This is a genomic window from Marinobacter sp. (assembly GCF_041687235.1).
In the GTDB taxonomy this organism is placed as follows: domain Bacteria; phylum Pseudomonadota; class Gammaproteobacteria; order Pseudomonadales; family Oleiphilaceae; genus Marinobacter.
The window spans coordinates 634387-690256 of sequence record NZ_JAWLCH010000001.1 but is presented as its reverse complement, the minus strand read 5'-3'; the positions used below and the strand labels follow the sequence as shown (position 1 = coordinate 690256).

Genomic DNA, 55870 nt, shown 5'->3' with positions numbered 1-55870 from the left:
GCACGATCAGGGCATTCTTCGACCCCATTTCCAGCTGACATTTCACCAGGTTGGCGGCTGTGGCTGACGCCACCCGTCGACCGACGTCCAGGGACCCTGTAAAGGTAATTGCCTGTACATCGGGGCTGGTGATCAAGGCCTCGCCGGCCTCACGACCGCTACCGGTAATCAGATTAAACGTGCCGGCCGGCAGGTTCTGGCGGCTGATGATTTCAGTCAGTGCCCAAGCACTGGCCGGCACCAGATTCGCAGGCTTGAACACCACTGCATTGCCAAAGGCCAGGGCGGGCGCAATTTTCCAGACTGCCGTGGCCATCGGGAAATTCCAGGGGCTGATGACGCCAACCACGCCAAGCGGCTCACGACGGGTTTCTATTTCGACGCCAGGCCGCACAGACGCAACCCGATCGTCGATCTGTCGAAGCACTTCAGCTGCGTAGTACTGGAAAAACTGCCCGGAGCGATAAACCTCACCCCTGCCTTCCGCCAGGGGCTTGCCCTCTTCTCTGGACAAAAGCTCACCGAGCTCGTCCTTGCGGGCGATCAGCTCATTGCCAATTGCCATCAACACGCTGTAGCGGGTCTCAAGACCGGTTTCTGCCCAGATTTTCTGGCCAGCCTGTGCGGCACTGATGGCTTGCTTTACCTGCTCGGCACTTGCCTGGTCATAGTGGCCGATAATGTCGCTGAGATCTGAAGGGTTCTGATTGGGCTGGGCGTCATGGGCGCCTGCAACCCACTCGCCGCCGATGTAAAGTGCGTGTGAATTTGGCATGGGTTCCTCCTTATATGATCCCCCAAGCCTAGACGCTCCAGATAAATAAGGATAATCAAAAATATCGTGTTTTTAGTAAGTTTTTCTTATATTTTTAAGAAGAAACAGACTGAGGCGAGTGCACATGTCAATCGAACTCAAGATTCAGCCTCTACGCTACGTATTGGCGGTGCGGGAAGAAGGCAGCTTTCACGGCGCAGCGCTGAAACTCCATCGGAGCCAGCCGGCGCTATCCATGGCCATTCGTGATCTGGAAGAAAAGCTGGGGCAGCCGCTGTTCGAAAAAACCCACAAAGGGCAGCTCACTCCGTTCGGCGAGTATTGCCTGCCCAGATTCCGGGAGCTGATCAACCAGCACGACAGGCTGGCAAGCGAACTTCAACAGATGGCCAAGGGGCACCAGGGGCGGGTGACGCTGGCCACGGTACCCTCGGTTGCCAGCCGGTTGATGCCTGAATTTCTCGCAACCTTCGTCGCCCGGTACCCGGACATCAACATCAATCTCCATGACGAAAATGCAGAGTTTGTCTGCCGGCTCGTAGCCAATGGAGAGGTGGATCTGGGAATCAGCAGTATGTGGGTCCAGGATGAGACTCTGTCCTTCAACCCGCTGTTCGAAGACAACGTCGGCGTCGTCATGCGCAAGGACCATCCCCTGGCCGGACGGCGCAGCCTGAAATGGCAGGAATTGACGGAAGAGCGTTTTATTGCCAACGGCACATCCCGGCTTCTGAAGCATACGGCCGCCGCGAGCCTGGTCGATAACAACGATTTCTTTATCTCCAACATGATCTCCCTGCTCGCCATGCTGGAAGCCGGCAGTGGCATCACCACACTCCCGCGACTCGCCTTCCCGGTAAACAACGACAAGCTGTGTTTTGTTCCGCTGAGCGAACCAAAACTGGTGCGCCAGATAGGTATCATCAAACAGGCTTCCCGCTCGCTGTCACCCTCCGCCCAGGCTCTGGAAAAGATGATTCATGCCGAATTGGCAGGCATGGCGATTTCCTGAAGCCAGAGTGCAGTTCAGCCCGTTGTCACTGTGAACAGGAGCTTCTCCTGGCTCGCTTTACCTGATTTTTACACCCCGTTGACGGAGCCATCCGTAAAACCCTGCAATCATTCCGGACAACAGGATCCGATTCAGGAGTGGTTTATGGCAACCAGCAAAACGGTGCTGATACTCAGTGTTCTCGTAATGGCTCTGACCGGCTGCAAGGTCACCACCACAGACAGCCGCCATTATCATCCGGATTCTGACAGCTTCATTTCCGGCCTGTTCTATGACGCAAGGGATACAGGCCGACACTATCCGATCACCTCGTGGGCACTCAACAGCGACACCGAAGCCTGCCGGAATGAGACTCTGTACTTCGAGACCAACAGCGGTCGGGTTCGAGTCTATGGTTCGCCGGCCTATAGCGAAACCTCGTTCCGGGCTGCCGCCTCGGAGCTTGAACGCCGGGTCGACGGAGTCCTGGGCCGGTTCCAGTTGCGCTGGTCCGATTTTGTCGAAGACCGCAGCGCTGCAGCACCCTATCCACGGAAAGTAATCGGTTGTCTCAGCCCGAAAGTGTCGCGCAGTGAGTTTGTATCGGCCTCAATGGCCGCGGTGGCATTCAACCCATATTACGGCCAGTGGCCCTACGAGACCGGCCAGATTGTTACCCATGAACTGGCCCATTTTGTTCAGGAAAACCTGTCCCGGTATGACGCCAGTTACAGCCTTTTGCCCTACTGGTTCGCCGAAGGCCAGGCTGTTGTTGTGGCGGGCGAGCCGGTTGCCCCGGTCTATCAGCACTATGACTACGATCCGCTGTGGGACGTCACACCCCATGACGCTGCAGACATCCCGTATCGATTCGAGCATTACGGTCTGGCTTACCGCTATCTGGAAAAGGCCAATGGCACTCTGGCGATGACGGTCCTGCTGGAAATGGTGCAAATACTGGACTGGGATGGTGGGTTTCTTGGTGAGGTCAGCACCGGAGAATCCCGCGCCTTTGTCGAAGCGTTCAATTCAGCCGGTCTTGTGGACCATCGGAATAACTCACTGACTTTTCAACGATTCCGGAGCGAATACCACGATCTTCTCAACAGCAGTTATTAAGCAACACCAGCGCGGACTGGATAAAGGTTGCCCAATCGGGGATAATTCCGCCCGCTTTTTAACCAGTAGTGTGGTTGGTAGTCTCTGGTCATGACCATTTACAGCATTATTCAGCTCGTTATTTTTTCTGTCCTGTTGCTCAACACGGTGCACCTGATGCCGGCCTTCGGCCGTTTGCTCAAGGGTGCGGAATCGGCCTTCCAGTCCGGGTATCTCTGCGCCATGCTCACCATGCGCCTGGGTCGCAATATCCTGGGGCTGATTCTGGTAACCGCCAGCACCGCCCCTAATCCGGAGATTCACGCCCTGGTACCCAAGGGTATTCTTCTGTTTCTGGTACTGGCGGCACTCAATGCCGCGCTGACCCAGTACATGGAAAGGGGCCGGGTGGAAGAAGGTGCCCGTTTCTAGGTCGCCTTACTCTCAGGCGTAAAGCGACTCGATCACGTCGGTGTATTTCTCATAGATATTGCTCCGGCGTACCTTCATGGTAGCCGTTACCTCATCATCGTCGTGGTCCAGTTCCTTGGTAAGCAGGTGGAAACGCTTGATCTGGGCCACCTGGGGTAATTGCTCGTTGCCCTTGTTCACTTCTGCCTGGATCAGTTCGTTCACGCGCTCCTGCTCGGTCAGGCTCCGGAAGGTGGTGTAGGCAATCCGCTCCTGCTCCGCCCATTTGGCCACCGTGTCGAAGTCAATCTGGATCAGCGCAGACACGTATTTCCGGGCCTCACCAATCACAATGCACTCCTTGATGTAGGGACTGGCCTTGATGGTGTTCTCGATTTCCGTGGGCGAGAGGTTCTTGCCACCGGCGGTGATCATGATGTCTTTCAGACGGTCGACAATCTTGAGCTGGCCATCCCGCCACTCCCCCACATCGCCGGTATGCAGCCAGCCATCTTTCAGGGTTGAAGCCGTGGCTTCATCGTTCTTGTAGTAACCCTTGAACATGCTGCCACCGCGCATGATGATCTCGTTCTGCTCACCGAGTTTCACCTCAACACCGGAAACTGCCACACCGACCGTCCCCAGCTGCACATCGTCAGGCTGTTGGGCCGTAGCAACGCCGGTGGTTTCTGTCTGTCCATAGACCTCCACCAGGGGAATGCCGATGGTCCGGAAGAATTCGAGAATCCCGGTGGAAATGGGGGCCGCACCGGTGAGGGCAATCGTGCAGCGGCGCAGGCCAATAAAGTTCTGCAAAGCGCGAAGCACCAGCCAATAGCTCACGCTGTACAGCCCTCGCTCCTTGAGACTCCACTGCGACCTGGGTTTCATGGCCATGGGTGAACACACACGGATGGCCCAGTTAAACAGAGCTTGCCGAAACCGTCCGGTTTCCTGGATCTTGATATAGATCGAAGAGTGCAGCTTCTCCCAAATCCTCGGCACCCCCAGGAAAAAGGTCGGCGCAATTTCCCGTAAATCCTCCTGGACGGTTCGCAGGCTTTCGCCAAAGCTGACTGAACTGCCGACGTAAACCGGCGCAATGTTGGTAAAGGCCTGCTCAGCAACATGGCACAGCGGCAGGTAAGAAAGGCTGGATCCGTGTTCGTCGGCCTGCAAGAGTTCAATCAGCCCCGGGGCCGCCGCATAAAGGTTGTGCCAGCTGATCATGGCACCCTTGGGTCGACCCGTTGACCCGGAGGTGTAGATCATCAGGGCGGTGTCATCCATCTGCTGGCCATCCAGCAGCTCATCTACCAGCCCGGGGTGCTGCTCTTCAAATTTCCGTCCACGGGTTTCAATAGCCTCGAATGCCGATGGCGGCTCCGGGTAATAACGCAGCCCCTTCATATCGATGGCGATGCAATGCTTGAGTTTAGGCAGCTCTGGCCAGGCTTCCATCACCTTGTCGGTTTGCTCCTGGTCTTCGCAGACCACAAACTCCGCGTCACTGTGCTCAAGAACGTAGGCCACCTCGTTCCAGGGGCTGGTGGGATAGACACCGACACAGATACCCCGCACCAGGCCAATGCCCATCTGGGCGATGACCCACTCCACCCGGTTTTCCGAGATGATCGCCACATGGCCGCCTTCCTGCAGTCCCATGGCCCGTAGCCCCAGCCCGAAATGCCGGGCCCGCTGGTAGTAATCCTGCCAGGAGTAGGCCTGCCAGATACCAAAGTCTTTCTGGCGCAGGGCCAGGGCATCGGGCCGCTCTCTGGCATGGGCCCTCAACATTTGCGTGAGTGTCAGGTCAGGTATGGAAGGTGTTGTCATGACAGCCACCGTTTACGGCGTTTGTAGTGCTTGATGTCGCGATAGCTGCGGGCTTCGCCTTCCTTGCCGCCCACACCCAGATAGAATTCCTGCACATCCTCGTTGGCCGTGAGCTTTTCCGCCGGCCCATCGATCACGATCTTGCCGTTCTCCATAATGTAGCCGTAGGAGGCGATCGCCAGTGATACCGCCGCATTCTGCTCCACCAGCAGAATGGCAGTACCCTGCTCCCGGTTGATCCTCGCCACGATGGTGAAAATTTCCTCCACCAGCAGGGGCGCAAGCCCCAGTGATGGCTCATCCAGCATGATCAGGTCCGGCTGGGCAATCAGCGCCCGTCCCAGGGCCAGCATCTGCTGCTCGCCACCGGACAGGTATCCGGCCAACTGCTTTCGGCGTTCCCTGAGGCGTGGGAAGTAGTTGTAGACCAGCTCGTAGCTGTCACTGAGCGACGGCTTGCTGCCGCTAAGGGCATAGGTGGCGGCAATCAGGTTTTCCTCCACGGTGAGGTCTTCGAACACCCGCCGCCCTTCCATCACGTGGAAGAGCCCGTTGCGCACGAGCTTTTCCGGGGGTGTGCCCTTGACATCCTGGCCCCGGAAACGAACCTCACCGGCGGTCACCTCGCCGTCTTCCAGGGTCAGCAGCCCGGAGACGCTTTTCAGGGTGGTGGATTTGCCGGCACCGTTGGAGCCGAGGAGCGCCACGATGGCACCCTTCGGCACCCGCAGTGACAGGCCCCGAAGGACCTGCACTGACTTGTTGTAAACCACCTCGATGTTATCGATTTCCAGTAAGGCTTCCATACAGCCCCTCAGTCGAGGTGAATCCAGTCCGATACCGGCTCATAGCGGCCTTCTGCGGCATTCACCCGCCAGATACGGCCCACCGGGAAGGACATGTCCCGCACTGTCACCGGAATGCCGATAATACCGCCGGTGTCCCAGTCCTCGATGGAGGCCAGAGCCTCCGCCATGTTATCCCCGGTCAACTCCTTACCGGCATCCAGGGTGCGTTTGACCACTTCGGTCCACACCATGGCGTTGAACCAGCCCTGCATGTAGCCAGTGGGGCGGTAGCCGGCTTCCGGGTCGCTCTCCTCGGCCTGTGCCCGGAGGGCATCCAGCATCGGCCCGCTTTCCTCGCTGTCGTAGTAGTTGTAAGGCATTACACCCATGTAGCCGTCGGCATCCTCACCCATCTTGTCGATAATCAGCTTGTCCGAGGACCAGAAGGTACCCATGAACTGGGTATCCAGTCCCATCTGGCGCATCTGCACCATGAACTCGTTGATCGGTGACAACACATAACCGTGGAACACCACATAATCCGGGCGCACCCGGCGCAGCTTCAGCACCTCGGCCGAGACGTCCACGCTGCCGGGCTTGGTAACAATTTCTTCTACCACTTCAATGCCCAGCTCAGCGGCGCGGGCTTTGCCATTCTCGATCGGGTCCTTGCCGAACTCGGTGTCACTGTAGACAAACGCAACGTTCGGCATGTCCCCGCCTTCACCCTGGGAGGCGATGTACTCGAGGATGATGCCAAACATCTGGCTGTAGTTGGGCCCCGGAATAAACTGGTACGGATAGGTTTCGTTGTCAGTCAGGACGGTGGCAAATGACGCACCGCTCATGAGGGTATTACCCTGGCTGTTAAGTTCCGAGGCAATGGACTTCATGAAACCGGTGCTATCACCGTAATAGGTGGCCGGAGAGCTGCTGCCCGAAATCTTTTTGAAGGCGGCGACCGAACGGTCCACCTCGTAGGCGGTATCTTCCATCACATATTTCACCGGATGGCCATTGATACCGCCCTGGCTGTTGATCCAGTTGGTGTAATCGGTCAGACCGGCATGAATGTGAATGCCGGCAAAAGCAAAGACGCCGGAGAGCGGAATGGAGCCGCCAAATACGATGGGCTCCTTATCCTGTGCCATTGCCGGGGCGGCGACTGTCAGCGCAGCGACCAGGCTACCAAGCCCGGCAAGCCGGCGACCTTTTTCGAGGATGTTTCTGAACATGTTTCTTCTCCTTGCTGCTTCTTGTTGTTGGTGATGCATGGGTTCTCCATGAAAACCCGTTGAAACACGATTAATTCCGGAACGGCCACAGGCGAAAGAAACGGCGAATGCGGTGCCAGATTTCTGCCAGACCATGAGGCTCAAAAATCAGGAAACCCACGATCAATGCGCCAAAAATGATCTCCAGCATCGGCGACATGAACACGGGCGCATTGGGGTAGAACGGCGTGAGTGCCGCGGTTAGCAGTTTCAGGGCTTCCGGGACCAGGGTCATGAAAGCCGCACCAAGAATGCCGCCCAGCAAGTTGCCCATACCGCCCACGATCACAGCCGCCAGATAGAAAATAGACATGGAGAGTGGAAAACTCTCCGGTGTGACCACCCGATAGAAGTAGGCGAACAATCCACCAGCCACACCGGCATAAAAGGAGCTCAGCGCAAAGGACATCAGTTTGTAGCGCAAAAGGTTGATTCCGAGAATTTCGGCGGAAATATCCCGGTCTCGAATGGCGATAAAAGCCCGACCGATTCTCGTCCTGAACACGTTACGGGCCGCCAGCACCATCAGCACCGCCAGGGGCACAATGATGAAATACATCATGAAATCGCTCTGGAAGGTCAGCCCGAACAGGCTCGCCGGCTTGAGGCTCAGGCCGCCCATGCCCCCGGTAACCGATTCCCACTCGGCAAAAATGAAATGCAGGAACACACTCGCCGCCAGGGTGGCAATGGCCAGATACAGGCCTTTGACTCGAAGCGAAGGGAGACCCACCAGAATACCAACCGCGGCGGCCATCAACCCGGCCAGGACCAGAGTCACCGGAAACGGCAGCCCGGTGTTAATCGACAACCAGGCAACAGTGTAGGCACCGACGCCCATGAACCCGGCCTGTCCCAGGGAAATCAGCCCGGTAAAACCGGTCAGAATGTTCAGTCCCGTCGTACTGATCACGGCAATCCCCACCAGACATCCGAGATAGAGCAGGTAGGAATTCACAACAAATGGAAAGACCAGCAGAATCAGCAGAAACAGACCCAACCACATTTTCTGGGTCTGGCTGGTCCAGATTGCCTCATCGGCCTCGTAACTCTGTTTCGCGTCACCGATGCGCATCTTACACTCGCTCTATTTCGTGGGTGCCGAAAAGGCCATAAGGACGGATCACGAGGATGACCGCCAGCACCAGGAAGGTTGCCGGCATCCGGTACTCGCCGCCGAGGTAGGCGCCCGCGACGGTCTCCAGCCAGCCGATGAACACGCCGGCGATCAGGGCGCCCAGAATGCTGTCCAGTCCTCCAACGATAACCACCACCAGCACGCTCAGACCGATGATCCCGAACTGCGGGCTGAGCCCTCCGGTAGCGGCCACCAGAACACCGGCAAGGGAGGCCGCCAGAGAGCCGAACACCCAGGCCATATTGAACACCCGGCGCACGTTGATGCCCATGGAATAGGCGGCCGCCTGATCCGAGGCGGTTGCCCTGAGGGCCACGCCGCCCCGGGAGAATCGGAAGTACAACAGGTAGATGATCAGCAAGGCGGAACCAATGAGAAAGCCATAGGCTATTTTGGGCGCCAGATACAGTTCACCGATGAATACCGGTTCCCGGGGCAGGAAGTTGGGCAATAACTGTGGGTCCGCCGTCCAGATGAACTCGACCAGCCCCACCAGGATGCTGGCGATCCCGATGGTCACCATCACCACCGAAATCGGCGATTCCCCCAACATGGTCCGGATCATGGTCTTTTCGATGACCCCGCCAAGAATACTGCCGCCGATCACGGCCATGGGCAGAGCAATCCAGGGTGACAGCTCCATACCTCCGGCAAAGGCCAGGAACAGGTAAGCCGCGAACATCATGATCTCGCCGATGGCGAAATTGATGACCCTCGTTGCCTTATAGATAATCACGAAACCCAGTGCGATCAGGGCATACAGCCCCCCCATAGCCAGACCGGCCAGACTGATTTCACCGAAGAACAACCAATCCATCAGGCCGCCTCCCCTTCCGGATTGAGCTTCTTCCGCAGGCTGTCGATGTCACTGTTCCCAAGGTACGCCTTGATCACCTCGGGATTGCCCTGAACCTCTGCCGGCAGGCCTTCAGCAATCACCTGACCAAAGTTCAGCACGGCGATATGGTCTGAAATATCCATCACCATGCCCATATCGTGCTCCACCATCAGCACGGTAATACCCCACTCTTCGCGGATATCGAGGATGAACCTGGCCATGTCTTCCTTCTCTTCCCGATTCATGCCTGCCACTGGCTCGTCCAGCATCAACACCTTCGGTCGCATCGCCAGTGCCCGGGCCAGTTCAACCCGTTTCTGAAGGCCATAGGAAAGGCTCGCCACCGGTTGGCGGCGGATGTGATCGATCTCCAGAAAATCGATAATTCGCTCTTCCACCTCCTTACGGACGTCCATTTCCTCACGCCGGGCAGGACCGAAATAGGCCAGTGCGCTGAGCAGACCGCTCTTCATGTGCACATGAGCGCCCAGTTTTATGTTATCGAGTACGGTCATGCCCCGGAAAAGGGCAATGTTCTGGAAGGTTCGGGCCAGGCCCAATGCAGCCCGTTTCGGCGGCTTGATACTGCCAGGCAGCGGCTGCCCCTGATAGCGGATGGTGCCCTGCTGGGGTTTGTAGAAGCCGGAGATGCAATTGAATAGCGAGGTTTTACCGGCGCCATTGGGGCCGATAACGGTCGTTACGGTGTTCTCAGGCACCCGAAAACTCACGTCCTGCAGCGCCTTCACACCACCAAACGACAGAGACAGGTTGCTGATTTCAAGGATGCTCACACTACCTCCCGGCACCCCTGGCGCCGGGTACACAGGCACGCGAACACGTCCTGACAATACCCATCTCACGCCCGAAGATGATTGTAATTTTTGTTTTTTCTTGTCGTCGGGGTTAGCCCCGATCCAGATTTAAAGTAGTCCATTCAGGCAACATTAGGCAAACCGCTCTATCCTGTTACCCCACAGACAACAATGATCAGTACGCAGGTTTCGGATCTTCAGACCTGCAGTATCGAGAGGGCAATTGACCATGGCGGACACACTGGTAACCACCGCGTTTGATACCGAAACCGGGGTGGCCCGATTAACCTTCAATCGCCCTGAAGCCCTGAACGCCATCAATGTGCCGCTGGCGGAAGCCTTTCTCGAGGCGGTTCAGGAAATCAATAAGCTTTCCGGTGTTCGGTGTATTGTTCTGACAGGCGCGGGACGAGCGTTCATGGCCGGTGGCGATGTATCCAGCATGGCCGGCACGTCGGAGCAGGCAGGCGCAGCCATCAACGCCATCCTGGATGCTGTAAATCCTGCCATCCTGCTCCTGCGCGGCATGGATGCCCCGGTGATCGCTGCGGTCAGGGGCGTCGCCGCCGGCGCAGGGCTCAGCCTCACACTGATGGCCGATCTGGTAATCGCCGAGGAGAACGCGAAGTTTCTGGTGGCCTACAACGGTATTGGTGCGGTTCCGGATTGTGGAGGCAGCTGGGCCCTGGCTCACAAACTCGGCGCTGGCCGGGCGGCGGAGCTGATGTTGCTCGGGCGCACCCTGAGTGCAGCGGAAGCGAGGGACTGGGGCATGGTCAACGACATTGCCCCTGACGGCGAATTCGAGAACCGGCTGAATCGTATGATCGGAAAAGTAGCCCAGGGACCAACCCGTGCCTACGGGGCCTTTCGCCAACTGATTGATCGGGCCAACGGTGATCGGTTGGCCGACCATCTGGAGGCAGAGCGCACGGCGTTCCTTGAAATGACCCGGACTGAGGATTTCGCCGAAGGCGTGTCGGCGTTTCTGGCCAAGCGGACTGCAGCATTTCGGGGGCAATGAACGCGGGGCGGGCTTCTGTTTTTGCGTTCAGCGCTGAAAAGATCGTAATCTCCACGCTTTGACTTTCTACTGGTCACAGGCCTGAACCGAGTGCGAGACCCCATGAATCCAACCATTGAACTGCTTAAATCCCACCGCTCCATCCGCAAATTCACCGGTGAGAAAATTCCGCACGAGCTGCTCAGGGAACTGATTCGAGCCGGCCAGTGCGCCGCCACCTCGAACCATGTTCAAGCCTACTCGATCATTCACGTGATTGATCCGGACAACCGACAGAAAATCGCACAGCTTGCCGGTGGCCAGGGCTACATTGCCGACTGCTCGGACTTTCTGGTGTTCTGTGCCGACATGCGGCGCTCAACCGATGCCGCAGGACGGGCCGGGGCTGAAGTTGTGCGAGGGATGACGGAACAGTTACTGGTGGCCACCATCGACACCAGTCTGATGGCCCAGAACGTGGCCATCGCAGCAGAATCCGAGGGGCTCGGGCTTTGCTATATCGGGGGCATACGGAACAACCCGGCAGAGATCAGCGAAATACTGCGGCTGCCAGAGCATGTCTATCCGGTATTCGGCATGTGCCTGGGCTATCCGGACCAGGACCCCGAGGTAAAGCCCCGCCTGCCGGTGGAGGCGATTCTCAAGGAAGACTACTACTCCGATGCCCGTGACGAGGAACTGGTCGCCGGATTCGACCGCACCATGAACCAGTACTACCGAGAGCGGACCGGCGGCAACAAGGACACCACCTGGTCCGAGCAGCTCAAGCCGCTGTTCACCTCGAAACTGCGGCCGCACATGCGCGATTTTCTGCGCAAATGCGGCTTCGAGATGAAATGAGCACTAGGCGTCGGCTTTCGGCCTGGTAACCCGATCCACCAGATACACCAGGCCGTGGTAGTCGATACCGCTATGCCGGCTCAGTCCTATTTCGCAGGTACGGCTGGTGGATATGCCTTCCTCACAGCCGGCCGTCTGTTCTGCCAGTGTTTTCAGAGAATGGGCATTCAGCTCGGGCACGTCGAAGCCTTTGTCCCCGGCGAAGCCGCAGCAGTGGATGCCTTCGGGCACCACCACCTGGGTGCTGCACCGCCGGGCGATATCGATCAGTCCCTGTGACTCCCCAAGGTGCTGGGTACTGCAGGTGACGTGCACCGCCAGCGGGGTCTGCTCCGGCTCGAAATCCAGACGCTCGTAGAGATGATCACGAATGAACCGGACCGGATCAAACAGCGTCAGACCGGCTTCTTCGGCGGCCTCGCGGATCTGCAGGGTGCAGGGGCTGGTGTCGCAGTAGATCGGATCAACGCCGTTCCGGCTGGCCCGCAACAGCGCCGCAATCAGTTCGTCTTTTTTGATCGCCGCCTGGTCGGGATAGCCTTTGGAGGCAAACGGCTGGCCACAACACAGGCTGTCCAACGCCTCTGGATACACCACCTGGTAGCCGCCTTTCTCCAGAAGCCGCCGGGTGACCTGTATCAGCGGTTCCTGCACCTTATCGCCCCGGGCCGGACCCATGGTTCGGGACACACAGGCGGCCAGATAAACCACCCGTGGCCGGCCATCGGACGGATCCTGCGCCGCGGGTGAAACAAAACGCACCGGCTGGGGCAGGCTTGGATCCCACTGGGCCACCCGGCCACCAGACACCTTGCGAACACCGCCACTGAGACGGGTCAGCAGTGGCGCACCCAGCAGTCTCTCAGCCATTGATGCGCCGGCCAGGACAAAACGGGTCGCCTTGAGTGCGCCGGCAAAGTGCCGTGCCAGCTGGTTGGCTACTGAATGGCCGGTGGCCTTCTCGCTGCGCAGCTTGCGCACCAGATCGCCGGTATTGATACCCACCGGACAGCGCTGGGCACAGAGGCCGGTCGCGGCACAGGTATCGAGACCGTGGTACTGATACGCCTTTTCCAGTTCGACAGTGTCTTCACCGGCACGCCGGCGGGCCTGGATGTCCCGCCAGATGACGATGCGTTGGCGGGGCGACAGGGTAAGCCCTTCCGAAGGACACACCGGCTCACAGAAGCCACATTCAATGCACTTGTCCACCAGCGGATCGGCTTCCGGCAGCGGCTTCAGATTTTTGAGATGAATCTGCGGATCCTCCGAGAGCACCACGTCCGGATTGAGCAGGTTTTCGGGGTCCAGAAGCCGCTTGATCTGCCACATCAACTGCCAGGCATCATGGCCCCATTCCAGTTCCACGAACGGCGCCATGTTGCGGCCTGTACCGTGCTCCGCCTTCAGAGAACCGCCGAATTCCACCGCCACCAGCTGGGCCACATCCTGCATGAACGCTTCATAACGGGCGACTTCCGCGGGGTCGTCAAAACCCTGGGGGAACACGAAGTGCAGGTTGCCCTCGAGGGCGTGGCCAAAGATGATTGCGTCGTCATAGCCATGCTTCACGAACAGCGCCTGGAGGCGGGTGACGCCTTCGGATAGCTGATCAATGGGGAAGGTCACATCCTCGATGATCACGGTGGTTCCGTTTGGTCTTACTGCCCCCACGGCGGGGAAAGTGCCCTTACGGATAGCCCACAGCTGATCGGACACTCTGGCGTCGCGGGTAAAGTCCACCTGCTGCTCCAGAGGGAACTCAGCGAGGGCCTGCCTGATTCGGGCCAGTTGCTCATCCAGAATCTCCGGGGATGACGCACGAGTCTCCACCAGCAGCGCGCAGGCGTCTTCCGACACATCATGAATCCAGGACGGCAGGCCTGGCTTGTCCTGAACCGAGCGCAGGCTGCGCCGGTCCAGCAGCTCCACGGCCGCGACCGGCTGTGACCGCAGCACCGATGCCGCCCGACAGCAGCTCTCCGCATTTCGGAACACCAGCAGGGCCGTGGCCTTGTCCGGATACTCGGGTACCGTGTTGTAGGTCACCGCGCTCACAAAACCCAGGGTACCTTCGGAGCCCACCATCAGATGGATCAGAATATCGATCGGGTCCTCAAAATCCACCAGAGCATTCAACGACAACCCCGTGGTATTTTTCAGCCGGTATTTATGGCGAATGCGCTCCGCCAGTTCCGGATTCTCCCGGGTGTTAATGGCCAGCTTTTTCAGGGCCGCCAACAAATCACCGTGGCTGTTGCGAAATGCCGAGACGCTCGCCGGCGCCTCGGTATCGAGCACCGCGCCGTCCGCCAGCACCAGGCGCATACCGGCCAGGGTGTGGTAGCTGTTCTGGGCGGTGCCGCAACACATGCCGCTCGCGTTGTTGGCGACAATGCCGCCGATCTTGCAGGCGTTGATGGACGCCGGATCCGGGCCGATCTTGTAGCCCCTGGGCGCCAGCCAGGCGTTGGCCTGTGCGCCGATCACACCGGGTTGCAGCCGAATTTGGCGGCCTTCGTCACGGATATCGTGATCGTTCCACTGATCGCCCAGAACAATCAGGATCGAGTCGCTGATGGCCTGGCCAGACAGGCTGGTTCCGGCGGCCCGGAAAGTCACCGGCACCTTGTGGTTGCGGGCGATGGCCAGAAGACCGACAACCTCCGCCTCATCCTGAACCCGCACCACCACCTTTGGGATCAGCCGATAGAAACTGGCGTCCGTTCCGAACGCAAGGGTGGAAACCGGATCATCAAAAACCCGGCTTTCCGGAATCCGTTGTCGGATCTCTGCCAGCACCGCCGAAGTAAAGGTCATGCGTCCTCCAGAACCAGCACTATGAGCTCACGGGGGCCGTGGGCGCCATAGGCCAGCACCTGTTCGATGTCCGCGGTCTTGGATGGGCCGGACACCAGCAAGACGTTTGTGGGCAGCCCGGCCGACCAGTCCTGAGCCACCATCATGTCATACAGATTGTCATGAATCTCGCTGGCGTTGAGCAGGGCAATGTGTACCGGCGGCACCAGGCTCATCAGCCGCGGTTCAAGGCGATCCGGCCAGAGCACCAGCGTGCCGGTGGCGGCAATACCCCCAAGAGCGCCGGTCAGGCTGGCATCCACGTTCCAGAACAGCTCTTCTTTCCAGGCTTCCACCGGCTGATCATAGGCCAGTAACTCGACCTTCTGCTCCTTGGCCTCGAAGTGAGCCTCCAGAGCCCGGCCATGTTCCTTGGCTGGCGCGCACAACAGGTTGGTAAGATTGCGTTTGTTCAGCAGCCCGGCCACCAATTCCGGCCAGTCGTCAGAACGGCACTGGTGCACTTCGGTGTGAACGGCTTCCATCAGGCTGCGCAACCGGGCAATCCGCTCTTCTGGCGCGTACCGCCAGGGCCGGGTCACCAGCCGCTCATCGAACTCGTCGGGACGGGGCGTTGTGCCGGCAAGGCTGCTTCTCAGTTTTCCAAGAATATTACTGCGGGCGCTCATGATGGCCGCCCTCCGTTCTGATCAAGATGCCCGGCCGCCAGGTCATGCAGAGACCGGCGGGCGGGCACCGGTGCGCTGTGATTCGCGGTCCAGGGGCCGACCTTCTTCGGAGCCAGCGCCCGGAAGCGGGTCGCGGCCCAGAGAAAGCTGCGATACAGCCCCGGCCGGGTATTGAGCATCTGCCAGCCGCGCCAGATCCAGCGTTCCGTTCGCGAGAACTTGGCCCCTCCGCCCCTCACCTGTTGCGTCTGCCCCGGATCCTTTACGTTCTCCTGGCGCAAACGCTGAAGCAGCTCAGGGATCGGAATCTTGACGGGGCATACCTCACCGCATGCCCCGCAAAGAGAGGAGGCGCTGGGATGGTCCGGCACTTTGTCCAGGCCGGCCATATGCGGGGTGATGATCTTACCGATAGGGCCGGGATAGACCTCGCCGTAGGTGTGGCCACCCACTCGGGTGTACACCGGGCAATGGTTCATACAGGCGCCACAGCGAATGCAGTTCAGGGTCTGGCGCATCTGGGCATCAGCGAAGGCGCCGGTACGACCGTTATCCAGAAGCACCAGATGCACCTCTTCCGGGCCGTCCAGTTCGTCCGCCTTGCGGGGGCCGGAAATCAGGTTCACGTAGGTGGTGATGGGCTGGCCCAGGGCCGAGCGGGTCAGCAAGGACACCAGTGGCACCACATCCCTCAGGTTCGGAACCACCTTTTCGATGCCCGTTACTGCGATGTGCACCGGTGGCACCGTGGTGCTCATGCGGCCGTTGCCCTCGTTCTCCACCAGCAACAAGGTTCCGGTTTCGGCGATGGCAAAGTTCACCCCGGAAACGCCGACATCCGCTTCCATGAATTTCTGGCGCAGGGTCCGTCGACCGATCTGTATCAGTTGATTGACGTCTTCGGTTTCCGGCTCGCCCAACTTGTCGTGGAACAGCCTGGATACCTGCCGGGCGTTTTTGTGGATCGCCGGCATGATGATATGGGAGGGCTTTTCGTTATCGAGCTGGACAATGTACTCACCCATGTCGGATTCCAGGCATTCAATGCCCTGCTCCGCCAGGTAGTCGTTCATCTCCATCTCTTCGCTTACCATGGACTTGCCTTTCACCACCTGGCGGCCCTTGCGGGCTTCGATGATGCCGTGCACCAGGTTGTTGGCTTCCTCCACGGTCTCCGCCCAGTGGACCTTGACGCCGTTTTCAGTGAGCTTCTGTTCAAGCTGCTCCAGCAAGTCCGGCAGACGGGACAGCGCGCCCGCCTTGATGCGGTTACCCAGCTCCCTGAGGCCTTCGCGTTCGTCCGCATCCGGAAAGGCGTTGGCCCGCTTGGTCATCAGCGAGTCCATTGCCACCCGGAAATTGTTACGCAGCTGTCCGTCTGCCAGGGCTTCTTCTGCCCGGCCCCGGAAATCCGGGGTCAGTTCAGTAACCGGAATACGCTGGCTCATGCCACCTCCCCTGCACTGGCACCATTGATCCGCTCCCATAGGAAACTGGCCAGATGCCGACCCCGGAAGCTCTCTTTCTGTTTCTCCAGGGAACCGTTGATGTTCATCAGGCAGCCGCCATCGGCGGTGACCATTTCCACCGCACCGGAGTCCATCAGCGAGCGGGTCTTGTCTTTGACCATGGCCCCTGAGACTTCCGGCATCCGCACCGAGAAGGTGCCGCCGAACCCGCAGCATTCGCTTTCATGGTCGTGATCGACGCGCTCGACCCCTTCAAGCTGCTGCAGAAGCTCGCGGGCATGAAGGTGGGTGTTCATTTCCCGGCGCGCTGAGCAGGAGGTGTGCAGGGCGATCTTGCTGGCCGCGCCCCGGTCTGCCAGCTGCACCCGGCATACTTTCAGCAGGAATTCGGTCAGCTCGAAGGTGCGTTCGGCCAGCGCTTCCACTCGCTTGAGTGTGCCTGGCTCATCGGCAAACAGCGCCCGGTAATGATGCCGGAACATGCCAGCGCAGGAGCCGGACGGCACCACCACCGGCAGACCGGAGCGGTCCAGGATATCCAGCTGGGCACGGGCCACAGCTTTGGCTTCCTCCCGGTACCCGGAGGTCCAGGCGGGCTGCCCGCAACAACTCTGCGCCTGGGGAAAATCCACGCGAACTCCCTCCCGTTCCAGCAGGCGGATGGCGTCCAGCCCCGCCTCCGGGAAAAACAGATCGACCACGCAGGTGCCGAACAGGGTGACCGCCTCCGGCTTTTCCGGGTAATGTCGTTCGGAGTCTCGCTCGGGCGCGACCCGGGTAGCATTGGGGGCCGCATCGTAAAACAGTTCGCTCATGAATCTGTACCTCCGGGAGGCCTCGGCGCCGGCGTCAGCCCGCGCCCATCAATGGATCAGTCAGGCCCAGGCCGTAGGCCGCAATCAGGGCCAGCAGTCCAGCCATCAACAGGTAATACAGCGTCGGCCAGATGGTCTTGCGCAGTGTCTGGCCTTCCCGGCCCAGCAGCCCAACCGTGGCCGAGGCTGCGACGACGTTGTGGATCGCCACCATATTGCCGGCGGCAGCACCCACGGCCTGGACAGCAACGATCAGAGCGGTTGAGAGACCGAGGGATTCCGCGACACCGAACTGGAACTGACTGAACATCATGTTGGAGACGGTGTTGGAACCGGCCAGGAACGCACCCATGCCACCAACGGCCGGCGCCAGCAAAGGATAAATGCCCCCTACCGCATCGGCCACCCAGGTGGCCATGGCGATCGGCATGCTGGGAAGATCCGATAGATTGACGCCGGAGTTAATGAGTATCCGAACCATAGGCACGGTAAACAGCAGCACAAAACCAGCGCTGAGCAGCACACTGCTGGATTCTTTCACGGCCGCAGTCAGTTCACGCACCTGCATGCGATGGATAAAGAAGGTCGCAAGCACCACCATCACCAGGATACCGCCCGGCAGATACAGGGGCTGGACACCGGCGCTTATACCGGCTTCTCCGAGAATGCTGGAGAAGCTGACCGCCACCGAGGTGAATGCCTCTTTGACCGGTGCCACCGTGCGGCTGATTACCAGCACAACGCCAACCAGCACATAGGGCAGCCAGGCCCGGAAACTGCTCATTGGCCTGGCGGTCAGGTCTTCCAGTTTCATTTCGATGGTGCCCAGCCACTCCGAAGGCCAGTCCTTGCGATCCGCGAAATCCCAGCTGGTTTTCGGCATCAGGAAGCCTCTTCTCGCGGCGGTAGTCACAATTGCAAGACCGATAAGACCACCGAGTAGAGACGGAAATTCCGGCCCGAGCACAACGCCGGTGATGACATAGGGAATCACAAAGGCAAGGCCCGCAAACAGGGCAAAAGGCAGCACTTCCAGACCCTCACGCCAGCTGCGGTTACGGCCGAAGAAACGGGTCATCATCATCACCATGAACAAGGGCATCAGAACACCGATGATCCCGTGCACGATGGCCACTTCCGAGGTAATCAGCTGCAGGTAGGCGTCCCAGTTGGAGCCCAGTTCCTCAAGCCGTCCGGAGATCGTATTGCGATCAAGCCCGGTGGTAACGCCCACGACAATCGGTGTACCAACAGCGCCGAAAGATACCGGCGTACTCTGCACCATCATGCCAAGCATGACCGCTGCCATGGCCGGAAAACCCACCGCAACCAGCAATGGCGCGGCAATCGCTGCCGGCGTTCCGAAACCGGAGGCGCCCTCAATGAAGCAGCCAAACAGCCAGACGATGATAATCGCCTGAACACGGCGGTCCGGGCTGATGTTGGTGAAACCGGCGCGAATGGCGGCGATGCCGCCGGAATGCTTGAGGGTATTCAGCAGCAGAATGGCGCCGAAGATGATCCACAGCAGCCCGATGGTGATCACCAGCCCCTGCAGAGACGAGGCCAGAATCCGGTTCAGGCTCATATCCCAGCCGGCGTAGCCAATGAAGGCGGTAATCAGAAATACCACCGGCATGGCCCTGCGAGCGGGCCAGCGCAGACCGATCAGCAGAATGCCGGCAAGGAGAATGGGGGTAAACGCCAGCAGGGCAAGAATACCGGACGACATAAATCTCTCCTGACTTTTATTGTTGGAGTGGTTGACGGGTTTCGGATAATTGGTATTACCAATTTACAAATTCATTTGACTAAGGTATTTGAGACAGGATCCCGGTGTCAAAAGCACAAACTACGACATTAGTCGTATTGATTCAGCCGTCTGCTTTAAAAACAGGAAGAAGGAGATGTATCCTGATATTGGTAAGACCAATAATTCAAAACGGAAAAGAAACACAGGCCGTCAATGGACATCGGACAGATCGCACCCCGCAGACTTGCAGACACAATCGTTGAACAGCTGGAAACCATGATTCTGGAGGGCACCCTCCAACCGGGAGAACGACTGCCCCCCGAGCGGGTGTTGGCGGAGCAGTTCGGCGTGTCCCGCCCCTCCTTGAGGGAGGCCATTCAACGGTTGACCGCCCGGGGCCTGCTGGTGAGCCGCCAGGGTGGTGGCAATTTCGTGACCGAATCCCTGGGGGGCAGCTTCAGCGACCCGTTGATCCCGCTGCTTGAGAACCGACCCGATGCGCAACGGGACCTTCTGGAATTCCGACGCACCCTGGAGGCAGATTGTGCCTATTACGCGGCATTGCGGGCCACCGAAGTGGACAAGGCACACCTGAAAACTGCCTACGAGGCGCTTCAGGCCTGCTACAGCAAGGATACCGACAGGGATCTCGAAGCAGAAGGCGCCGCCGATGCCCGCTTCCATCTTGCGATTGCCGAAGCCAGCCACAACGTGATTCTCCTGCATACCATTCGCAACCTCTTCAACATGCTCAAAAGCAATGTGGTCACCAACATTGGCGGCATGTATCAGAGAGAGGCAGAAACCCGGCAGGGCCTGGTAGAGCAGCACCGCTTGCTCTTTGAGGCCATTATGGAGAGCCGTGCGGACGATGCCCGGGAGCTGGCCGGCAAGCATATTCTGTACGTTCAGAAGGTGCTGTCGGAACGAAGCGAGAACCATCGCCGACTGGAACGGTCCTTGCGGCGGGACAAACTGTCGCGAACCTGAAAACCGACGTTCCTGCGTCAGAGCAGGCGATTGATCTCTTTCCAGAGCCGGCGGTAAGCATCCGCCGCCACAGAGCTGGGCGCAAGTAACTCCACCGGGGTGCCTTCCTCGCCCATTTTCTCTACCACACTGGCGTTGGGGATGATGGTTTTCAGGCCTTTGGGCAAAATCTCATCCTGGGCATTGATCAGTTCCCGATGCAGACCTTTCCGACGATCCGCCATGGAATAGAAGGGGTGCAGCTTGCCCGGCTTCAGCTTCTTGTCCCTGGCAAACTCCAGCAACTGCTTCCAGCTGTTCAGGGACAACCAGGTAGGAATCACGGGCACAAACACCTCGTCTGCCGCTTTCAACACCTGCTCGGACAGCCGTGACAGCGAAGGCGGACAATCCAGCACCACCAGGCTGGTTTCTTCGGAGAGCGGCGCCAACCACTGCTTGATCAGGTTGCTGTCTTCTTCCTGGTCCAGCTTCACATCCAGGTTCCGAAAACTGGTGTGGGAAGGGATGAAATCCAGGTTGTCATAGCCGCTTTCGTGGATAAATTCGGCGATAGGCGTTTTGCCCTTGAGCAAATGGGCCAGCTTGTGCCCTTTAACCTCGTCAGCACCCCCGAGATACCAACTGGAGGCGCCCTGGGGGTCAAGGTCCCAGAGCAGGGTCGAATACCCGGCCTGGCTCGCGAGATAGGCGATGTTCACGGCGGCAGCGGTTTTACCAACGCCGCCCTTCAGGCTATAAAACGCAATGGTCCTCATCCTGTCAGATCCTTTTCTCCAGGCATAAAAAAACCGGGGAAGTCCCCGGTCAAAGCATTCACACGATGCACAACACAATGCATGTCGTCCTGATGAGTTCTCAGGCTAAGCTTTTCCGGTGACAGTTTGATGACAGCCGCCAGGCCATCCTCATAACTTTTGCATCCCTACTGACTCACTTTTTCCCAGACCGTCAGCTCGGAGAAGCTGTGCTGGAACTTGTTCCGGGTTTCCCGAATGACAAACGGCAGGCTGCGAGGCTCAAACAGGAGGCGGAAATGGGGCGCCAGCATCTCTTTCAGACCATCAAACGTCGAGAAATCCTCACCGCCTTTTTTGAAACCACCAACCCAATGTTCCTTTGGCGTGTACTCCTCCAACCAGGTATAGGGCGAAGCAATCACCAGCAGCCCAAGCTCGTTGATCCGTTCGTGAATGCTGGTCAGGAACAGCGATGGCTGGTACAGCCTGTCGATCAGGTTACCTGCAACCACCAGATCATACCCGGTGAACGGTGACTGCAGGTCGCAGGCATCGCCCTGGTGAAACGCCACACGGTCAGCGGCCTCCTCCAGCCCGAGGGAAGCGAGGCTCTGGTCCTGAAAGCTCACCAGCTCGCCCTCTTCTGGACGGGCATAGCGCACTCGTTTGTCACGGGCCACTTCCTGACACTTGTTGACGAAGGCGTTGGAAAAATCGATGCCGTCCACATGCCGGAAGTGCCGGGCCAGTTCGAAACTGGTGCGGCCAACGGCACAGCCAATATCCAGCGCACGTTCAAGGGGCCGGCCATCCATCGCACTCATGGCAGCATCCGCCAGAGCCTTGGGAAAGTTGGCCTCGCCATGCCACCGTTCGCCAAAGTGAAATTCCAGGTATTGGGCGAGGGTGGTGTCGTTTTCGTAAAACGCGCTCTGCTGCAAGGGATTTCTCCTTCGGAATGTTGTTCTGCTGATACGCCTCATCGTAACAGGAAGTTGCCAATACCCTGATCAATAACCGTTTGATCCGACCGGTCCTTGAGCGCAACTCCGGACACTCTCTTGTTCCGGGCCTCCCTGAGCAGATACATCAGGCGCCTGCTTGCCTCTTCGGGAGAGAGCCCCGCTGGCCGTATGTTCGATATACAGTTTCGACTGGCATCGGTCAGCCCTGGTCCGGGTTGCCAGGTCAGGTAAAGCCCGAGACTGTCCGGCGAACTCAGACCGGGGCGTTCGCCAATCAGCACCACCACGCAGCGGGCGTTGAGCCGATGGCCAACGGCGTCCCCGATGGCGACCCTCCCCTGAGAGACAACAACCAGCGGCGCCAGTTCCCACGACTGACCATCGGCTTCGATGTCCGTCAGCAGTGCCTCCAGAAGAGCAATGGCGTTCTCCTGAACTCCGCAGGACGAAAGGCCATCTGCAACCACCAGAGCCAAATCAACGGGTGAAGCGCCGGTGTGGCCCCGCCGATCCAGCTCCTCACAGGACTGGGGGCTGAGACTGCGGCCAAGATCGGGGCGCTGAAGATACGTGATTCGGTCGCAGGCCTGACTGTGCAGGTGAACCGGATCGTGTCGTAAAAGCGTTTTCCTGCTCCCGGTCAGTTCTTCCAGATCAGCCATCAGCCGATCCGTGTCCAGCGGCAGGTGCACCGCATCGCGGGCCTGGGCATGGGCCAGCTGAAACGCCAGCATCTCCCGGGTGGGCAAGCTCACGCCCGCGCGGCCGAGTCCTATACGGGCATCCGTCCAGGCCGACAACCGGCGCCAGGGATTCTCGGTTACGACCGGCTTACGCTCAGTCATGGCTCTGGCCCTCCGGTAACCGGGCCAGGCTTTCCCGGAAGGCGTCCGGCAAGGCATCTGCGGGCTCCTTGCCCTCGGCATCCCGGAAAATCTGCATCCTGGTCAGCCACTGCTCAAATTCCGGCGCCGGTCGCTTGTCCAGAACCCGGCGCAGGTACAGGGCATCGTGAAACGAGGTGGTCTGGTAGTTCAGCATAATGTCGTCCGAGCCGGGTATGCCCATGATGAAGTTACAGCCAGCCACGCCCAGCAGTGTGAGCAGATTGTCCATATCGTTCTGGTCCGCCTCGGCATGGTTGGTGTAACAGATATCACACCCCATGGGCAGGCCCAGCAACTTGCCGCAAAAATGATCCTCCAGCCCGGCGCGGGTGATTTCCTTGCCGTCAAACAGGTACTCCGGGCCAATAAACCCGACCACCGTATTTACCAGAAGCGGCTCGAACTTGCGGGCCACGGCATAGGCCCGGGCTTCGCAGGTCTGCTGATCAATACCATGATGGGCATCGGCCGACAGCGCACTGCCCTGGCCGGTCTCGAAATACATCACGTTGTTACCAACAGAGCCCCGGTTGAGCGAAAGCGCCGCATCCCGGGCCTCGGCCAGAGTAGTCAGATCAAACCCGAAACTGCGGTTAGTGGCCTCTGTACCGCCAATGGACTGGAACACCAGGTCCACCGGCGCCTTCTGTTCGATGGCTTCCAGGGTATTGGTCACATGGGTCAGCACACAGGACTGGGTCGGGATATCGTATTTTCGAATAACCTCGTCCATCAGGTGCAACAACCGGATACTCTGGGCCACGTTGTCCGTAGCGGGGTTGATCCCGATAACGGCGTCGCCACTGCCGTAAAGCAAGCCGTCCAGAATACTGGCGGCAATGCCGGTAATGTCATCCGTCGGATGATTGGGCTGAAGCCGGGTCGACATACGGCCAGGCAGGCCTATGGTGCTGCGAAATGCAGTCTGAACCCGGCATTTGGCCGCCACCAGTATCAGGTCCTGATTGCGCATGATCTTGGACACAGCCGCAACCATTTCCGGGGTAATCCCGGCACGGACGCTGGCGAGCATATCTGGCGTGGCATGGTCGCTGAGCAGCCAGTTACGGAAATCACCGACAGTAAGATGGGAAACGGGCTCGAACGCCCCGGGATCATGGTCATCCAGGATCAGGCGGGTGACTTCATCCTGCTCGTAAGGGATGAGCGCTTCGTTCAGAAAAGTCTTCAGGGGCAGATCCGCCAGGGCCATCTGGGCGACCACCCGCTCCTCGGCGGTGTGCGCGATGACACCCGCCAGGCGATCACCGGAGCGCGCAGGCGTGGCCTTGGCCATCAACTCCGCCAGCGTTGCGAACTGCCATCGCCGGTCACCCAGACTGTACCGATACATTGCCCTCTCCCTGAGACCGTTGTTCTTTTATCTTAGGCGAATATCACCCAGACAGATCAACTGCCGGATTCTGAACCGCTGCCACGGCCAGTTCTGAGCAACCCCGCGAGCCAGTCAGTCAGCTCAGGATAGGCGTCCAGATCCAGCACGAATTCCTGCCCCCGGGCGGCACAGATCAGATAACACCAAGGCGGCTTCAGATACCAACGGTCCGGTTTGGTGTGATAGCTCAGGGGCGGGCGGTCGTCGCCCGGATAAAACGCGGCGGGCAGACGCCATTGGGTGGGCAGCCGGCTTTGCGGATCGGTCAGGATCAACTCATCCCGACATTCCGGAAACACACCGCTGCCGGGAAAGACCTCCGGCCCGGTCAGCAGCTGGCAGGTCTGGGAAGATTCGTACAGCGTGTTGCCAACGTCCGGCTGGCGATGAAAATGGGGATGGTAACGGGCCCAGGGCAAGCTGCCCGGCGCCAGCTCATCAATGGTGTGGATCCGGCCAATATGCAGCCAGCCCCACAGGGCATGAAACGGTCGTGATCCGGGCACAAACCGCCAGCGCCGGTTATGCAGCTCAGCGCGGCGAAAAACTCCGAAGAACAGGAACAGATCGCCAGGCTCAACGCCCTGATTGCGCAAATGCCCCTGGGCTGAACCGGTCTGCCCCAAAACCGGCCGCCAGCCCTCTTGTCGCGGGTAGGCATCAGCCACCAGATCCGGGTCCAGGTGGGCGCCATACCCCCCGCGAATTCGGCCGCCGGTAAGATCCCGGGCGATCTTGCCCAGCCTGCGTTCTTCGAAGCGGACCTCGTCATAGCGGATTCGGGACTGGGGATCTGGAATGGGTAAAACACACAGGGAGTCATCGGGTAGAACCGGGCTGGGGCAACCGCCGGCGGAAGAATCGAATCCCTTTCGGCTCAGAATCAGTCGCATGGCATCACTCGAAAAGCATGAAGGCTGAACGGGCGGTAAATGCTATCTTAGAACCAACAAGAATGCGCGTATGCCACACAGCGGAACCGCCAACACCATGAGAATTGTCTGCATTTCCGACACCCACAGCATGCACCGCCAGATCCAGGTACCGGAGGGGGACCTGCTTATCCACGCCGGCGACAGCCTGGGTGTCGGCACCCTGGACGAGCTGGAGGATCTGGACTTGTGGTTCTCCGAACTGCCCCACCGGAACAAGATCCTGATTGCCGGTAACCACGACTGGTGCTTCCAGGACGAGCCCGCCGAAGCCCGGGAGCTGGTTCGCCACGCCCATTACCTGCAGGACAGCCCGCTGGAACTGGAAGGTCTCACATTCTGGGGCAGCCCCTGGACCCCCGTGTTCTTCAACTGGGCATTCAACCTCGAGCGGGGCGACGCCATTGCCGAACGCTGGGCCCGCATTCCCGAGGACACCGACGTATTGATCACCCACGGTCCTCCGGCGAACATTCTGGACATGATCGATTCACCTACCGGCATCGTGCGTCCCGGCTGTGAAGCACTCGCAGAACGGATAGCCAGGCTTTCACTGAAGCTTCACATCTTCGGTCACATCCATGAGGGTTACGGCCAGGCTCAGATTGGCAACAGCCTTTTTGTGAATGCCAGCACCTGCACCGGACGCTTTCAACCGCTGAATCCGCCGATTGTAATCGATCTGTAGGCCCCACCTCAGCCTTTCTACAACTCACATCCCCTTCGTTCTTCTCTTGGAAACAAAACCATCACAGGGTTGCAATCAAAGTCAGCGACGCTTCTCGGGATAATTCAAAAAGGAGTAAGGACATGTTCCGTAAAACAGCCTGGCTAGCCATCCCTGTTGTCGTACTCGTGGGTTGCAACAGTGATAACGACAACTCCAGCGGCCCGGAAAACGCCGCTTTCACCATGAACATCCTTCATATCAACGACCACCACTCGAACGTGGAAGAAGGATCACAGGCCCTGACCATTGCCGGCCAGGAGACAGAATTCTCCGCCGGCGGCTTCCCGAGGGTTTCTGCCAAAATTGCGGAACGCGAAGCCGAGCTGGACAACGTTCTCAAGCTGCACGCCGGGGACGCCATCACCGGCACCCTGTACTTTACGTCGTTCGAGGGCGAGGCCGATGCTGAACTGATGAACCAGGTGTGTTTCGATGCCTTCGCCCTTGGCAATCACGAATTCGACCGTGGCGACGAAGGACTCAAAAAATTCCTGGACCTGTTGGACAGCGGCGGCTGTAACACCCCTGTTCTGGCTGCCAACGTAAAGCCCCAGGTCGGTACACCGCTGGCTCCGTTTGCCGAAGGCGATTACATCCAGCCCTACATCATCAAGGAAATGGATGGTGAGAAGGTGGGCATTATCGGCATCGACATCGCCAACAAGACCCGCAACAGCTCCAGCCCAGCAGATACCACCGAGTTTCTGGACGAAACTGAAACTGCCCAGACCATGATCGACGAACTGGAAGCTGCCGGCGTCAACAAGATCATTCTCCTGACTCATTACCAGTACAGCAATGATCTGGTTCTGGCAGAGAACCTGACCGGCGTCGATGTCATCATTGGCGGCGACTCGCACACCCTGCTGGGTGATTTCGCCGATTACGGCCTGACTGCTGGCGGCCCCTACCCGACCGAGCGCACCAACGCCGATGGCGACAAAGTCTGTGTCGCCCAGGCCTGGCAGTATTCGCGAGTGGTGGGCGAGTTGAACGTAACCTGGAACGCAGATGGCACTGTTGAGTCCTGCTCCGGCACGCCCCACCTGCTTCTGGGCGATACGATTGTCCGCGAGGATACCAATGGCGATGACTACACTCCGGAAGGCTCCGAGGCTCAGGCCATCCTGGATGCTGTTGCCGCGGACCCTCAGTTGAGTATTGTACAGCCTGATACCACGTCAGCACAGATACTGGCTTACTATACAAATCAACTCGACAACTTCCGCAATGAGGTGGTCGGCACCGCCACTGAAGACTTGTGCCTCGAACGCATCCCGGGCCAGGGCCTCAGCAACCTGCCCAGCTGCGTTGACACCAGCACCAATGGCGGCGACATTGCCAACCTTGTGGCCCAGGCATTCCTCTTCCTCAGCAAGAACGCAGACGTCTCGATCCAGAATGCTGGCGGCGTTCGCACCGATATTGCCGCCGGAAACATCACCATCGGTGACGCCTACACACTCCTGCCCTTCGCCAACACTCTGGTTGATCTGACCATGACCGGTGAGGAGATCCGCCAGGTGCTGAACGAAGCCGTGAATTTCGCCCACGCCCCGGACGGCTCTTCAGGCGCATACCCCTATGCGGCCGGCCTGCGCTGGGACGTTGATATGACCCGTGCAATTGGCGAGCGCCTGTTCAACATTGAGGTGAAATCTCGCGACGAAACCCAATGGCGCCCACTGGATGACACTGAAACCCTGAACGTCGTGACCAACAGCTTTACCGCTGGCGGGCGCGATGGTTACATCACCTTCGGAACTGTCTCGGACGATGGTCGCGCAGTCGACACCTTCCTCGACTACGCCCAGTCATTCGTGGATTACGTTGTTGAGCGGGGCACCTTGAGCAAGCCTGCGATTGGGGAGTACTCAACCCAGTCCTATATTGCTCCCGCCAACTGATCGTCACCCGATCACAAAGAAAATCCGGCGACCGGCGCCGGATTTTCTTTTCCTCATTTACCCGCTAATCTTGAAACACCCGCCATCCGGCGCCATCGTTGCACTCTCGTGAAATCACTTCTCCAACGGGAGCCCCATGCCTGACTGTCCTGATTACTCACTGCTCGAACTGGCCTCCGTCCGCGAAGGCGACTCCGTAGGCACCACGCTGGCTAACAGCGTGGCCTACGCTCAACGGGCGGAAAAGCTCGGGTTCAAACGGTTCTGGTTGGCCGAGCACCACAACATGGAAGGCATCAGTAGCTCCGCCACATCGGTACTGATCGGGCATATTGCGGGGAAGACCGAAACTATCCGGGTCGGTTCCGGGGGTGTCATGCTGCCAAACCACCCGCCATTGGTGATCGCCGAGCAGTTTGGCACCCTGGAAAGCCTGTATCCCGGGCGGATTGACCTTGGATTGGGGCGGGCGCCCGGCACCGATCCGGTGACTGCCCGGGCTTTAAGAAGGGATGGCCTGGGCGCGGAGCAGTTTCCGGAGGATGTCGCCCGGTTGCAATCACTGCTGGGCCCTCTGAAGCCAGGCCAGCCAGTGAAGGCGATACCCGGCGCTGGGACCAGGGTCCCCATCTGGTTGCTGGGTTCAAGCCTGTACAGCGCCCAGCTTGCTGCCATGCGCGGCCTGCCCTATGCCTTTGCGGGGCATTTTGCTCCCCGTCTTTACCGGGAAGCCCTTCGGGTGTATCGCGATAACTTTCAGCCCTCGGATCAGCTTGACCAGCCTTACGCCATTCTCGCGGTTCCTGCGGTTCCCGCAGACTCGATGGAAGAAGCGCAACACCTGGCAACCACCAGTTATCAGCGCATTCTTGCGCTGTTCAGGGGACAGCCCCTCTGGATGAAACCACCGGTAGCATCCATGGACGGCCTGTGGAATGCTGGCGAAAAGGCCAGCGTCAAGGATTTCCTGGGGCTTCAGTTACTGGGCGATGCCAAAGCAATCAGCCAGCAGCTGAGAGAGCTTCTGTCGACAGTTGAAGTGGACGAGCTGATGTTCACAGTGGACATTTATGATCCGGCTAAACGTCAGCACGCCCTCGACATTCTCGCAGACACCAGAAAGGCCTGAGCCTCACGGCTAGAGCACAGACTCCACCGTCCGGATCAGTTCCCGGTCGTCCGGACGCACCCTGCTCGGGAATGACTGCACCACCTTCCCCTCACGATCGATAACGTACTTGGTGAAATTCCATCGTGGCGGCTGACTCTGCTCATTGATTTCCCGGAAGACCGGATTGGCATCACCACCAGTGACGGCTCCGGGTGCGATCATCGTGAAGGTTACCCCGAAGTTCTTGAAACAAACCGTAGCAGCCTCCTCCTCCGAATCCGCCTCCTGTCGGAAGTCGTCACTGGCAAATCCGACGACCACCAATCCATCATCGGCGTAACGCTTATGCAACGCCTCCAGCCCTTCGAACTGGCCCGTGAATCCACAACGACTTGCCGTATTGACCACCAAGAGGGGCTTGCCCGCAGCAAGATCGCACAGGTTAACCGTCTCACTGGAGTGCAGCTTACGCTGCTCGTGGTCAAGAAACGCGGGGCAACTCTGTGCCAGCGCAACAGGGGCGCTCGCCAGACCGGCGACGAGGGCCGATATCATCAGAACTCGCTTAAGACCTTTCATAGCTTCCGCTTCCGTGTTCAATGTTGTCGATACTATACGCCGGAACCAGACCTGTGGCTCAGCCTCAGCGCTGGACAGAACGGGCCAGGCTGCCCATCATCCGGTCAGATGCAGAGGACAACTCCGGAGCAACAACACCGATGACTGACGCCACAACCCATATCTTTCTCTCTCACGGACTGGAAAGTGGACCGGGCAGTACCAAGATCCAGGCCATGAAGGCCGAAGCCGAGACCTTCCTGAACGTCCAGGCCCATGCCGTCGACCATCGCAGCAGCAAGGACCCGGCAACACGCCTGGCCCAAATGCGCGATGCAATGACCCATGCCGGTGCCAGGCCCGAGAAAACGATTCTGGCCGGCTCCAGTATGGGAGGGTGGGTGTGCGCCCAGACCAGCTCAGAGACCCCTGTACTTGGCTGCTTCCTGTTGGCCCCGGCGCTTGCCCTGCCTCGCTACCCACAGTCCAGCCCTGTGATCAGGGCAACACAGGTTCAGATTATTCATGGCTGGCATGACGATGTGGTACCGGCAATGCCGGTGATCACCCTGGCCCGCGAACAGTCCCTGCCGGTTCTGGCGCTTGCTGACGGCCACAGACTCGAGAGCAGCCTGGACCGGGTGATTGAGGAGTTCCGGGCCTTCCTGACAAGAGCCGGCCTTACACGACCGTAATTTGATCAGAGTCATCCAGGTAGGGATTCACCTCGAACATCATTGATACAGTGTGTCTGCTGTACGGACAATGTGTCCGGAAGCTGGCCGGCAGCAGCACTCTGGCGTTTCAAAGTCAGTCCACTCCGGCCTTGATAAACAGAAACAGATGATGAGAGAGGAGTTACCAATGAGCGATGTCAATAAGAGCCGTCGGGTATTCCTGCGTACCGCAGCCCTCGGCGTGGCTGCCGTTCCCCTGGCCCGGTTTGCAACGCATTCGCCTGCAGCGCGCGCCGAAATGCCCAAAGCCGAAGACGGGCACGCCCTGGATTACGTGAATGACGCCACTACCAGCGACCATTCGAAATACCAGGAAGGTCAGAAGTGCGAAGGCTGCGCTTTCTGGGCCGGGGAAGAGTCCGATGGCTGGGGCAAATGCCGTCACCCGGAATTCAGCGACGTGCTGGTCAACGCCAATGGCTGGTGCAACACCTGGGTTCCAGGTGGCTGATCCCCGAGAAGAGGCGGCAAGTATGTCGCCTCTTTTTATGTGTCCAATTGTTTGCCAGCCCTTTTGAACCGGCAGTTTCCCGCTATTCCAGATAGTTACCCCGAATAACCCGACCTGCCAATTTCTTGCGAAAACCGCTTTGTTTTGCCAGTCTTTATTAATGTAACAATAAATTTCAGCAAAAAAACGAACGGAGAAAACCCGATGAGCAGCATGAGTAAGTTCAAGAAACTGGCCGGAATTTCAGCGTTCGCATTCGCGGCCATGACCGCAGCAAACTCCGTGAACGCCGCGAACTGGCGTTACGCACACGAGGAGTATGAAGGCGACGTACAGGATGTATTCGCATACAAGTTCAAGGAATACATCGAGGAAAATTCCGACCATACCCTGCAAGTCTATCGCTTTGGTGAGCTGGGTGAGTCTGATGACATCATGGAGCAGACCCAGGCAGGCATCCTGAACTTCGTTAACCAGTCTCCCGGCTTTACCGGTTCCCTGATTCCGGAAGCCCAGATCTTCTTCATTCCGTACCTGATGCCGACCGAGATGGACACGGTTATCGAGTTCTTCCGTCAGAGTGAAGCCATCAACGAAGATTTCCCGGAGCTGTACTCCGAAAAAGGCCTGGAACTTCTGAAGATGTATCCGGAAGGGGAAATGGTTGTCACCGTGGACGAGAAGGTCACCAAGCCTGAGGACTTCAACAACAAGAAGATCCGGGTTATGACCAACCCGCTGCTGTCAGAGACCTATTCCGCCTTTGGCGCAACGCCTACGCCGCTGCCCTGGGGTGAAGTTTACGGCGCCCTGCAGACCAACATGATCCAAGGTCAGGAAAACCCCATTTTCTGGATCGAATCCGGCGGTCTGTACGAAGTGTCTCCGAACCTGGTCTTCACCAGCCATGGCTGGTTCACCACGGCCATGATGGCCAACCAGGATTTCTACAACGGCCTGTCCGACGAAGACAAGAAGCTTGTTCGCGATGCTGCGGACTACGCTTTTGAGGAAATCATTGTTCACATCGATGGTCTGGCCGATGAAGCTCTGGCCAAGATTCAGGAAGCGAGCGATGAAGTAACGGTCACCCGCCTGAACGACGAACAGATCGAAGCCTTCAAGGCCCGCGCGCCTCAGGTGGAAGAGAAGTTTATCGAAATGACTGGCGAGCGCGGTAAAGAGCTGCTGAACCAGTTCAAGGAAGACTTGAAAGAAGTTCAGAACAACTGAACCTGGGAAGACAGATTCCTGCCCCTGCTGGCAGGAATCTGCATAAACTCTGCCCCGCCGGGAAGCTCAACGGCGGGGTAAGACATGTTCTGGAGCACACCCCATGTCCGAGAACACCCCGGAAACCCCGGAACTGGAAGAAGTACTGGACGATACCGGAACCTACGAGTCCGGCCTGCCCGGGTTCCTGGGCACTATCGACGAAATCATTGCCAAGGTAGAAGCCATCATGCTCGCGATGGGCGTGATTCTCATGGCTCTCAACACCTGCGCGAATGTTATTGCCCGCTTCGTATTTGGCGAAGGTTTTTTCTTCTCCGGCGAGATCAACCGAATATTGATCATACTGATCACCTTCGCAGGCATAGGCTACGCTGCCCGGCACGGGCGTCACATACGCATGTCTGCAATTTACGATGCTGTTCCACCAAAGGGGCGAAAAGTGCTGATGATTTTCATCGCCTTGTTCACCTCCGTGGTTATGTTCTTTCTGTGTTACTACTCCTTCGAATACGTCCAGACCCTATACAGTCGCGGTCGCATCCTGCCGGCACTTGGTTTCGAGATCTGGTGGATTTACATCTGGGCCCCGGTCGGCTTTGCCATTACCGGCATCCAGTACTTTCTGACCGCCATCAAGAACCTCACCAGCAAGGACGTGTACCTCTCGACCGGAGTGGTGGACGGCTACGCCGATACCGAATCGGAAGTATGAACCCTGCAGCTGACGTTAAGGAAGGATAGGAAATCATGGCAACTATAATGATGTTGGTCATGATCGGGTTGCTGCTGCTGGGCTTCCCGATGATGGTACCGCTGATCACCGGCGCGGTGGTCGGCTTTGTAATGATGTTTGACGGCTTCAGCCAGATGGGCACATTTGTTCAGCAGATGATGGGCGGCATACGGCCTGCCTCGCTCATTGCCGTTCCCATGTTTATTCTTGCTGCGGACATCATGACCCGGGGCCAGTCGGCGGACCGGCTGATTAATATGGTGATGGCCTTCATCGGCCACGTTAAGGGTGGCCTGGCGATCAGTACCGCCACTTCCTGCACCCTGTTCGGCGCCGTGTCCGGCTCGACCCAGGCGACAGTCGTCGCCGTAGGTTCACCGTTGCGTCCGAAGATGCTGAAGGCCGGCTACTCCGATCCCTTCACACTGGCACTGATTATCAACGCCAGCGATATTGCCTTCCTGATCCCGCCCAGCATCGGGATGATTATCTACGGGGTTATCTCCGAAACCTCCATCGCCGAGCTATTTATCGCCGGTATCGGCCCGGGCATCATGATTCTGTTCATGTTTTCGATCTACTGCCTGATTTACGCCCACAAGAACAAAGTGCCTACGGAAGAGAAGGCTACCTGGAAACAGAGAGCCCTATCCGTTCGAGATGCTTCCTGGCCATTGATGTTTCCTGTGATCATCGTTGGCGGCATCTACGGGGGCATCTTCAGCCCGACCGAAGCGGCCGCCGTCTGCGTACTGTATGCGTTCCTGCTTGAGTTCGTTGTCTTCCGGTCGCTGAAACTGAATGACATATACAAGATCGCCAAATCCACCGGCCTGATCACCGCTGTCGTGTTTATCCTGGTGGCAGTTGGCAACGGCTTCTCCTGGATTATTTCTTTTGCCCAAATCCCCCAGACTATCCTTGAAGCGGTCGGGGTTAACGAGGCCGGTCCGGTCGGTGTACTGATCGCAATCTGCATCTCGTTCTTCATTGCCTGCATGTTTGTCGATCCGATTGTGGTCATTCTGGTACTGACACCGATCTTTGCTCCGGCAATCGCATCCACCGGCCTGGACCCGGTTCTTGTTGGTGTGTTGATCACACTGCAGGTAGCCATCGGCTCCGCCACACCGCCATTCGGTTGTGACATATTCACGGCGATAGCAATTTTCAAGCGCCCGTATTGGGAAGTGATAAGAGGCACACCGCCATTCATCTTTATGCTGGTCGCCGCAGCGGGGCTGATCATTGCCTTCCCGGACATCGCCCTGTTCTTGCGTGACGTGGCCTTCAGAGATTGATGAACCGACCGGAGTTTGAGGGAGAAAATCATGTTTAAGAAAATCCTGGTCGCGGTGGACGGCTCCAAGACTTCACTCAGGGCGCTGGACAAAGCCATTGATCTTCAAAAGCTTATTCCTGACGCCGAGATCTATATTATCTGCGTATACAAACACCACAGCCTGTTCGAAGCCTCCCTCTCCATTGGGCGGCCTTCCGACATGGATATTCCTGACAAGGTGCTGTCGGAATACGCCAAGGAAGTCGTCAATCACGCGAAGGAACTGGCAAAAGAGCATGGTGCGACCAAGGTCCGGGGCTTTGTCAAAGCAGGAAAGCCGTCGAAGGTAATCGTCAAGTTTGCCCAGGACAAGGAAGCGGATCTGATTGTTGTCGGTACCAAAGGCACCAACAGTGACAAGGATGGCATGTTCCTCGGCAGTGTTTCCCACCGGGTGGCTTCCAATGCCAAATGCCCGGTTCTGGTGGTATAACCGTTTAACCTGAGACTTCGACCCGATTTCGGCCGGCGGCCTTGGCGCGGTAGAGCGCCTTGTCGGCCAGGGTCAGAATCTGTGACGGTTTTTCACTGTGGTCCGGCCAGCTGGCAACACCTACAGAGACCGTTAATGCGCCGAGATCCAGTTCCCGATGGACGATAGGCACCTCCCGGACCGCTTCACAAAGCTGGTCCGCCTTGTCCCTGGCAGCTTCGGATGTCGCCCCCGGCATAACAACCACAAACTCCTCTCCACCATACCGACAAACAATATCACTCTCCCGGAACTGCTTCTGAAGTATGCCCGCCACGATCTTCAGAGCCTCGTCTCCTGCCTCATGGCCGTGGGTATCGTTGAACTGCTTGAAATGATCGATATCGACAATGAGGAGTGATAGCGGCAAGTCGTTACGATGCGCGACGGCGCTCTCATGCTCGAAAAGCTGATCAAAGTAACGGCGGTTCTTGAGTCCGGTGAGCGCATCCTCGTAGGAAAACTTCTGAAGCTCTTCCCGCAGAGCAATACTGGACAAGGTGATACTGATCCTCTGGATTGCCTGCTCCAGCGCCGCGAACAGGCGGGCAGAACCATACTCGCTCTCGGCCCTTTCAAAAACGCCATCTTCCTCCAGCAGGAGGATGCCCTCGGTCACGTTGCCCGCACTGGCCGACTCGACATTCACCCAGAAGGTCAAAGTGGCTCTTGCTGACTCTTTACCGCCCCCCGCCGGGACGGGCCACTGTTGCAGTTCCGGCAGTCTGGAGGGTTCCGGGAGGCCCTTGCGTGCATCCAGCAACACAGGCAGGGGAACCGGGCGGCTGAACCCCCACACGGCCACCCGATCATACCGATCGCCCGAGCCCCGTTGATAAAAGGCGCCTTTCAGGGGGCTGCAAATGTCAGGAAAAACCCGAACAAGCAGGCCAAAAGCTTGCTTGAGGCCCAGACAGTCCTGGAGCTCGGTTATCACATCGCCAAGAATCCGGTTCTTCTCGTTTTCGAAGGTCAGCATGCGAACCCGCGCCTGCTCTCGGCGGGCCAGGGCCTCGGCCTTGGCAGTACGCTCGGCAACCTTTTCTTCCAGTGACACGTTCAATCGCTTGAGGGCCTCCTGGGTACCCGCATAGTGCCAAAGCGAGATGACCACGACGGCCAGAGAAAACAGGAGCATACCCCAACTCACCGGAACCCGTCCCCAGGGAAGCACGCCATGAGCCACCGCCATATCCACAATCAGCAGCACACAAAAAAAGCCGAATGCCAGCAGCAGAACCTGTTGCTCCCGCAACATCCGACGAATACGACGCAGCACCACGGCAAAAATGATAACCAGAGAGGCAAGAAACAGGGCATCGAAGGGCGGGAAGGTGGAGGAGAGGTCAAACACGCCCGCCAGCGCGCCGAGCAATGCCCCCACCAGGTATACAAGATGGACTTTCCAGATCAGGTTGATCACCCAGGGGCGATGATTGGTCAGCCATTGCTCAAGCAGCAGTGCCAGGGCCACCGGCAGCATGTAATAGGAACCGGCGGCCAGGTAATCCCACATCAACGGCTGGTAGGCAATCAGCAGACTGGCCTGGCTTTCCGAGACCAGCATCAGGGCGGAAGCCAGTGTGAACAGTGAGATAGTCGCAAAGGTTTTCTTTTCTGCCTGCAGTAACGCAAAAATGATCGAAAGCAGCGCAATCAGGGTGGCAAAGCCTGCAATCACCAGGGCTTCCAGGGAATTCTTGAGGATATACAACACCAGATCCGGGTGGTCCATGATGGAGACCTCACCCCACAGACCGATATCCGTGTAGTTGGAGAAGATCCGGAAATACACCGGCTTGCCTTCGTAGTTCTCGGGCAGGACGATTTCATGCCAGGGCCAGCCTTCAAACCTGCCCCTGCCCTGGGCATCAAACTCCCCGTACTGGTAGATTTTCTCGCCCTCTACCCAAACCTGAACGATCAGATCGACACTGAAGATGTAGAGGACAGGCTCCTGCCACTCGCCGGCAGGAAGGGTTACCCGGAACCAGACGTTTTCACGTCCTTCACGACCGGGTGGATTGGAGGGGAAACCAATGCTGTTCCATTTTTCAGGTGCATCCTGCAACACCCACTCCGGAATACCATCGTCGTTGAAGGGCGAATCACCCCAGCGGTACTCCCAGCCTTCGGTTACCGGCTGCGATGCACCATGAGCCAATACGGGCATCAGTACGACCAGGAGCAGCGCGGTAATCAGGCGTGGCAGGCTAATCTGTGGCATCAAGGAGGCAAACCTGCGTTTTGTAACGATCAGCCTGAATTATAGCCCAGTCCCTGCTAAATCCGGAGGGCTAATGTCATTGCGGCGGCACCACCCATTCCGGGTCCTCAAACTCACCAATGGGTTTGATATCCACAAACGGCGCAGCACTTCGAATGATAGCGGCCACCTCGGGGTTATGCTGCCCTTCCATGGCATCCCGCTGTTCCTTGCTCTCCCAGGACGCGATAGCAATCAAGGTATTCGGATCACCAATCTTGCGGTGCAGTTCGGTGCCCCGGGCCCCGGGCGCCTGCTGGATGATTTCGCTGGCTCTTACCCAGGCATCCGCGTATTCCTCAGCGGTGTGGCCGTCCCGGATGTGCACTTCGAAAATAAACTTCATGAGACCTCCTGGCGGCCGCCGGTCCAATCCGGTCGCGTTATCCCGTGATTGCGGCGAACACCGTTAACGTGAGGAGCGGCCCATCACCACCAGGGCCAACAGCGCAGAGCCCACCATCAGCAACAGTGCCACCGCATTGAGCACGGGCGTCGACCCTTCCCGAAGGCGATTGAACAGGGCCACCGTCAACGGTGTATCACTACCTGTCAGCATAACGGTGGTATTGAAGTTTTCAAATGACATCAGGAAGGCCATGGCGGCCGCTCCGAAAATAGATGGCAGTAGCCAGGGCAAGGTAACGGTGAACCAGGCCACCAGGGGCGTGGCACCCAGGTTCAGGGCAGCCTCTTCCAACTGGGGATCAAACTTGCGCAGGCGGGCCGCGATCACCAAAGTGCTCAGAGTCGCGATGAAGGTCACCTGCCCCATCACCACCAGCGTCATACCGGGCCGGAACAGATCCAGCTCGATTCCCCAAGCTGCCGACATATCGTTGGCCATGCCGCTGTAGAACACCAGTATGGACACCCCCAGAATGACACCGGGAATCACCAACGGCAGCAGCATGAGCAGGTACAGGAATTCCTTGCCCCGGAAATGCACCCGTTCAAACAACACGGCGTTGACACACCCCAGGGCAACGCTCACCAGAGTCACCCAGAAAGCAATCTTGGCACTGACCCAGAGCGCCGTAAGAAGCCCATCGTCGTGGAAGAGCCCGGTACGGCCCTCACTGCCATCCGCGAAATACCAGTCCAGGGTGAAGCCTTTCCATGGCAGCGACGGGAAAGGCGCGTCATTGAACGCAAACACGGCCGTGACCAGCAAGGGCAGAGCCAGGTATACGAAAAAGGCCACCAGATACGCCAGATAGAGGCTATCGAACAGCCGGGACCGGGGAACCGAACGAATCATGACCTCACCCTCACCTTCACCCCATCACCTTGCGCAACGACTGACCGGAGATTTTCAGCCCGAGCCAGACGATGACCGACGACAGTACCAACAGCAGAACACCGAGTGCGGCGCCCTGCTCCCAGTTAAAACGAGTAATGAACTGGGTGAAGATCTGCTCGGTAAACCAGGCACTGTCCTTCCCGCCCATGAGCACCGGGGTCAGATAGCTGCCCAGGGTGAGCATGAATACGACGATGCAGCCGGACACAATACCGGGCATGGCCCAGGGCACAACGATTTCGCGCAGCACGGTACCGTGGCCGCCACCCAGGTCATAGCCGGCTTCCACCAGGTTCTCATCCATGCCATCGAGGGTTGTTACCAGTGGCACCACCATGAACAGAAGGCCGTTGTAGACCAGACCGATGATGACCGCGACGTCGTTGTAGAGCATTTCCACCGGTCCATCCACCCAGCCCAGTGCCTGTAGCCAGGAGCTGAACAGGCCGCTCTCACGCAGCAGAATCATCCAGCCGTAAGTACGTACCAACTCACTGGCCCAGAATGGAATCAGGCAGGCCAGAAACAGAATGCCCTTGGAGCGGCCCCTGGCAAGACGAGCTATGTACCAGGCAATGGGGAAGGCGATGATCAGCGTCAGAAAGGTGGTGAACAGCGACATCACCCCCGTGCGTACAAACGTCCGCCAATAATAGGACTCGGTAAAGAAGTTCTGGTACTGCTCGATGCCCCAGGCAATGGTGTCCCAGCTTTCCCGGACCTGGAACGAGACCCGGAGCATCTGAAGATGGGGCAAGAGCACCAGCAATACGATCCAGAGCAGGAACGGAGTGAGCAGCAACCAGAGGGATAATCGACTGACTGACGAATTCACAGACTGTCGGCCCCAAAAACCCTGGCCAGGGCCGGATTCCAGGCCAGCCGGATGGAACTGGCTGCAGACAGCCTGGGTGCCGAGCCATCCTGAGGCAGGCGGGCGTATACCAGTTGCCCACAGTTCTCTGCCTCGACCCGGCTGTTGGCGCCATCAAACAGGGTGGTGCGTACGTTTGCCTGCATCGATGAGAAGCCGGCACTGAGCGCCTCTCCTGAAAGAACCAGAGATTCGGGCCGGATATACAGCTCGGCCCGATGGCCGGTTCGAAGGTTGTCCGATGCCACTCTGCCCTGAACCAGGACACCATCATCCAGACGGATTTCGGCCAGGTTGTCCCGAACAGAAACGAGCTCTCCGGAGAGGCGATTGTTATCGCCGACGAATCCCGCAACAAACGGTGTGGCCGGCTCCCGGTAGAGCTCCTCCGGTGGCGCCACCTGATCAAATCGGCCGTCCCGCATAACGGCCACCTGATCGGACATCACCATGGCCTCGGACTGGTCGTGGGTAATGTACACGAAGGTGGTCCCGAACTTCTTCTGGAGGTGTTTGAGCTCCACCTTCATCTGCTCACGGAGTTTAAGATCGAGGGCGCCCAGGGGTTCGTCCAGCAGCAGGAGCGTGGGCTCCAGAACCAGGCAGCGTGCCAGGGCCACCCGCTGTCGCTGACCACCGGACAATTCCTGTGGATTGCGGTGCTCAAGATCTGGCAAGCCGACCTGCTCCAGCACCCGGGCAATGCGCTTTCGGCGCTCGGCCAGTGGCATTTTCCGGCGTTTCAGCCCATAGCCGATGTTTTCACCGACCGTCATGGTAGGAAACAGAGCCAGATGCTGGAACACCATGTTCACCGGTCGGCGGTTCGGTGGCACATCATTCATGCGCTGGCCGCGGATGTGGATATCACCTTCGTCGGGCTTGTCAAAACCGGCCAACAGACGCAACAGGGTGGTTTTGCCGCAACCCGAGGGGCCCAGAATGGAGAAAAACGTGCCCGCAGGCACGTCCAGGGACACGTGGTCCACCGCGGCATTGCTGCCAAAACGGCGAACCAGCCCCTCACAGAACAGGTCCGAATCCATTCCCATGGGGATCAGTTCGCGGCCTGGACGCGATCCAGCACCTGACCTTCCATGGTCTCCAGCCCCGGGGGAACCGGTGGATACCACTTGATATTGTTGATGGCAGCTTGGTCGAAGCTCGCGCGGTAGGCGTCCCGAAGATCGGCCTTCACAAACTCATCGGCGCCTTTTGATGCGGTAAAGTTGCCCGAGGCGTTGGTAATACGGGCGGCGATTTCCGGCTGCATCACGAAATTGATCCACTTGTAGGCGGCTTCTTCGTTTTCGCTGCGACGGGGAATCGCAAAGGTATCGATCCAGCCCAGGGCGCCGGACTCAGGAGCAACAAACCGGATGTCCGGATTCTCGGCATTCAGTTTCCAGCCGCCGGCATCCCAGGCCATGGCGGCTTTGACTTCACCGGTACGCAGCAGGGACAAAAGCTGATCACCACCGGTCCAGTAGGTTTTTACATTGCTCTTGCAGTCGATCAGCTTGTCCTGGACCTTCGCCATGATCGACTCGTACTCCTCACGGTTATCGTAAGCCGAAAACGGATCCATACCCATGGCGAAGGCAAAACCAATCAGTGTGGGTCGCTTGAGGCGGTAACTGACCTGACCCTCGACACCGGAATCACAGAGATCGGTGTAATCGGTGACGATATCCGCCACAGAGCTGTGAACGATCAGACCACTGGTTCCCCACACCGAGGGCACGCCGTAGTGTTTGCCGTCCAGTTCGGTGGAATCCTGGGTGGCCTTGACCATGGATGACTGCAACTGATCCGTGTCTACGCGGCTGAAATCAATGGGCTTATAGATGTTGAACTGGCGCTGGACGCCGACAATGCGGTCCTGGCTGGGCTGGGCCAGATCAAACCCCGCACCTCCGGTGGCACGAAGTTTGGAAATCATGTCTTCGTTATTGGAGAGGGTCACCTTCACATCAATGCCGGTCTCTTCCTCAAATTGGGCCACCACATCATCCGGAGCGTAGCCACCCCAGGTAATCAGGCGCAGCTCATCGGCGCCAACCCCACCGGAGGTTCCCAGTGCCGTTACCAACGCAGCCGCAATAAACGGCGTTCTACCCTGCGTACCCTTCATATCAAAGTCCCTGTAAAAAAGAGTGATGGAAATCCGTCGCAATCTAACGTTCACACGAAGTTATAGCCTACTGATGACACTTTTGTGAAACGGGATGCTCCGTCACCTTTGTCACAAAACCATCATAAACCTGCCTTAGTGTCGTGCCAGACACATCCAAAAACGACCTGAGGATACGGACGATGAACAAGCTTCTGACCCTGGCCTGTGCAACCATGCTCACGCCGGTTCTGGCCCATGGCGCTTTCCAGTTAGACAGCCGCTACCAGGATGCCGACGGTGATCTGATTGCCGACATTCCTGCGGATGAATCAAAACAGGTTGATCCGTCAACCCTCGTCTTCGCCTACACCCCGGTGGAAGATCCGGCCGTGTATAAGGAAGTCTGGTCAGAGTTTCTGGACCACCTTGCAGAAACCACGGGCAAGAAAGTCCAGTTTTTCCCGGTACAGTCCAATGCGGCCCAGATTGAAGCCATGCGTGCCGGTCGCTTGCATATCGCCGGCTTCAATACCGGCTCCAACCCATTGGCTGTCGCCTGTGCCGGGTTCCGCCCCTTTACCATGATGGCCGCCGCAGACGGCTCCTTTGGCTATGAAATGGAAATCATCAGCTACCCGGATTCCGGTATTGATAAGGTCGAGGACATCCGCGGTGGCGAGCTGGCCTTCACCTCACAGACCTCAAACTCGGGCTTCAAGGCACCGTCTGCCATCCTGAAAGCCGACTACAACATGGTGGCAGGTGAGGATTTCGAGCCAGTATTCTCTGGCAAGCACGACAACTCTATCCTCGGCGTGGCCAACAGGGACTACAAGGCCGCGGCCGTTGCCAACTCCGTGCTCAACCGCATGCTGAGCCGGGACGTCGTGAGCGAAGACCAGATTGTCAGCCTGTACAAGTCCCAGACCTTTCCTACCACAGGGTACGGTATTGCCCACAATCTGAAGCCGGAACTGCAGCAGAAAATCCAAGACGCGTTCTTCTCCTTCAACTGGGAAGGCACAGCCCTGGAAGAAGAATTCTCAAAGTCCGGAGAAGCCCAGTTTGTGCCCATCACCTTCCAGAACCACTGGGAAGTGATCCGGAAAATCGACGACGCCAACGGCGTAGCCTACAACTGTCGATAAGCGACCGGGCGGAACCACGTGTTAAAACTGGACAAGGTCTCGAAAACCTACAAGACCGGCGACAAGGCTCTCCACAATGCCTGCTTTGAAGTTCCGGCAGGCCAGGTGGTGGGCCTGATCGGCCCCTCCGGGGCTGGCAAATCCACTTTGATTCGTTGCATCAATCGACTGGTGGAGCCCACTCAGGGCTCCATCACCCTGGGTGACACGGAGCTGACCGGACTGAACCGCCGGGAGCTCCGTCGCGCCCGCCGACGGATCGGCATGATCTTCCAGGAATACGCCCTGGTGGAACGCCTCACAGTGATGGAAAACGTGCTGTCGGGGAGGCTGGGCTATGTGCCGGCCTGGCGCTCCTACCTGCGAAAATTCAGCCCGGACGATATCGCCCAGGCGTTTTCCCTGCTGGACCGTGTGGGTCTTGCCGATCATTACAACAAGCGGGCCGATGCGCTCTCGGGTGGCCAGCGCCAGCGCGTCGGTATCGCTCGCGCTCTGGAGCAGAACCCGGAGCTGTTGCTGGTGGATGAACCCACAGCCTCCCTCGATCCGAAGACGTCCCGGCAGATCATGCGACTGATCCGCACCGCCTGCCAGGAACGCAACCTGCCCGCGATCATCAACATTCACGATGTAATGCTCGCACAACAGTTCTCGGATCGGATTATTGGTCTGAAGGCTGGCGAAATCGTGTTTGACGGTACGCCGGATGCCCTCACCGATCAGGTGTTGACCACCATCTACGGGGATGAGGACTGGACCCAGCTGCGCGGTGAAAGCGCTGACCACCCAACGGACCCGGAGACACCCACGGTCGACCTTGCGGAGGGGGTGTAAGTGACTGAGCAGCCAACTGCGCAATCCTATCCAACCCGCTGGAAACGACCTCCGGTGTTACTGACCAACCCACTGTGGCGGAAGATCATCCTGCTCGGTGGTCTGGTGTACCTGGTGCTGGCCATCCAGACCGTGGAGGTGGACTGGCAACGGGTCTATCTGGGGCTTGAACGTGGCTGGCGTTTTGTTCAGGGCTTTCTGGTTCCGGACTTCACATCGCGCTGGAATGATATCTACGCCGGTCTGATGGAAAGCCTGACCATGACCGTGACGTCCACGGTGGCCGGCATCCTGATTTCCGTGCCGATTGGCATTGGCGCGGCCCGAAACCTTGCGCCAGCCCCGGTATATCTGGCCTGCCGTGGCATTATCACAGTCTCTCGATCCTTTCAGGAAGTGATCATTGCCATTCTGCTGGTAGCCATGTTCGGGTTCGGGCCCTTCGCCGGTTTCCTGACCCTGGCGTTCGCGACCATCGGCTTCCTTTCCAAACTGCTTGCTGAAGAAATAGAGGATTGCGACCGCAGCCAGCTCGAAGCCATCCGGGCCACCGGCGCCAGCTGGTGGCAGGTGGTCAATTACGCGGTTCAACCTCAGGTGATGCCCCGACTGGTTGGGCTATCCCTCTATCGGCTGGACATCAACTTCCGGGAATCGGCTGTGATCGGCATCGTCGGTGCCGGTGGTATAGGGGCAACCCTCAACACCGCCATCGACCGCTATGAGTACGACTCGGCCGGTGCCGTCCTGATCATCATTATCGCCATTGTTCTGGTGGTGGAATACTCATCGTCATACATCCGCAGGTGGGTACAGTGAACCCCCAACTCTCCGAACAACAAACACCCTGGCAGTTCCGGACCCCGAAGCAGACCCTGCTGCGGTGGCTCGGCTGGTTCTGGCTCGTCGCCCTTACCATTGTCTGCTGGCAGGTCATGAACGAGAACACCATCTGGGCCTTTGTCAGCGATGCCCCAGACCAGGCGGCCGACATCGGCGACCGTATGTTCCCCCCCGCCTGGGGCTATATCAACAATCTCTGGGAACCGCTGTGGGACACCATCAACATAGCTACCCTGGGCACTCTGCTGGGCATCCTGTTCGCCATACCGGTGGCGTTTCTCGCAGCCACCAACACCACCCCGAGCACCCGGTTTGTGCGACCGCTGGCGCTGCTGATTATTGTCGCCTCCCGTTCCATCAACTCTCTGATCTGGGCCCTGCTGCTGGTGGCGATTATTGGCCCTGGTCTGCTCGCGGGCATCGTCGCCATCGGGCTACGCTCTATCGGGTTTATTGCCAAACTGCTGTATGAGGCCATTGAGGAAATCGACGAGAAACAGGTTGAAGCCGTGCGCGCCACTGGCGCATCCGGTGCGCAGGTCATTGATTACGCGGTGGTACCACAGATTCTGCCGGCGTTCTGGGGCATCAGCGTGTTTCGCTGGGACATCAACATCCGGGAATCCACCATCCTCGGCCTGGTGGGCGCTGGCGGGCTGGGCATTCAGCTCAACGCCTCATTGAGCACCTTGGCCTGGAATCAGGTGGCCATGATTTTCATTGTTATTCTCGGCACCGTTGTCATTTCAGAGTGGGTTTCCGCAAAAGTACGCGAAGCGGTACTCTAGAGCGATGATTGATACCCACCCAACCTCGTTTGCCGGGGTAACACCCTCCCCTGCATGGGCGTTTGCTCAATACCAGCACATTCGCGGCGCTCTGCCGAAAGGGTTGCCCCCGGAGCACCAACCTCCGACCCGCGAGCTGACTTCACTGGCGCCGCTGCTTGATCGCTTTCAGGCCTTCGTCTTTGACGCCTTCGGCGTATTGAATGCCGGCCCCCGGGCGTTTCCTGAGGCCGTAGCGCGTATCAGACAGCTCCAGAAACTGGGCAAGACCGTTATGGTTCTCTCCAACGCGGCCACGGCCAGCCACGGCGCACTCGCGACCAAATACCAGACCATGGGTTTTGATCTCAGGCCAGACCAGCTTGTTTCCAGTCGCCGGGTCCTTGAGCAGGTGCTATGCCGCCACCCCAGGCCAGGCCGGTTTGGCGTTCTCTCGCCGGCTTCGTCCGCTCCAGAGAGCCTGGGTCTGGACTGGGTGCCGGTGCGACCAGGCATTCGGTCCGGTGCACTGGACCCGTTGGATGGCTTTGTCTTCCTTAGCAGCGAAGGCTGGAATGAGGAGATTCAGGAGGCAATGGCCCAGAGCCTGGGCCGCCATCCTCGCCCGTTATTGGTGGCCAACCCCGACCTGGTAGCGCCCAGGGGCGATTGCCTGACAATGGAACCCGGCTACTTTGCCCACCTGTTGATGGACCAGTGTCCCGTACAACCGGAGTTCTTCGGAAAGCCGTATCAACCCGCCTTCGATGCGGTACTGGAAAAACTGACAGGTATAGACCCGGCCGATATCCTGATGGTGGGCGATACGCTGCACACGGACATCCTCGGTGGGCAGGCTGCAGGTATGAAAACCATGCTGATAACGGCAGAAGGCGCCTTGCAGGGCATGAACATTCCGGACTGCATTGCACAGTCCGGAATCGCACCGGATTATTCCGCTCCGGCCATCTGAGCCGGCCTTAACGCCCGGACTTCAACATTTCCCAGTACTTGGCATAGACCTGCAGGGCGTCGTCGCCGATGTCGGTCTGGAACTCGGCATTGATCATGTCCGTGGCGTTAGGATAGCTTGCCCGGTTATTCGCCACTTCGTCCGGCAGCAGTTCCCGAGCCGCCAGGTTCGGAGTGGCATAGCCAATCTCCTCACTGATCAGAGCGGAGATTTCAGGCTTCAGCACAAAGCTGATGAACTGGTGTGCGGCCTCCGGGTTCTTGGCGTTCTTCGGAATCACGAAACTGTCCAGCCAGGCAATGATGCCTTCCTCCGGATAGACGTACTCGAGGGACTCCATTGTGTCCTTGCCCATCACGGCCTCACCGTTCCAGATCATGCCCACATCGGCCTCCCCCTCCAGATAGGGCATGCGCGGCGCATCAGAGTTGAAGGTCCGAACCGAGGGCATCAGTTCAGCGAGCTTTTCGTAGGCAGCCTCGATTTCCTCAGGGTTGGTGCTGTTACCGGAGTAACCCAGTACCCGCAGACCCACGTGGAAAACTTCCCGCATGTCGTTGGTGAGCATCACCCGGCCTTCGAAACGATCCTCCCAGAGGTCTTCCCAGGCGCTGACGGACTCGCCGTCAATGTCTGCCGTATCCACCGCCAGGCCTGTGGTCCCCCAGAGGTAGGGTACAGAGAATTTGTTCTCCGGATCGATATCCAGATTCACCAGTTCCGGATCCAGTTGCTCAAAACCCTCGATCTTGCTGCGATCAATGGGCATCAACAGGTCTTCCTGGCGCATCTTGCTGACGTAGTAGGTAGACGGTACCGCCAGATCATAGGCTGCACTGTCATCCAGCAATTTCAGACGGGCATACATGGCCTCGTTACTGTCATAGGTGGTGTAGACCACCTGGATGCCGGTCTCCTCGGTGAAACGGTCGAGCACTTCCTGGGGCATGTATTCAGACCAGTTGTAGAGGTTGAGAACCTGGGGCTCCTCGGAACTGCACCCCGTTAATCCCACTGCCAGCAAACCAGCCAGTGCCAGTTTCTTCATCGTTTGCTCCTTATCAGAATCCATTGAGACAACATCAGCATAACCAGTGAAAACACCAGCAACAGTGTGCCCAGGGCATTCACTTCGGGTTTCAGGCCCACACGCACCATGGAATAGATGCGCAGGGGCAGAATTTCATAGCTGGGCCCACCAACAAAGGTACTAACCACCACATCATCGAGAGACAGTGTAAACCCTAGCAGCCAGCCCGCCAGTAATGCCGGCATGATTACCGGGATCAGCACGGTGCGGGTCATGGTGAAATCCGAGGCACCGAGATCCCGGGCGGCTTCCGGCAGGCTCTCATCGAAGCCGCTTAACCGGGCCATCACAGTAATCACCACAAAGGGCAGGCAGAAGGTGACATGGGCCAGCAACAGGGACACATAGCCCAGTTGCAAGCCCACCAGCAGGAACAACGCCAGCAACGAAATAGCCAGCACGATTTCCGGCGACATCATCACCACGAACAGCATGCCGTTCAGTAATTTCTTGCCACGAAACCGGTAACGGTGGAGGGCAAGGGCGGTGAGAGCGCCTATCACTGTGGACACCGTGGCGGCGGACAGCGCCAACCAAAGGGAATTCCACATGGCATTGACCATGGCCCGGTTGTTGAATAGAGCCTCATACCATCTGAGGCTGAACCCGCCCCAACCATACCCGGTACGGGATTCGTTGAACGAGAACACCACCAGCACCACGATGGGCACGTAAAGCAGGATGTAGACCAGTGTCAGATAGGTACGGGGAAGCCAGCGTGTCATCACGTGCCCTCCTCGCCGATGCGCCGTTTACTCAACCGGTGCGCGAACATGAGGAAAGCCATGGTTACCGTGAGCACAATGCTGGCGGCAGCACCGAAAGGCCAGTTCCGGGCATCAAGGAACTGGTTCTTGATGACATTGCCCACCAACAGGTTTCTGGAACCACCAAGAATGTCCGGAACGAAGAACAGCCCCATGGCGGGCAGCAGCACCAGCATCACGCCGGCCAGAACACCTGGCAGGGTGAGAGGAACGATCACGTGAATAAACGTAGACAGCCGGCCCGCACCCAGGTCGTGGGAGGCCAGCAGCAGTTCCTGTTTCAAATCCTCAAACACCGAATACAGCGGCAGAATCATGAACGGCAGTAGCAGATACACAAGGCCAATGATCACCGCGCCTTCGGTGTAGAGCAACTGCATCGGTTCATCAATAAGCCCGAGTGACATCAGGGCGCTATTCAACAGCCCGTTGGTGGCCAGGATCAGCTTCAGGGCGTAGGTACGCACCAGGGAATTAGTCCAGAAGGGCACGATCAGCAGGAATATCAGTATCAGCTGCCGCTGCTTGCCTACTTTCGACAATGCCCATGCAAAGGGATAGCCAATCAGAAGACACACCAGAGTGGTCATGGACGCCATGTAGAGGGAGTGCAGGAACACATCCAGGTAAAGCGGATTCAAGAGCTGCCGATAGGCGTCCAGATTCAGGGGCAGCGAGAGGAAAGACACCGAGTCGCGGGTCATTACGCTAGCGCCCACCACCAGAAGATTCGGCGCCAGCACCAGGAACAACAGCCAGCCCCAGACAAGAATCAGAACAGCGGTTTTGAACGGCTGCTGCATAACACTATGCATCGGCCGAGAGTTCCTCTACCGATTCCGGTTCGTCCGATTCCTCGGGAAGCAACCATTCCCAGCCATCGACCCAACTGACCTTTACAGGTTCACCCAGCCGGTAATCGAAGGCGGGATCATCCTCATCGAAGAATTCGCTGGCCAGGACCTCAGTGCCGTCGGAAAGATGGATCACAGAATCCAGGGTACTGCCTTTGTAGTTTCGCTCAACAATCTTGCCCGCCACACCTTGCTCATCTGCAGGGTCCAGCACCCGGATATCTTCCGGCCTGAGCAGGACATGCAACCGCTGGTGGTTCTGAACCGGAAAATCCGGCCGACGCAGGGTTCGCTTCAGTCCAAAAACATCCACCGTGATAGAACGGTCGTTGACCGATTCAACCCTGCCCGGAAAGAAATTGGTTTCACCCACAAACCGGGCGGTAAACAGATTTGCCGGCCGCTCGTAGACTTCCCGGGGCGTACCCAACTGCTGCACCAGGCCATCCTTCAGCACCACCACCCGATCCGACATCGACAGCGCCTCTTCCTGATCGTGGGTTACAAACACGAAGGTGATGCCGAGTTCCCGCTGAAGGCGTTTCAGTTCAACCTGCATGGTGCGGCGCAGCTTGTAGTCCAGGGCGGAGAGCGGTTCATCCAGGAGCAGCAGTCGCGGCCGCTTGACCACCGCGCGGGCAATGGCAACCCGCTGCTGCTGGCCACCGGACAGCTGATGGGGCTTACGGCGGGCGAAATCCTGCAACTGGACCATGGCCAGCGCTTCATCCACACGCTGGCGAATCTCGTCCTTTGGACGTTTCTCCATTTTCAGGCCGTAGGCCACATTATCGAAGACCGACATATGGGGAAACAGGGCGTAGTGCTGAAAGACCGTATTAAGCGGGCGATTCTCCGGGGCGGTATGGGTGAGATCCTCTCCCGCCAGGGTGATGGAGCCCCCGTCCGGATGCTCAAAACCTGCCATCAGGCGCAGCAAGGTTGTTTTGCCACAGCCGGAAGGACCCAGAAGGGTAATAAACTCGCCGTCGTAGATCTCCAGATCCAGACCGTCGAGCACGGTTTTGCCACCGAATTGCTTGGAAAGGTTGCTCAGGGATAGCAGTGTCTGTTTCATCGGCGCTGCCCAAAGAATGAGCGGCCTATTTTTCCAGAAAGCGAGACAAACAGAAAGAGGCGTCGGGGTAATCCGAACCCCGACGCCTCTCCGGATACTGGCCTTTCACGAGCCAGTCCGTTAGTCAGGCTCAGTCATCAGCAACACTGTTGAGATACGCCTTGTCTGAGATGTTGGTCCACTGGCGGACCTGACGCAGGTATTCACGCTGTGAGTTGATGATTTCCTTCGCCAGCTCATCCTTCTCGGCGGCCTCTGCCAGCAGCTTGTTGGTGGTACTGCGCAGAGCCTCAATGACCTCCGGCGGGAACACCTTATGGGTCACATCCGGATAGTCTTCCTTCATACGATCCCAGGCCACACCACTTTCGTGGGTGCTCTGGATGTACATGTCGTAGGCAGCGGTGCGCATGGCCACCCGCAGGATTTCCTGAAGGTCCTTCGGCAGAGCGTCCCAGGTTTTCTTGTTGATCAGGAACTGAACTTCCGCGCCCGGCTCCTGCCAGCCCGAGTAGTAGTATTTTGCGATCTGATGGAAGCCCATCTGGAAGTCCAGAGCCGGACCGACCCATTCAACAGCATCCACCGTGCCTCGCTCCAGAGCGGTATACAGTTCGCCCGGCGGCAGGTTGGTGACCGCAACACCCAGCTCGGACATGACTTCGCCGGCAAAGCCCGGTGTACGCATTTTCAGGCCCTTCAGGTCCTCCAGCGAGTTGATTTCCTCGCGGAACCAGCCACCCATCTGGTTGCCCGTATTACCACCGGGGAAAGAGAGCATGCCGTATGGCTCGTACACCTTCTGCATCAGCTCCATACCCTCGCCGTGGTAGAACCAGGCGTACATTTCAGGCGCGATAAGCCCGAAGGGAATAGTCGTGAAGTACATGGCGTTGGGAATGGTGCCCTTGTAGTAATAGGACGCGGTATGCCCCATGTCGTACTGGCCATTACGTACCAGATCGAAGATTCCGAAAGGCGCCTTGTGCTTGTTGGCGGGATCAATGCGAACCTTCAGCCGGCCATCCGACATGGTTTCCGCCATATCCGCCATATGCTGAACAGCCTCTCCCAGTACCGGAGAGTTGGGGCCCCAGGTTTGCGCAAGGCGCAAGGTGAAGTTTTCCTCGGCAACCGAGGACACACTGAACACAGTGGCTGCAGCGGCGACGGCCGCAAGCAGTGTTTTCCGGATTGTCATTGTGTTGGCTTCCGTTATTGTTGGTATGAAAACAGGTATTTCTGTCGCGCAACCATCATAGCTTGCTCACGGTGTTCCGCCAATCGGCAGAACACCATAGACCGGACTCAGACCTTGAACTGCCCGACCAGATCCCGGAGATTCTCGCCCAGGCGGGCCAGTTCATGGCTCGCTTCGTTCGTCTGGGTGACGCCGGTGTCGCTGCGCTGGGCGGCATCGACAATGCGGACCACGTTCTGGTTGATCTCCTCGGCAACCTGGCTTTGCTGTTCAGCTGCAGTGGCAATCTGGGTAACCTGGTCGTGGATCTGACCCACGGACGATTCGATGGTCCGCAGGGCATCCGTGGCGTGGTTGATTCTTTCCACGGTTTCGCTTGAACGTTTACGGGACTTGTTCATCCGCTCAACCGATGCCTTCGATTCGGTCACGAAACCATCAATCATTTCGCGAATCTGGTCGGCAGACTCGGCACTGCGCTTGGCCAACTGACGCACCTCATCGGCAACCACCGAAAAACCCCGACCATGCTCACCGGCCCGGGCAGCCTCGATCGCCGCATTCAGGGCCAGCAGGTTGGTCTGTTCAGTCACCGCGTGGATGACATCCAGAACCTGCTGGATATCGTCGGATTTCTCGGCAAGGGCATCTATGCTCTTCGCGGTATCCTGGATCTCCTCGGAAAGCTGATTCACCGCACCCTGGGCACTGCTGATGGTTTCGCCACCCTCGCGGGCCATACGATCAGCGTCAGAGGCTGCACTTTCCACCTCATTGGCGTTGCCGGAAATCTGCTGGATGGTCGCGGCCATTTCATTGATTGCAGAGGCAATCTGATCGGTCTCGGAGCCCTGTTCCTGAACCGATGTCCGGGTTTCATTGGCAACCCGACTCAGTTCCTCGGCAGCGGAGGCCACCTGATCCGTGGTCGCGCCAACCTCGCGCATGGTGTCCTGAATCTTGATGACAAAGGCGTTGAAGCGTCGGCCGAGCTCGGCCAACTCGTCATTACCCTCATCCGGCAGGCGCTGACGCAAATCGCCCTCGCCATCGGCGATTTCCTGCATCATATTGCTGACACTCTTCAGCGGCGTGGTCACACTACGTCCGACGAAAATACCGATCACCAGGGCAATCACAACCACCACGACCGTGACCAACAGGATAAAGCCAAGGGTTTCCGCCATACCGGCCTCTATTTTCTCACGAGCGGCCGCGACCTGCCGATCAATGTCGGTAATGTAGACACCGGCACCAATCATCCAGTCCCAATCAGGGATGAGGGTGGAATAGGACATCTTCGGCTCCTCGTTGCCGGAGGCCGGGTTCATCCAGTCGTAGCCGTAAAAGCCATCGTCTTCAGCCGCAGCAAAAAGATCACCCACAAGGCGCTTCAAAGTCGGGTTATTGGTCGGACCTTCTTTGGAAGGATCCGGGGCGTAGGCCAGGTTGTAGACATCACGGGTGTAGGCAAACACATAGTTGGTTTCATCGAAACGGATCGTACGAAGACGCGCTGCCGCGGCCTCCTTCGCTTCTTCCTCACTCAGAGACGGGTCATTCTTGGCCTCAAGCACCACGGCTTCGGCAGCATCAACGAGGTTCTGAAGGCCCGCCTTCCGGGCTTCCAGAAGGCTGCTTTCAAGGCGTTTGAGCTCGGCTTCACCATTGGCCTGAATCTGGCTGGCGGTAATCCAGGCGAGAGTCGCCGCCGTAATGAGTACCGGCACCATTACGGCCACAAGCAAGCGCGTTCTTATTTTCAAACGACTCAAAACATTCATTTTTCCAGACTCCCAGGGAATTACCGTTGTTGCGGATTATCCACAGACCACTCCAGGTGATCTGTTCCAGTTTGTTAAGAGAGGTTTCAGTGGGCGCCTCGCCGTCCCTGCTGCCCCATGACCAAACTGTGCTTCCGCCAATGTTTTCATATGGGTAGAGTAACGGCAGTAGCGTATACATCTTGAGGAAGCTTTAGACTAAAGGACCACTACGAAGGTAGACCAATGAAGCACCTGTTTCTGGTACGCCACGCCAAATCCAGTTGGGCCGATGAAGCACTCGGTGATCGCGAGCGTCCGCTCAATGCACGGGGCGAAAGCCAACTGTCGCCTTTGGGAAATGCCCTTAAATCCGCCGGTGCCTTCGAGGGTGAGATCTACAGCAGCGATGCCAATCGCGCCATCGCTACACTTGAGGGGGCTCTGCCTGACACGGTCGCTCCCGAGCGCTGCCAGCAGCTTGGCGAGCTGTACACCTTTGACTACCAGCGCCTGCTCGCCTGGCTGGAAACACGTGACGATGATTCCAGGATCACGCTTGTAGGCCACAATCCCGCCTTGCTTGAACTGGCCCAGTGGTTGCTGAAACAACCTCCGGAGCAGCTACCTACTGCGAGCTTCATCCACATCCGGCTTTCGATCAAGCACTGGAGCCAGCTTGATCGCGGCAAGGGCAAACTGGTGGCGCTGATGACGCCACAGGATTACAGCTACGCCCACTTCGAACGAAAACTGAAAAAGAAAGCCAGAACCGCGGGAGACGATCCGGCAAAGGACATCCCCAAGGCCCTTCACCACCAACATAATCGGCTGAGGCAACTGGAGCGTGGCGTTATCCTCGGACTGGATGACGAATTCCTGCACCAGTACCGGATTGCGATTCGACGCAGCCGAGCCATTGCCGAATCGGTGCAGGAAGTGACTGGTGACAAGGCGCTGGCAAAGGCGGTTAAAACCCTGAAACGTCATGCCCGGGCCACCGGACCGTTACGCGATTTGCATGTATTTCTCAAGGACTTGCCCGAATTGTGTGGCGACAACTCGGAAATCCGGGCAGCCCTGCAGATCTGGTTCGAGCGGGAAGCCGCCAACCGCCACAGCAAACTGGTAAAGCGCCTGCAGAGCAAGCGTTATCACGACAGCATGGAGCACTGGCTGAATCTCATCGACTCCCGGAAGTTCCAGAAACTGGCCGGAACGCTGAGGGCAAAAGACATCCGAACGGCAGTAGAACATCGTATAGCAACATTCAACAAACTGACTGCCGAGCTGATGCACACATCTCCGGATGAAGATGTTCATCGGCTTCGCAAACAACTCAAGCGAATCCGTTACCTGATGGAACTGGACCCGAAAACCTGGAAGCCCGAGCTGAAAACGCTTAAGTCACGGCAGCAACTTTACGGCCAGTTCCAGGATCTGCATGTTCAGATCGAGCTACTCGACCAGTTCCGCAAGGCAGCTCCGGAGGTTTTGCCCGCCGCCCTCGACGGCATCCTGAAAACCCTGGAAGAGCGCAAAGCGGACGCCCGGAAACAGATTCTGACCCTTGGAGGACTCGATGGAGCCCCGTTATGACACCCTGTTTTACGACGGACAATGCCCTCTGTGCGCCAAGGAGATCCGCACCCTCCGCAAACTCCAGCGTGGCAATCTGATCTTCGCGGACATCCACGAACAGCGTGACGGCAGCACAACTCTGCCAAGCCATGAAGCCCTGCTCCGACGCCTGCACCTGATGAGCTGGACCGGCGAGTGGGTCATTGGCTTGCCCGCAAACGTTCGCGCCTGGTCCCACACACCCTTTGGCTTTCTGTTCAAACCCCTGCTGTGGCCCGGTATCTTACAGATCGCCTCGCGTATCTACGGGAGATGGGCAGACAAACGGTATGAGCGGAAGTACGCCTGTGCCATTGGCAACAACAAGGCGGCCTAGCCGGTAAAACCAATGTTTTCCAGATTGGGTGGGCGGTAGTGGGCATCGGGCCGCTTGAGAATGCCACAGTTGTTGATCAGCCCGCACAGGGAGCGCACGGTGTATGCTCCGCGGCTGAAACCAAACAGGTAAATGTCAGTGCCGGGCGTGAAGTTCTGAACGATATAGCGGTAGGCATCCATGATGTTCTTGTGGATGCCCTGTCCTGTCACGCCGCCAACCACCGCATTATGGTAGGAGCCAATTCCCCAGTCATAGAACACGTGGCTGGGGCCGGTCATCCGGCGGCGCGCCCTCCTCACATTTCCGGCGATTAAGCTCAAACCCGATCATCGATGCCCTGCCCTGTTCCGTCGTTACCCATGGGCGATTCACCCAGGGCGGCGTGTGGCGCACATGCTGATTGTGCCCACAGGCCAACTGGGCAACCCAGTGGTTTTCTTCGTCCTTGTGATAGCCGATGATGGGTTGTTTCATTTGATCTCCTTCGTACATATGCGGGGTGACTCGCTGCAGCCAAATCACTTATCCTCGGGAATAACCTTATTCCATAAGTTTGAGGAGCTCAGCCATGAAAACTGCCCATGACCTTGTCGAAGCCGCCAAGAAAGACATTCAGGAAGTGCCCCTGGATCAGGCGAACGATGCCATCAAGAATGCCGATCTTCTGCTGGATGTGCGTGATGCGGATGAGTATCGGGCCGGTCATATACCCGGCGCCGTGAATATTTCCCGCGGTTTGCTGGAGTTCAAGTTTACCAATGATCCGGCGTTTGAAAGCCGCGACATGAACATCGTGTGTTACTGCAAGAATTCGGGGCGGGCCGCTCTGAGCGCCAAGGCCCTGAAGGAGATGGGCTACATGCATGTGCAGTCCATTGCCGGCGGGTTTGACGCCTGGCAGGAAGCGGACAAACCCGTGGCCAAGCCGGAACTGCCGTCGTTCGAGTAATTGACGCCTACAGGCAGCAGGCCTTGTATTTTCTGCCGCTGCCACAGGGGCAGGGGTCGTTACGACCGGGCTTTAACTGGCCCTCGCTGGTGTCTCCCCGAAGGTAATACCAGCGACCCTGCTCCCGAACGAAATCGGAGTTTTCCTCGAGAAATCCCCAGCCCTTGCCCAGGCGGTAGAGCGCACGGAAATGAACCGTCCCGCTATCGCCCGACTCATTGGTGTCCAGGATCTGCAAACCGGTCCAGTTCGGCGCGTCTTCCAGTGTCAGCGTCTCCGGTCTTGTACTCTGATGCCACGTGGTCTGCAGATAATCCGGAAGACTGAGAACGAAGGCTGCGTAACGGGACCGCATCAGTGCCTCCGGCGATGGTGCCGGTTCGCCCTGATGGAAGGGCCGGCAGCATTCAAGGTAGGATTTGCCGCTGCCACAAGGGCAACTTTGGTGTTCAGGCTGCTGCGTCATCGGACATCAATCTTTTCGACTATGCTCGTAGTCCGGCAGTGTATCAATATCGAACCGGTGTTGCTCCGGCCTTCT

General features: G+C 58.2%; 56 protein-coding genes (1 of these 56 cut by a window edge). 23 read left to right on the top strand and 33 right to left on the bottom strand.

The window, feature by feature from the left end; all coding sequences use genetic code 11:
* On the bottom strand, positions 1 to 775 hold the 5' portion of the coding sequence (locus ACESMK_RS02990; protein ID WP_372995123.1) for an aldehyde dehydrogenase family protein. The gene continues 668 nt to the left of window position 1, outside the view; the window shows 775 of its 1443 coding nt (coding positions 1-775); it begins with the start codon at positions 773 to 775; the stop codon falls past the left edge of the window.
* A gap of 124 nt (positions 776 to 899) precedes the next feature.
* Here ACESMK_RS02990 and ACESMK_RS02985 point away from each other — a divergent pair, with 124 nt between their 5' ends.
* The 3 genes from ACESMK_RS02985 (at position 900) to ACESMK_RS02975 (ending at position 3296) form a co-directional block, all read left to right on the top strand.
* Positions 900 to 1787, top strand: coding sequence for a LysR family transcriptional regulator (locus tag ACESMK_RS02985; RefSeq protein ID WP_372995121.1), 888 nt, complete (start codon positions 900 to 902; stop codon positions 1785 to 1787).
* 144 nt (positions 1788 to 1931) lie between these two features.
* Positions 1932 to 2885, top strand: coding sequence for a hypothetical protein (locus ACESMK_RS02980; protein WP_372995119.1), 954 nt, complete (start codon positions 1932 to 1934; stop codon positions 2883 to 2885).
* A 90-nt stretch (positions 2886 to 2975) separates the two neighbouring features.
* Positions 2976 to 3296, top strand: coding sequence for a hypothetical protein (locus tag ACESMK_RS02975; RefSeq protein ID WP_372995117.1), 321 nt, complete (start codon positions 2976 to 2978; stop codon positions 3294 to 3296).
* Positions 3297 to 3308: 12 nt separating this feature from the next.
* Here the strand turns inward: ACESMK_RS02975 and ACESMK_RS02970 are convergent, their stop codons facing one another.
* The 6 genes from ACESMK_RS02970 to ACESMK_RS02945 form a co-directional block, all read right to left on the bottom strand.
* On the bottom strand, positions 3309 to 5111 hold the full coding sequence (locus tag ACESMK_RS02970) for an AMP-dependent synthetase/ligase (protein ID WP_372995115.1): 1803 nt from the start codon (positions 5109 to 5111) through the stop codon (positions 3309 to 3311).
* Positions 5108 to 5917, bottom strand: a complete 810-nt coding sequence (locus ACESMK_RS02965) for an ABC transporter ATP-binding protein (RefSeq protein WP_372995113.1) — start codon at positions 5915 to 5917, stop codon at positions 5108 to 5110. The genes ACESMK_RS02970 and ACESMK_RS02965 overlap by 4 nt, the downstream gene beginning before the upstream one ends.
* 8 nt (positions 5918 to 5925) lie before the next feature.
* A complete protein-coding gene (locus ACESMK_RS02960; protein ID WP_372995111.1) occupies positions 5926 to 7134 on the bottom strand; it encodes an ABC transporter substrate-binding protein in 1209 nt (402 codons plus the stop codon).
* Between the two features lie 70 nt (positions 7135 to 7204).
* Complete coding sequence (locus tag ACESMK_RS02955; RefSeq protein WP_372995109.1) at positions 7205 to 8248, bottom strand: branched-chain amino acid ABC transporter permease; 1044 nt, start codon at positions 8246 to 8248, stop codon at positions 7205 to 7207.
* 1 nt (position 8249) lies between these two features.
* Positions 8250 to 9128 carry a branched-chain amino acid ABC transporter permease gene (locus ACESMK_RS02950; RefSeq protein WP_372995107.1) on the bottom strand — a complete coding sequence of 293 codons (879 nt, stop codon included), beginning with the start codon at positions 9126 to 9128 and terminating at the stop codon, positions 8250 to 8252.
* Positions 9128 to 9943, bottom strand: a complete 816-nt coding sequence (locus ACESMK_RS02945) for an ABC transporter ATP-binding protein (RefSeq protein WP_372995105.1) — start codon at positions 9941 to 9943, stop codon at positions 9128 to 9130. The genes ACESMK_RS02950 and ACESMK_RS02945 overlap by 1 nt, the downstream gene beginning before the upstream one ends.
* A 250-nt stretch (positions 9944 to 10193) precedes the next feature.
* Between ACESMK_RS02945 and ACESMK_RS02940 the strand changes: the two genes are divergently transcribed.
* Both ACESMK_RS02940 and nfsA read left to right on the top strand, forming a co-directional pair.
* Positions 10194 to 10988: an enoyl-CoA hydratase-related protein gene (locus ACESMK_RS02940; protein WP_372995103.1), complete on the top strand. Its 795-nt coding sequence runs from the start codon at positions 10194 to 10196 to the stop codon at positions 10986 to 10988.
* Between the two features lie 102 nt (positions 10989 to 11090).
* Positions 11091 to 11828, top strand: a complete 738-nt coding sequence (gene nfsA / locus ACESMK_RS02935) for an oxygen-insensitive NADPH nitroreductase (protein WP_372995101.1) — start codon at positions 11091 to 11093, stop codon at positions 11826 to 11828.
* A gap of 3 nt (positions 11829 to 11831) precedes the next feature.
* Here nfsA and ACESMK_RS02930 read toward each other — a convergent pair whose 3' ends face one another.
* The 5 genes from ACESMK_RS02930 to ACESMK_RS02910 are packed head-to-tail and all read right to left on the bottom strand — an operon-like array spanning position 11832 to position 19332.
* Entirely contained in the window at positions 11832 to 14648 is a 2817-nt protein-coding gene (locus ACESMK_RS02930; protein ID WP_372995099.1) for an FAD-binding and (Fe-S)-binding domain-containing protein, read from the bottom strand.
* Positions 14645 to 15316, bottom strand: a complete 672-nt coding sequence (locus ACESMK_RS02925) for a lactate utilization protein C (RefSeq protein WP_372995097.1) — start codon at positions 15314 to 15316, stop codon at positions 14645 to 14647. The genes ACESMK_RS02930 and ACESMK_RS02925 overlap by 4 nt, the downstream gene beginning before the upstream one ends.
* On the bottom strand, positions 15313 to 16764 hold the full coding sequence (locus ACESMK_RS02920) for a LutB/LldF family L-lactate oxidation iron-sulfur protein (RefSeq protein ID WP_372995095.1): 1452 nt from the start codon (positions 16762 to 16764) through the stop codon (positions 15313 to 15315). The genes ACESMK_RS02925 and ACESMK_RS02920 overlap by 4 nt, the downstream gene beginning before the upstream one ends.
* Complete coding sequence (locus ACESMK_RS02915; protein WP_372995093.1) at positions 16761 to 17600, bottom strand: (Fe-S)-binding protein; 840 nt, start codon at positions 17598 to 17600, stop codon at positions 16761 to 16763. The genes ACESMK_RS02920 and ACESMK_RS02915 overlap by 4 nt, the downstream gene beginning before the upstream one ends.
* A 34-nt stretch (positions 17601 to 17634) precedes the next feature.
* A complete protein-coding gene (locus ACESMK_RS02910; protein WP_372995091.1) occupies positions 17635 to 19332 on the bottom strand; it encodes an L-lactate permease in 1698 nt (565 codons plus the stop codon).
* Positions 19333 to 19566: 234 nt separating this feature from the next.
* On the opposite strand from ACESMK_RS02910, the gene ACESMK_RS02905 reads away from it, so the two are divergent.
* The gene (locus ACESMK_RS02905) at positions 19567 to 20343 is read left to right on the top strand and encodes a GntR family transcriptional regulator (protein WP_372995089.1); all 777 of its coding nucleotides are present in this window, start codon (positions 19567 to 19569) and stop codon (positions 20341 to 20343) included.
* A gap of 17 nt (positions 20344 to 20360) precedes the next feature.
* Here the strand turns inward: ACESMK_RS02905 and ACESMK_RS02900 are convergent, their stop codons facing one another.
* The 5 genes from ACESMK_RS02900 to ACESMK_RS02880 all read right to left on the bottom strand — a co-directional run bounded on the left by ACESMK_RS02900 (position 20361) and on the right by ACESMK_RS02880 (position 25224).
* A complete protein-coding gene (locus ACESMK_RS02900; RefSeq protein ID WP_372995087.1) occupies positions 20361 to 21101 on the bottom strand; it encodes a ParA family protein in 741 nt (246 codons plus the stop codon).
* A gap of 167 nt (positions 21102 to 21268) precedes the next feature.
* On the bottom strand, positions 21269 to 22024 hold the full coding sequence (locus tag ACESMK_RS02895; RefSeq protein ID WP_372995085.1) for a putative 4-mercaptohistidine N1-methyltransferase: 756 nt from the start codon (positions 22022 to 22024) through the stop codon (positions 21269 to 21271).
* A 38-nt stretch (positions 22025 to 22062) separates the two neighbouring features.
* On the bottom strand, positions 22063 to 22893 hold the full coding sequence (gene eutC / locus ACESMK_RS02890) for an ethanolamine ammonia-lyase subunit EutC (RefSeq protein ID WP_372995083.1): 831 nt from the start codon (positions 22891 to 22893) through the stop codon (positions 22063 to 22065).
* Positions 22886 to 24289 (bottom strand): ethanolamine ammonia-lyase subunit EutB, encoded by a 1404-nt coding sequence (locus tag ACESMK_RS02885; protein ID WP_372995081.1) that lies wholly within the window; start codon positions 24287 to 24289, stop codon positions 22886 to 22888. Before ACESMK_RS02885 ends, eutC begins: the two co-directional genes overlap by 8 nt.
* 56 nt (positions 24290 to 24345) lie before the next feature.
* Positions 24346 to 25224, bottom strand: coding sequence for a hypothetical protein (locus ACESMK_RS02880; RefSeq protein ID WP_372995079.1), 879 nt, complete (start codon positions 25222 to 25224; stop codon positions 24346 to 24348).
* A gap of 70 nt (positions 25225 to 25294) precedes the next feature.
* Here ACESMK_RS02880 and ACESMK_RS02875 point away from each other — a divergent pair, with 70 nt between their 5' ends.
* The 3 genes from ACESMK_RS02875 to ACESMK_RS02865 all read left to right on the top strand — a co-directional run bounded on the left by ACESMK_RS02875 (position 25295) and on the right by ACESMK_RS02865 (position 29029).
* On the top strand, positions 25295 to 25951 hold the full coding sequence (locus ACESMK_RS02875) for a metallophosphatase domain-containing protein (RefSeq protein ID WP_372995077.1): 657 nt from the start codon (positions 25295 to 25297) through the stop codon (positions 25949 to 25951).
* 122 nt (positions 25952 to 26073) lie between these two features.
* Positions 26074 to 27900: an NAD nucleotidase gene (nadN, locus tag ACESMK_RS02870; RefSeq protein WP_372995075.1), complete on the top strand. Its 1827-nt coding sequence runs from the start codon at positions 26074 to 26076 to the stop codon at positions 27898 to 27900.
* A 136-nt stretch (positions 27901 to 28036) separates the two neighbouring features.
* Positions 28037 to 29029, top strand: a complete 993-nt coding sequence (locus tag ACESMK_RS02865) for an LLM class flavin-dependent oxidoreductase (protein WP_372995073.1) — start codon at positions 28037 to 28039, stop codon at positions 29027 to 29029.
* A gap of 9 nt (positions 29030 to 29038) precedes the next feature.
* On the opposite strand, the gene ACESMK_RS02860 is transcribed toward ACESMK_RS02865, so the two are convergent.
* The gene (locus ACESMK_RS02860; RefSeq protein ID WP_372995071.1) at positions 29039 to 29590 is read right to left on the bottom strand and encodes a glutathione peroxidase; all 552 of its coding nucleotides are present in this window, start codon (positions 29588 to 29590) and stop codon (positions 29039 to 29041) included.
* A gap of 140 nt (positions 29591 to 29730) precedes the next feature.
* Between ACESMK_RS02860 and ACESMK_RS02855 the strand changes: the two genes are divergently transcribed.
* From ACESMK_RS02855 to ACESMK_RS02830, 6 genes are all read left to right on the top strand, one after another.
* On the top strand, positions 29731 to 30264 hold the full coding sequence (locus ACESMK_RS02855; protein ID WP_372995433.1) for a YqiA/YcfP family alpha/beta fold hydrolase: 534 nt from the start codon (positions 29731 to 29733) through the stop codon (positions 30262 to 30264).
* A 169-nt stretch (positions 30265 to 30433) separates the two neighbouring features.
* Positions 30434 to 30757, top strand: coding sequence for a high-potential iron-sulfur protein (locus tag ACESMK_RS02850; RefSeq protein WP_372995069.1), 324 nt, complete (start codon positions 30434 to 30436; stop codon positions 30755 to 30757).
* Between the two features lie 204 nt (positions 30758 to 30961).
* Positions 30962 to 31990 (top strand): TRAP transporter substrate-binding protein DctP, encoded by a 1029-nt coding sequence (gene dctP / locus ACESMK_RS02845; RefSeq protein ID WP_372995067.1) that lies wholly within the window; start codon positions 30962 to 30964, stop codon positions 31988 to 31990.
* A 103-nt stretch (positions 31991 to 32093) separates the two neighbouring features.
* Positions 32094 to 32705 carry a TRAP transporter small permease gene (locus tag ACESMK_RS02840; RefSeq protein ID WP_372995065.1) on the top strand — a complete coding sequence of 204 codons (612 nt, stop codon included), beginning with the start codon at positions 32094 to 32096 and terminating at the stop codon, positions 32703 to 32705.
* Positions 32706 to 32740: 35 nt separating this feature from the next.
* Entirely contained in the window at positions 32741 to 34027 is a 1287-nt protein-coding gene (locus tag ACESMK_RS02835) for a TRAP transporter large permease (protein WP_372995063.1), read from the top strand.
* A gap of 30 nt (positions 34028 to 34057) precedes the next feature.
* Entirely contained in the window at positions 34058 to 34501 is a 444-nt protein-coding gene (locus ACESMK_RS02830; protein WP_372995061.1) for a universal stress protein, read from the top strand.
* A 4-nt stretch (positions 34502 to 34505) separates the two neighbouring features.
* Here the strand turns inward: ACESMK_RS02830 and ACESMK_RS02825 are convergent, their stop codons facing one another.
* The 6 genes from ACESMK_RS02825 to ACESMK_RS02800 all read right to left on the bottom strand — a co-directional run bounded on the left by ACESMK_RS02825 (position 34506) and on the right by ACESMK_RS02800 (position 41117).
* Positions 34506 to 36767, bottom strand: coding sequence for a diguanylate cyclase (locus tag ACESMK_RS02825; RefSeq protein WP_372995059.1), 2262 nt, complete (start codon positions 36765 to 36767; stop codon positions 34506 to 34508).
* A gap of 76 nt (positions 36768 to 36843) precedes the next feature.
* Complete coding sequence (locus tag ACESMK_RS02820) at positions 36844 to 37152, bottom strand: antibiotic biosynthesis monooxygenase family protein (RefSeq protein ID WP_372995057.1); 309 nt, start codon at positions 37150 to 37152, stop codon at positions 36844 to 36846.
* A gap of 63 nt (positions 37153 to 37215) precedes the next feature.
* The gene (locus tag ACESMK_RS02815) at positions 37216 to 38067 is read right to left on the bottom strand and encodes an ABC transporter permease (protein WP_372995055.1); all 852 of its coding nucleotides are present in this window, start codon (positions 38065 to 38067) and stop codon (positions 37216 to 37218) included.
* Between the two features lie 16 nt (positions 38068 to 38083).
* Positions 38084 to 38944, bottom strand: coding sequence for an ABC transporter permease (locus tag ACESMK_RS02810; RefSeq protein ID WP_372995053.1), 861 nt, complete (start codon positions 38942 to 38944; stop codon positions 38084 to 38086).
* Positions 38941 to 40035 carry an ABC transporter ATP-binding protein gene (locus ACESMK_RS02805; protein ID WP_372995051.1) on the bottom strand — a complete coding sequence of 365 codons (1095 nt, stop codon included), beginning with the start codon at positions 40033 to 40035 and terminating at the stop codon, positions 38941 to 38943. Before ACESMK_RS02805 ends, ACESMK_RS02810 begins: the two co-directional genes overlap by 4 nt.
* 5 nt (positions 40036 to 40040) lie before the next feature.
* Positions 40041 to 41117 (bottom strand): extracellular solute-binding protein, encoded by a 1077-nt coding sequence (locus ACESMK_RS02800; protein ID WP_372995049.1) that lies wholly within the window; start codon positions 41115 to 41117, stop codon positions 40041 to 40043.
* 182 nt (positions 41118 to 41299) lie between these two features.
* Here ACESMK_RS02800 and phnD point away from each other — a divergent pair, with 182 nt between their 5' ends.
* The 5 genes from phnD to ACESMK_RS02775 are packed head-to-tail and all read left to right on the top strand — an operon-like array spanning position 41300 to position 45667.
* A complete protein-coding gene (gene phnD / locus ACESMK_RS02795; RefSeq protein ID WP_372995047.1) occupies positions 41300 to 42247 on the top strand; it encodes a phosphate/phosphite/phosphonate ABC transporter substrate-binding protein in 948 nt (315 codons plus the stop codon).
* An 18-nt stretch (positions 42248 to 42265) separates the two neighbouring features.
* A complete protein-coding gene (gene phnC / locus ACESMK_RS02790) occupies positions 42266 to 43084 on the top strand; it encodes a phosphonate ABC transporter ATP-binding protein (RefSeq protein WP_372995045.1) in 819 nt (272 codons plus the stop codon).
* Positions 43085 to 43903 carry a phosphonate ABC transporter, permease protein PhnE gene (phnE, locus tag ACESMK_RS02785; RefSeq protein WP_372995043.1) on the top strand — a complete coding sequence of 273 codons (819 nt, stop codon included), beginning with the start codon at positions 43085 to 43087 and terminating at the stop codon, positions 43901 to 43903.
* Complete coding sequence (gene phnE / locus ACESMK_RS02780) at positions 43900 to 44715, top strand: phosphonate ABC transporter, permease protein PhnE (RefSeq protein ID WP_372995041.1); 816 nt, start codon at positions 43900 to 43902, stop codon at positions 44713 to 44715. The genes phnE (ACESMK_RS02785) and phnE (ACESMK_RS02780) overlap by 4 nt, the downstream gene beginning before the upstream one ends.
* Before the next feature lie 4 nt (positions 44716 to 44719).
* Positions 44720 to 45667, top strand: coding sequence for an HAD-IIA family hydrolase (locus tag ACESMK_RS02775; protein WP_372995039.1), 948 nt, complete (start codon positions 44720 to 44722; stop codon positions 45665 to 45667).
* Positions 45668 to 45674: 7 nt separating this feature from the next.
* Here the strand turns inward: ACESMK_RS02775 and ACESMK_RS02770 are convergent, their stop codons facing one another.
* The 6 genes from ACESMK_RS02770 to ACESMK_RS02745 form a co-directional block, all read right to left on the bottom strand.
* Complete coding sequence (locus ACESMK_RS02770; protein ID WP_372995037.1) at positions 45675 to 46715, bottom strand: extracellular solute-binding protein; 1041 nt, start codon at positions 46713 to 46715, stop codon at positions 45675 to 45677.
* A complete protein-coding gene (gene potC, locus ACESMK_RS02765; RefSeq protein WP_372995035.1) occupies positions 46712 to 47482 on the bottom strand; it encodes a spermidine/putrescine ABC transporter permease PotC in 771 nt (256 codons plus the stop codon). Before potC ends, ACESMK_RS02770 begins: the two co-directional genes overlap by 4 nt.
* Entirely contained in the window at positions 47482 to 48339 is an 858-nt protein-coding gene (potB, locus tag ACESMK_RS02760; protein ID WP_372995033.1) for a spermidine/putrescine ABC transporter permease PotB, read from the bottom strand. The genes potC and potB overlap by 1 nt, the downstream gene beginning before the upstream one ends.
* Complete coding sequence (potA, locus tag ACESMK_RS02755) at positions 48332 to 49456, bottom strand: spermidine/putrescine ABC transporter ATP-binding protein PotA (protein WP_372995031.1); 1125 nt, start codon at positions 49454 to 49456, stop codon at positions 48332 to 48334. The genes potB and potA overlap by 8 nt, the downstream gene beginning before the upstream one ends.
* A gap of 130 nt (positions 49457 to 49586) precedes the next feature.
* Entirely contained in the window at positions 49587 to 50657 is a 1071-nt protein-coding gene (locus tag ACESMK_RS02750) for a TRAP transporter substrate-binding protein (RefSeq protein WP_372995029.1), read from the bottom strand.
* 107 nt (positions 50658 to 50764) lie between these two features.
* Entirely contained in the window at positions 50765 to 52441 is a 1677-nt protein-coding gene (locus ACESMK_RS02745) for a methyl-accepting chemotaxis protein (RefSeq protein ID WP_372995027.1), read from the bottom strand.
* 225 nt (positions 52442 to 52666) lie between these two features.
* On the opposite strand from ACESMK_RS02745, the gene ACESMK_RS02740 reads away from it, so the two are divergent.
* A complete protein-coding gene (locus ACESMK_RS02740) occupies positions 52667 to 54019 on the top strand; it encodes a CHAD domain-containing protein (protein ID WP_372995025.1) in 1353 nt (450 codons plus the stop codon).
* The gene (locus ACESMK_RS02735; RefSeq protein ID WP_372995023.1) at positions 54003 to 54377 is read left to right on the top strand and encodes a thiol-disulfide oxidoreductase DCC family protein; all 375 of its coding nucleotides are present in this window, start codon (positions 54003 to 54005) and stop codon (positions 54375 to 54377) included. The genes ACESMK_RS02740 and ACESMK_RS02735 overlap by 17 nt, the downstream gene beginning before the upstream one ends.
* Here ACESMK_RS02735 and ACESMK_RS02730 read toward each other — a convergent pair.
* Both ACESMK_RS02730 and ACESMK_RS02725 read right to left on the bottom strand, forming a co-directional pair.
* Positions 54374 to 54658: a phospholipase effector Tle1 domain-containing protein gene (locus ACESMK_RS02730; protein ID WP_372995021.1), complete on the bottom strand. Its 285-nt coding sequence runs from the start codon at positions 54656 to 54658 to the stop codon at positions 54374 to 54376. The genes ACESMK_RS02735 and ACESMK_RS02730 overlap by 4 nt on opposite strands.
* On the bottom strand, positions 54630 to 54854 hold the full coding sequence (locus ACESMK_RS02725; protein WP_372995019.1) for a DUF3565 domain-containing protein: 225 nt from the start codon (positions 54852 to 54854) through the stop codon (positions 54630 to 54632). Before ACESMK_RS02725 ends, ACESMK_RS02730 begins: the two co-directional genes overlap by 29 nt.
* Positions 54855 to 54948: 94 nt before the next feature.
* On the opposite strand from ACESMK_RS02725, the gene ACESMK_RS02720 reads away from it, so the two are divergent.
* On the top strand, positions 54949 to 55329 hold the full coding sequence (locus ACESMK_RS02720; protein ID WP_372995017.1) for a rhodanese-like domain-containing protein: 381 nt from the start codon (positions 54949 to 54951) through the stop codon (positions 55327 to 55329).
* Positions 55330 to 55336: 7 nt separating this feature from the next.
* Here ACESMK_RS02720 and ACESMK_RS02715 read toward each other — a convergent pair whose 3' ends face one another.
* Positions 55337 to 55795, bottom strand: coding sequence for a YchJ family protein (locus ACESMK_RS02715; protein ID WP_372995015.1), 459 nt, complete (start codon positions 55793 to 55795; stop codon positions 55337 to 55339).
* Positions 55796 to 55870 lie beyond the last annotated feature (75 nt).

What these genes read in the sequence shown, in the direction of transcription:
- ACESMK_RS02980 (WP_372995119.1), top strand. Translation starts at nt 1,932, where the DNA reads ATGGCAACCAGCAAAACGGTGCTGATACTCAGTGTTCTCGTAATGGCT.
- ACESMK_RS02900 (WP_372995087.1), bottom strand. Translation starts at nt 21,101, where the DNA reads ATGAGGACCATTGCGTTTTATAGCCTGAAGGGCGGCGTTGGTAAAACC.
- ACESMK_RS02775 (WP_372995039.1), top strand. Translation starts at nt 44,720, where the DNA reads ATGATTGATACCCACCCAACCTCGTTTGCCGGGGTAACACCCTCCCCT.
- ACESMK_RS02960 (WP_372995111.1), bottom strand. Translation starts at nt 7,134, where the DNA reads ATGTTCAGAAACATCCTCGAAAAAGGTCGCCGGCTTGCCGGGCTTGGT.
- ACESMK_RS02825 (WP_372995059.1), bottom strand. Translation starts at nt 36,767, where the DNA reads ATGCCACAGATTAGCCTGCCACGCCTGATTACCGCGCTGCTCCTGGTC.
- potC (WP_372995035.1), bottom strand. Translation starts at nt 47,482, where the DNA reads ATGACACGCTGGCTTCCCCGTACCTATCTGACACTGGTCTACATCCTG.
- ACESMK_RS02830 (WP_372995061.1), top strand. Translation starts at nt 34,058, where the DNA reads ATGTTTAAGAAAATCCTGGTCGCGGTGGACGGCTCCAAGACTTCACTC.
- potB (WP_372995033.1), bottom strand. Translation starts at nt 48,339, where the DNA reads ATGCATAGTGTTATGCAGCAGCCGTTCAAAACCGCTGTTCTGATTCTT.
- ACESMK_RS02820 (WP_372995057.1), bottom strand. Translation starts at nt 37,152, where the DNA reads ATGAAGTTTATTTTCGAAGTGCACATCCGGGACGGCCACACCGCTGAG.
- ACESMK_RS02970 (WP_372995115.1), bottom strand. Translation starts at nt 5,111, where the DNA reads ATGACAACACCTTCCATACCTGACCTGACACTCACGCAAATGTTGAGG.
- ACESMK_RS02745 (WP_372995027.1), bottom strand. Translation starts at nt 52,441, where the DNA reads ATGAATGTTTTGAGTCGTTTGAAAATAAGAACGCGCTTGCTTGTGGCC.
- ACESMK_RS02815 (WP_372995055.1), bottom strand. Translation starts at nt 38,067, where the DNA reads ATGATTCGTTCGGTTCCCCGGTCCCGGCTGTTCGATAGCCTCTATCTG.
- ACESMK_RS02885 (WP_372995081.1), bottom strand. Translation starts at nt 24,289, where the DNA reads ATGTATCGGTACAGTCTGGGTGACCGGCGATGGCAGTTCGCAACGCTG.
- ACESMK_RS02940 (WP_372995103.1), top strand. Translation starts at nt 10,194, where the DNA reads ATGGCGGACACACTGGTAACCACCGCGTTTGATACCGAAACCGGGGTG.
- ACESMK_RS02770 (WP_372995037.1), bottom strand. Translation starts at nt 46,715, where the DNA reads ATGAAGAAACTGGCACTGGCTGGTTTGCTGGCAGTGGGATTAACGGGG.
- ACESMK_RS02930 (WP_372995099.1), bottom strand. Translation starts at nt 14,648, where the DNA reads ATGACCTTTACTTCGGCGGTGCTGGCAGAGATCCGACAACGGATTCCG.
- ACESMK_RS02880 (WP_372995079.1), bottom strand. Translation starts at nt 25,224, where the DNA reads ATGCGACTGATTCTGAGCCGAAAGGGATTCGATTCTTCCGCCGGCGGT.
- ACESMK_RS02920 (WP_372995095.1), bottom strand. Translation starts at nt 16,764, where the DNA reads ATGAGCCAGCGTATTCCGGTTACTGAACTGACCCCGGATTTCCGGGGC.
- ACESMK_RS02835 (WP_372995063.1), top strand. Translation starts at nt 32,741, where the DNA reads ATGGCAACTATAATGATGTTGGTCATGATCGGGTTGCTGCTGCTGGGC.
- ACESMK_RS02800 (WP_372995049.1), bottom strand. Translation starts at nt 41,117, where the DNA reads ATGAAGGGTACGCAGGGTAGAACGCCGTTTATTGCGGCTGCGTTGGTA.
- ACESMK_RS02715 (WP_372995015.1), bottom strand. Translation starts at nt 55,795, where the DNA reads ATGACGCAGCAGCCTGAACACCAAAGTTGCCCTTGTGGCAGCGGCAAA.
- ACESMK_RS02720 (WP_372995017.1), top strand. Translation starts at nt 54,949, where the DNA reads ATGAAAACTGCCCATGACCTTGTCGAAGCCGCCAAGAAAGACATTCAG.
- ACESMK_RS02865 (WP_372995073.1), top strand. Translation starts at nt 28,037, where the DNA reads ATGCCTGACTGTCCTGATTACTCACTGCTCGAACTGGCCTCCGTCCGC.
- ACESMK_RS02875 (WP_372995077.1), top strand. Translation starts at nt 25,295, where the DNA reads ATGCCACACAGCGGAACCGCCAACACCATGAGAATTGTCTGCATTTCC.
- ACESMK_RS02805 (WP_372995051.1), bottom strand. Translation starts at nt 40,035, where the DNA reads ATGGGAATGGATTCGGACCTGTTCTGTGAGGGGCTGGTTCGCCGTTTT.
- ACESMK_RS02735 (WP_372995023.1), top strand. Translation starts at nt 54,003, where the DNA reads ATGGAGCCCCGTTATGACACCCTGTTTTACGACGGACAATGCCCTCTG.
- ACESMK_RS02925 (WP_372995097.1), bottom strand. Translation starts at nt 15,316, where the DNA reads ATGAGCGCCCGCAGTAATATTCTTGGAAAACTGAGAAGCAGCCTTGCC.
- potA (WP_372995031.1), bottom strand. Translation starts at nt 49,456, where the DNA reads ATGAAACAGACACTGCTATCCCTGAGCAACCTTTCCAAGCAATTCGGT.
- nfsA (WP_372995101.1), top strand. Translation starts at nt 11,091, where the DNA reads ATGAATCCAACCATTGAACTGCTTAAATCCCACCGCTCCATCCGCAAA.
- ACESMK_RS02725 (WP_372995019.1), bottom strand. Translation starts at nt 54,854, where the DNA reads ATGAAACAACCCATCATCGGCTATCACAAGGACGAAGAAAACCACTGG.
- ACESMK_RS02860 (WP_372995071.1), bottom strand. Translation starts at nt 29,590, where the DNA reads ATGAAAGGTCTTAAGCGAGTTCTGATGATATCGGCCCTCGTCGCCGGT.
- ACESMK_RS02985 (WP_372995121.1), top strand. Translation starts at nt 900, where the DNA reads ATGTCAATCGAACTCAAGATTCAGCCTCTACGCTACGTATTGGCGGTG.
- ACESMK_RS02950 (WP_372995107.1), bottom strand. Translation starts at nt 9,128, where the DNA reads ATGGATTGGTTGTTCTTCGGTGAAATCAGTCTGGCCGGTCTGGCTATG.
- ACESMK_RS02965 (WP_372995113.1), bottom strand. Translation starts at nt 5,917, where the DNA reads ATGGAAGCCTTACTGGAAATCGATAACATCGAGGTGGTTTACAACAAG.
- nadN (WP_372995075.1), top strand. Translation starts at nt 26,074, where the DNA reads ATGTTCCGTAAAACAGCCTGGCTAGCCATCCCTGTTGTCGTACTCGTG.
- eutC (WP_372995083.1), bottom strand. Translation starts at nt 22,893, where the DNA reads ATGACTGAGCGTAAGCCGGTCGTAACCGAGAATCCCTGGCGCCGGTTG.
- ACESMK_RS02910 (WP_372995091.1), bottom strand. Translation starts at nt 19,332, where the DNA reads ATGTCGTCCGGTATTCTTGCCCTGCTGGCGTTTACCCCCATTCTCCTT.
- ACESMK_RS02730 (WP_372995021.1), bottom strand. Translation starts at nt 54,658, where the DNA reads ATGACCGGCCCCAGCCACGTGTTCTATGACTGGGGAATTGGCTCCTAC.
- ACESMK_RS02915 (WP_372995093.1), bottom strand. Translation starts at nt 17,600, where the DNA reads ATGAGCGAACTGTTTTACGATGCGGCCCCCAATGCTACCCGGGTCGCG.
- phnD (WP_372995047.1), top strand. Translation starts at nt 41,300, where the DNA reads ATGAACAAGCTTCTGACCCTGGCCTGTGCAACCATGCTCACGCCGGTT.
- dctP (WP_372995067.1), top strand. Translation starts at nt 30,962, where the DNA reads ATGAGCAGCATGAGTAAGTTCAAGAAACTGGCCGGAATTTCAGCGTTC.
- ACESMK_RS02740 (WP_372995025.1), top strand. Translation starts at nt 52,667, where the DNA reads ATGAAGCACCTGTTTCTGGTACGCCACGCCAAATCCAGTTGGGCCGAT.
- ACESMK_RS02975 (WP_372995117.1), top strand. Translation starts at nt 2,976, where the DNA reads ATGACCATTTACAGCATTATTCAGCTCGTTATTTTTTCTGTCCTGTTG.
- ACESMK_RS02905 (WP_372995089.1), top strand. Translation starts at nt 19,567, where the DNA reads ATGGACATCGGACAGATCGCACCCCGCAGACTTGCAGACACAATCGTT.
- ACESMK_RS02855 (WP_372995433.1), top strand. Translation starts at nt 29,731, where the DNA reads ATGACTGACGCCACAACCCATATCTTTCTCTCTCACGGACTGGAAAGT.
- ACESMK_RS02850 (WP_372995069.1), top strand. Translation starts at nt 30,434, where the DNA reads ATGAGCGATGTCAATAAGAGCCGTCGGGTATTCCTGCGTACCGCAGCC.
- ACESMK_RS02840 (WP_372995065.1), top strand. Translation starts at nt 32,094, where the DNA reads ATGTCCGAGAACACCCCGGAAACCCCGGAACTGGAAGAAGTACTGGAC.
- ACESMK_RS02750 (WP_372995029.1), bottom strand. Translation starts at nt 50,657, where the DNA reads ATGACAATCCGGAAAACACTGCTTGCGGCCGTCGCCGCTGCAGCCACT.
- ACESMK_RS02955 (WP_372995109.1), bottom strand. Translation starts at nt 8,248, where the DNA reads ATGCGCATCGGTGACGCGAAACAGAGTTACGAGGCCGATGAGGCAATC.